This is a genomic window from Streptomyces sp. NPDC004838 (genome assembly GCF_053600955.1).
In genome coordinates, this window is sequence record NZ_JBSGAW010000016.1 from 115,344 (window position 1) to 171,992 (window position 56,649).

At 71.6% G+C, this 56,649-nt stretch carries 48 protein-coding genes (2 of these 48 running past the window's edge); 24 read left to right on the forward strand and 24 right to left on the reverse strand.

Features of this window, described 5'->3' with window-relative positions:
* Positions 1-116: the beginning of a glycerate kinase gene (locus tag ACWEFL_RS19710; protein ID WP_451714060.1), read on the reverse strand. The gene continues 1,018 nt to the left of window position 1, outside the view; only the first 116 of its 1,134 coding nucleotides appear in the window; the start codon lies at positions 114-116; its stop codon lies off the left edge, out of view.
* A 127-nt stretch (positions 117-243) separates the two neighbouring features.
* On the opposite strand from ACWEFL_RS19710, the gene ACWEFL_RS19715 reads away from it, so the two are divergent.
* Both ACWEFL_RS19715 and ACWEFL_RS19720 read left to right on the forward strand, forming a co-directional pair.
* The gene (locus ACWEFL_RS19715) at positions 244-1,350 is read left to right on the forward strand and encodes an ADP-ribosylglycohydrolase family protein (RefSeq protein ID WP_451714063.1); all 1,107 of its coding nucleotides are present in this window, start codon (positions 244-246) and stop codon (positions 1,348-1,350) included.
* A 79-nt stretch (positions 1,351-1,429) separates the two neighbouring features.
* Positions 1,430-1,918 carry an NUDIX domain-containing protein gene (locus tag ACWEFL_RS19720; RefSeq protein WP_451714066.1) on the forward strand — a complete coding sequence of 163 codons (489 nt, stop codon included), beginning with the start codon at positions 1,430-1,432 and terminating at the stop codon, positions 1,916-1,918.
* 162 nt (positions 1,919-2,080) lie between these two features.
* Here ACWEFL_RS19720 and ACWEFL_RS19725 read toward each other — a convergent pair whose 3' ends face one another.
* The 7 genes from ACWEFL_RS19725 to ACWEFL_RS19755 form a co-directional block, all read right to left on the reverse strand.
* On the reverse strand, positions 2,081-3,055 hold the full coding sequence (locus tag ACWEFL_RS19725) for an AraC-like ligand-binding domain-containing protein (protein ID WP_451714068.1): 975 nt from the start codon (positions 3,053-3,055) through the stop codon (positions 2,081-2,083).
* 577 nt (positions 3,056-3,632) lie between these two features.
* On the reverse strand, positions 3,633-4,169 hold the full coding sequence (locus ACWEFL_RS19730; protein ID WP_451714071.1) for an RICIN domain-containing protein: 537 nt from the start codon (positions 4,167-4,169) through the stop codon (positions 3,633-3,635).
* A gap of 231 nt (positions 4,170-4,400) precedes the next feature.
* Positions 4,401-4,904 (reverse strand): methylated-DNA--[protein]-cysteine S-methyltransferase, encoded by a 504-nt coding sequence (locus tag ACWEFL_RS19735; RefSeq protein ID WP_451714073.1) that lies wholly within the window; start codon positions 4,902-4,904, stop codon positions 4,401-4,403.
* Positions 4,905-4,917: 13 nt separating this feature from the next.
* Positions 4,918-6,429 (reverse strand): AlkA N-terminal domain-containing protein, encoded by a 1,512-nt coding sequence (locus ACWEFL_RS19740; protein WP_451714076.1) that lies wholly within the window; start codon positions 6,427-6,429, stop codon positions 4,918-4,920.
* A gap of 167 nt (positions 6,430-6,596) precedes the next feature.
* The gene (locus ACWEFL_RS19745; protein WP_451714079.1) at positions 6,597-7,127 is read right to left on the reverse strand and encodes an O-acetyl-ADP-ribose deacetylase; all 531 of its coding nucleotides are present in this window, start codon (positions 7,125-7,127) and stop codon (positions 6,597-6,599) included.
* A 40-nt stretch (positions 7,128-7,167) separates the two neighbouring features.
* On the reverse strand, positions 7,168-8,586 hold the full coding sequence (locus ACWEFL_RS19750; RefSeq protein ID WP_451714082.1) for a phytoene desaturase family protein: 1,419 nt from the start codon (positions 8,584-8,586) through the stop codon (positions 7,168-7,170).
* 565 nt (positions 8,587-9,151) lie between these two features.
* Positions 9,152-9,976 (reverse strand): inositol monophosphatase family protein, encoded by an 825-nt coding sequence (locus tag ACWEFL_RS19755; RefSeq protein ID WP_451714084.1) that lies wholly within the window; start codon positions 9,974-9,976, stop codon positions 9,152-9,154.
* 304 nt (positions 9,977-10,280) lie between these two features.
* Here ACWEFL_RS19755 and ACWEFL_RS19760 point away from each other — a divergent pair, with 304 nt between their 5' ends.
* A complete protein-coding gene (locus tag ACWEFL_RS19760) occupies positions 10,281-11,342 on the forward strand; it encodes a lipoate--protein ligase family protein (protein ID WP_451714087.1) in 1,062 nt (353 codons plus the stop codon).
* Positions 11,343-12,117: 775 nt separating this feature from the next.
* Positions 12,118-13,170: a glutathione S-transferase family protein gene (locus tag ACWEFL_RS19765; RefSeq protein ID WP_451714090.1), complete on the forward strand. Its 1,053-nt coding sequence runs from the start codon at positions 12,118-12,120 to the stop codon at positions 13,168-13,170.
* Positions 13,171-13,244: 74 nt separating this feature from the next.
* Here the strand turns inward: ACWEFL_RS19765 and ACWEFL_RS19770 are convergent, their stop codons facing one another.
* The 5 genes from ACWEFL_RS19770 to tcuA all read right to left on the reverse strand — a co-directional run bounded on the left by ACWEFL_RS19770 (position 13,245) and on the right by tcuA (position 20,047).
* A complete protein-coding gene (locus ACWEFL_RS19770) occupies positions 13,245-14,834 on the reverse strand; it encodes an aldehyde dehydrogenase (RefSeq protein ID WP_451714092.1) in 1,590 nt (529 codons plus the stop codon).
* A gap of 91 nt (positions 14,835-14,925) precedes the next feature.
* Positions 14,926-16,557: a GMC family oxidoreductase gene (locus ACWEFL_RS19775; protein ID WP_451714093.1), complete on the reverse strand. Its 1,632-nt coding sequence runs from the start codon at positions 16,555-16,557 to the stop codon at positions 14,926-14,928.
* Entirely contained in the window at positions 16,554-17,123 is a 570-nt protein-coding gene (locus ACWEFL_RS19780; protein ID WP_451714095.1) for a hypothetical protein, read from the reverse strand. Before ACWEFL_RS19780 ends, ACWEFL_RS19775 begins: the two co-directional genes overlap by 4 nt.
* A gap of 6 nt (positions 17,124-17,129) precedes the next feature.
* Positions 17,130-18,542, reverse strand: a complete 1,413-nt coding sequence (locus ACWEFL_RS19785) for an MFS transporter (RefSeq protein WP_451714097.1) — start codon at positions 18,540-18,542, stop codon at positions 17,130-17,132.
* Between the two features lie 38 nt (positions 18,543-18,580).
* Positions 18,581-20,047, reverse strand: coding sequence for an FAD-dependent tricarballylate dehydrogenase TcuA (gene tcuA / locus ACWEFL_RS19790; protein WP_451714099.1), 1,467 nt, complete (start codon positions 20,045-20,047; stop codon positions 18,581-18,583).
* Between the two features lie 325 nt (positions 20,048-20,372).
* On the opposite strand from tcuA, the gene ACWEFL_RS19795 reads away from it, so the two are divergent.
* From ACWEFL_RS19795 to ACWEFL_RS19810, 4 genes are all read left to right on the forward strand, one after another.
* The gene (locus ACWEFL_RS19795) at positions 20,373-21,059 is read left to right on the forward strand and encodes a FadR/GntR family transcriptional regulator (RefSeq protein ID WP_451714102.1); all 687 of its coding nucleotides are present in this window, start codon (positions 20,373-20,375) and stop codon (positions 21,057-21,059) included.
* 64 nt (positions 21,060-21,123) lie between these two features.
* Positions 21,124-22,479 (forward strand): MFS transporter, encoded by a 1,356-nt coding sequence (locus ACWEFL_RS19800; RefSeq protein WP_451714104.1) that lies wholly within the window; start codon positions 21,124-21,126, stop codon positions 22,477-22,479.
* Positions 22,476-23,336: an ABC transporter ATP-binding protein gene (locus ACWEFL_RS19805; RefSeq protein WP_451714107.1), complete on the forward strand. Its 861-nt coding sequence runs from the start codon at positions 22,476-22,478 to the stop codon at positions 23,334-23,336. The genes ACWEFL_RS19800 and ACWEFL_RS19805 overlap by 4 nt, the downstream gene beginning before the upstream one ends.
* A gap of 390 nt (positions 23,337-23,726) precedes the next feature.
* On the forward strand, positions 23,727-24,605 hold the full coding sequence (locus ACWEFL_RS19810; RefSeq protein WP_451714109.1) for an NAD-dependent epimerase/dehydratase family protein: 879 nt from the start codon (positions 23,727-23,729) through the stop codon (positions 24,603-24,605).
* Positions 24,606-24,963: 358 nt separating this feature from the next.
* Here the strand turns inward: ACWEFL_RS19810 and ACWEFL_RS19815 are convergent, their stop codons facing one another.
* Positions 24,964-25,485, reverse strand: a complete 522-nt coding sequence (locus ACWEFL_RS19815; protein ID WP_451714112.1) for a helix-turn-helix domain-containing protein — start codon at positions 25,483-25,485, stop codon at positions 24,964-24,966.
* 98 nt (positions 25,486-25,583) lie between these two features.
* Between ACWEFL_RS19815 and ACWEFL_RS19820 the strand changes: the two genes are divergently transcribed.
* A complete protein-coding gene (locus ACWEFL_RS19820; RefSeq protein ID WP_451714115.1) occupies positions 25,584-26,744 on the forward strand; it encodes a pyridoxal phosphate-dependent aminotransferase in 1,161 nt (386 codons plus the stop codon).
* Positions 26,745-27,677: 933 nt separating this feature from the next.
* On the opposite strand, the gene ACWEFL_RS19825 is transcribed toward ACWEFL_RS19820, so the two are convergent.
* The 5 genes from ACWEFL_RS19825 to ACWEFL_RS19845 form a co-directional block, all read right to left on the reverse strand.
* Complete coding sequence (locus ACWEFL_RS19825; protein WP_451714118.1) at positions 27,678-29,579, reverse strand: dipeptide ABC transporter ATP-binding protein; 1,902 nt, start codon at positions 29,577-29,579, stop codon at positions 27,678-27,680.
* Entirely contained in the window at positions 29,576-30,493 is a 918-nt protein-coding gene (locus tag ACWEFL_RS19830; protein WP_451714120.1) for an ABC transporter permease, read from the reverse strand. Before ACWEFL_RS19830 ends, ACWEFL_RS19825 begins: the two co-directional genes overlap by 4 nt.
* A complete protein-coding gene (locus ACWEFL_RS19835) occupies positions 30,490-31,440 on the reverse strand; it encodes an ABC transporter permease (protein ID WP_451714123.1) in 951 nt (316 codons plus the stop codon). Before ACWEFL_RS19835 ends, ACWEFL_RS19830 begins: the two co-directional genes overlap by 4 nt.
* Positions 31,437-31,913 (reverse strand): MaoC family dehydratase, encoded by a 477-nt coding sequence (locus tag ACWEFL_RS19840; protein ID WP_451714126.1) that lies wholly within the window; start codon positions 31,911-31,913, stop codon positions 31,437-31,439. The genes ACWEFL_RS19835 and ACWEFL_RS19840 overlap by 4 nt, the downstream gene beginning before the upstream one ends.
* A 334-nt stretch (positions 31,914-32,247) precedes the next feature.
* The gene (locus tag ACWEFL_RS19845) at positions 32,248-32,844 is read right to left on the reverse strand and encodes a peptide deformylase (RefSeq protein ID WP_451714129.1); all 597 of its coding nucleotides are present in this window, start codon (positions 32,842-32,844) and stop codon (positions 32,248-32,250) included.
* A 306-nt stretch (positions 32,845-33,150) separates the two neighbouring features.
* Here ACWEFL_RS19845 and ACWEFL_RS19850 point away from each other — a divergent pair, with 306 nt between their 5' ends.
* The 5 genes from ACWEFL_RS19850 to ACWEFL_RS19870 all read left to right on the forward strand — a co-directional run bounded on the left by ACWEFL_RS19850 (position 33,151) and on the right by ACWEFL_RS19870 (position 38,869).
* Positions 33,151-34,704: an ABC transporter substrate-binding protein gene (locus ACWEFL_RS19850; protein WP_451714131.1), complete on the forward strand. Its 1,554-nt coding sequence runs from the start codon at positions 33,151-33,153 to the stop codon at positions 34,702-34,704.
* 116 nt (positions 34,705-34,820) lie between these two features.
* Positions 34,821-35,324 (forward strand): MaoC family dehydratase, encoded by a 504-nt coding sequence (locus ACWEFL_RS19855; protein WP_451714134.1) that lies wholly within the window; start codon positions 34,821-34,823, stop codon positions 35,322-35,324.
* Positions 35,321-36,259, forward strand: coding sequence for an HpcH/HpaI aldolase/citrate lyase family protein (locus tag ACWEFL_RS19860; RefSeq protein ID WP_451714137.1), 939 nt, complete (start codon positions 35,321-35,323; stop codon positions 36,257-36,259). Before ACWEFL_RS19855 ends, ACWEFL_RS19860 begins: the two co-directional genes overlap by 4 nt.
* Positions 36,256-37,650, forward strand: a complete 1,395-nt coding sequence (locus ACWEFL_RS19865) for an MmgE/PrpD family protein (protein WP_451714140.1) — start codon at positions 36,256-36,258, stop codon at positions 37,648-37,650. Before ACWEFL_RS19860 ends, ACWEFL_RS19865 begins: the two co-directional genes overlap by 4 nt.
* 49 nt (positions 37,651-37,699) lie before the next feature.
* Positions 37,700-38,869 carry an acyl-CoA dehydrogenase family protein gene (locus tag ACWEFL_RS19870; protein ID WP_451714143.1) on the forward strand — a complete coding sequence of 390 codons (1,170 nt, stop codon included), beginning with the start codon at positions 37,700-37,702 and terminating at the stop codon, positions 38,867-38,869.
* Positions 38,870-39,130: 261 nt separating this feature from the next.
* Here the strand turns inward: ACWEFL_RS19870 and ACWEFL_RS19875 are convergent, their stop codons facing one another.
* From ACWEFL_RS19875 to ACWEFL_RS19885, 3 genes are all read right to left on the reverse strand, one after another.
* On the reverse strand, positions 39,131-40,366 hold the full coding sequence (locus ACWEFL_RS19875; protein ID WP_451714146.1) for an amidohydrolase family protein: 1,236 nt from the start codon (positions 40,364-40,366) through the stop codon (positions 39,131-39,133).
* Positions 40,363-41,592: a CaiB/BaiF CoA transferase family protein gene (locus ACWEFL_RS19880; protein WP_451714149.1), complete on the reverse strand. Its 1,230-nt coding sequence runs from the start codon at positions 41,590-41,592 to the stop codon at positions 40,363-40,365. The genes ACWEFL_RS19875 and ACWEFL_RS19880 overlap by 4 nt, the downstream gene beginning before the upstream one ends.
* Before the next feature lie 145 nt (positions 41,593-41,737).
* Positions 41,738-42,166 carry a DUF3870 domain-containing protein gene (locus tag ACWEFL_RS19885; protein WP_451714151.1) on the reverse strand — a complete coding sequence of 143 codons (429 nt, stop codon included), beginning with the start codon at positions 42,164-42,166 and terminating at the stop codon, positions 41,738-41,740.
* A gap of 215 nt (positions 42,167-42,381) precedes the next feature.
* Here ACWEFL_RS19885 and ACWEFL_RS19890 point away from each other — a divergent pair, with 215 nt between their 5' ends.
* From ACWEFL_RS19890 to ACWEFL_RS19900, 3 genes are all read left to right on the forward strand, one after another.
* On the forward strand, positions 42,382-44,652 hold the full coding sequence (locus tag ACWEFL_RS19890) for a prolyl oligopeptidase family serine peptidase (protein WP_451714213.1): 2,271 nt from the start codon (positions 42,382-42,384) through the stop codon (positions 44,650-44,652).
* A gap of 123 nt (positions 44,653-44,775) precedes the next feature.
* Entirely contained in the window at positions 44,776-46,176 is a 1,401-nt protein-coding gene (locus ACWEFL_RS19895) for an amidase (protein ID WP_451714154.1), read from the forward strand.
* Entirely contained in the window at positions 46,173-46,865 is a 693-nt protein-coding gene (locus tag ACWEFL_RS19900; protein WP_451714157.1) for a pyridoxamine 5'-phosphate oxidase family protein, read from the forward strand. The genes ACWEFL_RS19895 and ACWEFL_RS19900 overlap by 4 nt, the downstream gene beginning before the upstream one ends.
* Positions 46,866-47,050: 185 nt before the next feature.
* On the opposite strand, the gene ACWEFL_RS19905 is transcribed toward ACWEFL_RS19900, so the two are convergent.
* Positions 47,051-48,097, reverse strand: coding sequence for a histidinol-phosphate transaminase (locus tag ACWEFL_RS19905; RefSeq protein ID WP_451714160.1), 1,047 nt, complete (start codon positions 48,095-48,097; stop codon positions 47,051-47,053).
* Positions 48,098-48,432: 335 nt separating this feature from the next.
* Positions 48,433-48,942 (reverse strand): Lrp/AsnC family transcriptional regulator, encoded by a 510-nt coding sequence (locus tag ACWEFL_RS19910; protein WP_451714163.1) that lies wholly within the window; start codon positions 48,940-48,942, stop codon positions 48,433-48,435.
* A gap of 120 nt (positions 48,943-49,062) precedes the next feature.
* Here ACWEFL_RS19910 and pdhA point away from each other — a divergent pair, with 120 nt between their 5' ends.
* The 7 genes from pdhA to ACWEFL_RS19945 form a co-directional block, all read left to right on the forward strand.
* Positions 49,063-50,169, forward strand: coding sequence for a pyruvate dehydrogenase (acetyl-transferring) E1 component subunit alpha (pdhA, locus tag ACWEFL_RS19915; RefSeq protein ID WP_451714166.1), 1,107 nt, complete (start codon positions 49,063-49,065; stop codon positions 50,167-50,169).
* 1 nt (position 50,170) lies between these two features.
* A complete protein-coding gene (locus ACWEFL_RS19920; protein WP_451714169.1) occupies positions 50,171-51,187 on the forward strand; it encodes an alpha-ketoacid dehydrogenase subunit beta in 1,017 nt (338 codons plus the stop codon).
* Positions 51,184-52,560, forward strand: coding sequence for a dihydrolipoamide acetyltransferase family protein (locus tag ACWEFL_RS19925; protein ID WP_451714171.1), 1,377 nt, complete (start codon positions 51,184-51,186; stop codon positions 52,558-52,560). Before ACWEFL_RS19920 ends, ACWEFL_RS19925 begins: the two co-directional genes overlap by 4 nt.
* A gap of 100 nt (positions 52,561-52,660) precedes the next feature.
* A complete protein-coding gene (gene paaN, locus ACWEFL_RS19930; RefSeq protein WP_451714174.1) occupies positions 52,661-54,370 on the forward strand; it encodes a phenylacetic acid degradation protein PaaN in 1,710 nt (569 codons plus the stop codon).
* A complete protein-coding gene (locus ACWEFL_RS19935) occupies positions 54,363-55,589 on the forward strand; it encodes a thiolase family protein (protein WP_451714177.1) in 1,227 nt (408 codons plus the stop codon). The genes paaN and ACWEFL_RS19935 overlap by 8 nt, the downstream gene beginning before the upstream one ends.
* Complete coding sequence (locus tag ACWEFL_RS19940; protein ID WP_451714180.1) at positions 55,586-56,353, forward strand: enoyl-CoA hydratase/isomerase family protein; 768 nt, start codon at positions 55,586-55,588, stop codon at positions 56,351-56,353. The genes ACWEFL_RS19935 and ACWEFL_RS19940 overlap by 4 nt, the downstream gene beginning before the upstream one ends.
* On the forward strand, positions 56,350-56,649 hold the 5' portion of the coding sequence (locus tag ACWEFL_RS19945) for a 3-hydroxyacyl-CoA dehydrogenase family protein (protein WP_451714183.1). 558 nt of this gene lie beyond the right edge of the window; only the first 300 of its 858 coding nucleotides appear in the window; the start codon lies at positions 56,350-56,352; the stop codon falls past the right edge of the window. Before ACWEFL_RS19940 ends, ACWEFL_RS19945 begins: the two co-directional genes overlap by 4 nt.

Sequence of the window (56,649 nt, forward strand, 5' to 3'; positions counted from 1 at the left end):
ACGCGTTCGAGACCGGCCGTCACCCGCTGGGCGACCTGTACGGCCGTCAGCGATCCCTTGAACTTGTCGGCCGCGATCAGTACCCGCGCCGGCCGGACAACCGCTCCGTTCGTCACCTTGCTCGCGTCACCTTGCTCGCATCCCTCTGCCGTCGAACAGGCAGTCGCACCGCCTCGACCCTATCCCCTTCCCTGTCGGCCCTGGTTGCGGACGTGCCACCCTTCGACGGGGTAAACCAGATGCATGGGACTGCACCACTCGGAGCTGACCGACCGGGTGCTCGGCGGCTGGCTGGGCAGAGTCGCGGGCAACATGCTCGGCAAACCCGTGGAGCGCGGCGAGTACTGGACACGTGAGCGCATCGACCGCTATCTGCGGCGTACGGACGCGCTTCCGCTCACGGACTACCTCCCTGCGCCCCCCGCCGACACGGCTCCGGGCGAGTTCGAACTGCGCCCGGAGTGGCAGTGGTGTGTGCGGGGCCGTATCCACGGCAGTTGCCGGGACGACGATGTGGACTACGCGATCCTCGGTCTGCATCTGCTCGAGACCCACGGCTTCGGGTTCACCACCGAGCAGGTGGGCGAGTTGTGGCTGAACCGGCTGCCGTACCTCCAGACGTTCACCGCCGAACGGGTCGCCTACCGCAATCTCGCGAACGGGCTGAAGCCGCCGTCGACCGCGTCGTACGAGAACCCGTACCAGGACTGGATCGGCGCGCTCATCCGCGCGGACGTCTTCGGCTGGACCTCCCCCGGAGATCCGCGCCGCGCCGCCGCGCTCGCCCGCCGGGACGCGGTCCTGTCCCATCGGGGCGACGGAGTGTACGGGGCTATGTGGGCCGCGGGGATGATCGCCGCCGCGTTCACGGCGAGCGGGCCGCGCGAGGCGATCGAGGCGGGGCTGGCGCAGATCCCGGCGGGCAGCCGCCTCGCGCGTACGGTCGGATACACGGCCGCGCTGCACGAGACGGGCGTCGACTGGCCGGACGCGCTCACCGAACTGGAAGCCCGCACGGACGGTCTGGGCTGGATCCACACCGTGCCCAACGCCGCCGTCATCACCGCCGGACTGCTGTACGGCGGAGGTGACTTCACCCGCACGATCGCGCTGACGGTACGCGGCGGGCTGGACACCGACTCCAATGGGGCGACGGCGGGCTCGGTGGCCGGTGTGCTGTGCGGCGCGTCGGGCATTCCGGCGCGGTGGACCGTACCGCTGGAGGACCGGGTGCGCAGTGCGGTGTTCGGGTTCGACGGGGCGCGGATCAGCGAACTGGCTGCGCGTACGGTCCGGTTGGCCACCGCGGATCCGGGCGTCCGGGACCCCCGTCCGGGCGTCCCCGGCTAGACGGTGCGGCGACCGGAGGGGATTCCGGTCGGCGGCAGGATCGGCGGACGGGTTCGCCGTGACCGCTTACGCTTCCGGGATGACCACGGACTACGCCGAGTACATCGCCTCCCTGCCCCGCGTCCTCTCCGGAGCCGCCGCTCTCTTCCGGGATGAGAGGGGGCGGGTGCTCATCGTCGAGCCCGGCTACCGCGAGGGCTGGGCACTGCCCGGCGGGACGGTCGAGTCCGACCAGGGGGAGACGCCCCGGCAGGCCGCCCGGCGGGAGACCCTGGAGGAGATCGGGCTCGATCTGGAGCCGGGCAGGCTGCTGGCGGTCGACTGGGTACGCGGTCCGCAGCGACCGCCGATCGTGGCGTATGTGTACGACGGCGGACCGCTGACGGAGGAACAGCTCAAGGCGATCCGGCTCCAGGAGGAGGAACTGCTGTCCTGGCGGCTGGTGGACCGCGCCGAGATCCCCGGCTTTCTGCTGGGGCCGCTCGGGGACCGGGTCGTCGCGGCGCTCGACGCGCTCGTCACGGGGTCGGGGCCGGTCGAGCTGGTGGACGGGTTGCCCGCGGTCTGAGATCTCCCCCCGGCACCGGGAACGCGGCCGCCGGGTTCCCGTGGTCGACCGCCCCCGAAGGGCCGCCCGGACGCACCCGGTCCGGGCACCCGCACCCGGGGCCGGGCACCCGCGCCCGCGCGCCCGGGCCGGGGCCCATCGGCCCCTCGGCCGAGCAGACACTCAGCTCTCCCCGGGGGCGGCCCCGTGCAGGACCTGGTGGCGGAAGGCTCCGGGAGTGATGCCGTACGCGTCGCGAAACGCGCGGCCGAAGACGGTCACATTGGTGAAGCCCCAGCCGACGGCGATCGCGTGGACGGGCTGGGCGGCCAGTTCGGGACGGGCCAAGTCGGCACGGCAGCGCTCCAGACGGCGGCGCTTGATGGAGGCGGCCACACTCTCCTCCCGCTGTTCGAAGACCGCGTACAGCGTGCGCAGGGAGATGTGGTGGCGGGCGGCGACGACACGGGGGCTGAGGCCGGGATCGTGGAGGTTGTGGTCGATGAAGGCGTCGATCCGCTCCCTCAGCAGTTGTGCGCGCGTTCTGGCGGGAAGCCGGTCTCGGGCCCCCAGGTGATGGGCGAGAAAGTCGGACGCCAAATCCACCGCCAGAGTCCCGAGCCGGCGTCTTTCCCACGGTGAGCAGTCGGCGGCGTGGGTTGCCAGGGTCCGCATGAACCGGCTCAGGAAGACGCCCACGCCCTGATGGGCTTTCAGGGGTCGTGCGACCAACTGGTCGATTCTGTTCTCCGGGAGCGGTAACTCCTCCCGCAGCAGGTGCAGCATGATCAGCCGTGTGTCGTGCACATCGGCTCCCGTTCCCGCGGTGAGGGGATGCGAGGTGTCGAAGACCACCACGTCCCCGGCGGCGATCTCGGCGTCGTTACGGCGCTGGGAGATCCACATGGAGCCCTCGGTTATCAGCGCCAGGTTGTACCGACCCGGATCGCCGCGCCTGATCATCGTGGGTGTACGCCACGATCGGAGGGCGCCGTGGCTGAAGCACGACACATCACAGGCTCCGAGTGCCAGTGTCCCGGCACTGGCGTGGAAGGTGGTCGGATCCTCGATGGCGAGCCTGGTGGGAGCGACCGAACGGCCGATGAGTTCGTGGTACCAGTCGGGCCTTTCCTCTTCGGGCAGGTCCCGGGTGGACATCCACGTCCACATCGACTTCTCCTCCCCGCCACCACAGGTCGGGGAGTCTCGCCCGGAGCCGGCCCCCCTCGGTCCCTCACGCCGCCATGACTCTAGGGATCGTTCCGCCCGCCCGGAACCGGGCTTTCGGTCAGGGACAGGGCGCACCGGACAGCGGTGGACATGGAGCAGGCAGCGGGACGACCTCCCGTTCGCGCTCGCGGGAATCAGGGGAATCAGCAGTGTCGCCAAGGTCCTGTTCCCAGTCCCGGCCGGTGTACGGGGAGGGCCGTACACCGGCCGGCCGGGACATCGGGCCGTCGGCGGGCTCAGCCGACGGCCCGATGCCTGTGGGGGAAGAGGGCCGCGGATGGACGCGGCGCGCGCGTCGATGGTCCGGCGGATTCACTTCCGGGGTCCGGCGGATTCACTTCCGGCAGAAGGGGTGGGCGAAGGCGTCTCGGCCCCGGAGCCTGCCCACCGGATCCGCGACCGTAAGCGGCGTGGTCATGCCCGGCCATCGGCCCTGGACCGGCGTCCATCGGTCCTGGACCGGCAGGACCACCACCCGCGCCCGTCAGGGACTACGGGAAGGCCCTCAGTTCCACTTCTGGTGATTGCCGCCGTTGCAGGTCCACTGAATCACCCTGGCTCCGGGGGTCGTGGTCGACGGCACTTCGAGACACTTTCCGGAGTAGACGTTCCGGAACGTGCGGGCGGTGGAGTTCCACCACCACTTCTCGTCGACGGCGTCGTTGCACGTGTACTGGATGGCCCCGGCCCCGTTGGCGAGACTGGATCCCACTCCCATGCACTTCCTGGAGAACTCGTTCTTCAGGAAGAAGGCGAGTTGCCCGTTGTTGTCCGTGGTCGGGATCAGGTCCCAGATCTCGTCCAGTGAATCGTTGCAGCCCCATTGGATCACCGGGGCGCCGTTGCGGGTCTGACTGCCCACTCCGGCGCACAGACCGCTGTAGCGGTTCTTCAGCCGCATGAAGGCCAGCATCCCGGAATCGGACGCGGAGTCGGCCTGTTCCCCGGCCGAGCCGATCGCCCGCGACCGGGCGGCGGCACTGGCGTCCTGGCTGCCGACGGCGCCGCTCGCCGGAGTGGTGGCCAGCGCGGTTGTGGCCATGACTGCTCCCGCCAGAGCTACGGCACTGGTGATCCTGCGGATCCGCATACGCTCTCCCGATCTCGTTGCCCATGAACGATGTGCGTGTGAACCTACGGTCCGGCGTGGCCCGTGAATCGACCGAGACTGCGGGATCACTCGACGATCCGTGCACAGTGCGTCCGCCGCCGCGAAGGTTCTCCGGTCAGCGGCCGGGCAGTGGATCAGCGGCCGGGCAGTGGATCGGAACGGTCAGAAAAGGGCCGCCTCGCCGGCCCGCTCCCCCGACTCGAACGCCAGCAACCGCTGCTTGCGGCCCAGCCCGCCTCCGTAACCCACCAGCTTCCCCGTCGAGCCGATGACCCGGTGGCAGGGCACGATGATGCTGATCGGGTTCCTGCCGTTGGCGAGGCCGACGGCACGGGAGGCGTTCGGCTTGCCGAGTTCGTGCGCGAGTTCGCCGTACGTACAGGTCTCGCCGTACGGAATGCTCCGCAGCCGCGCCCATACGCTCCGCTGGAACTCCGTGCCCTCCAGTCGGAGCGGCAGGTCGAACTCGGTCAGTTCCCGGGCGAAGTACGCGTCGAGCTGCCGGATCGCCGGTTCGAAGGGGCCGGTGGCGGCTTCGCCGAAGGTCTCCTCGCCGGGGCGGTGGCGCTGTTCGGTCATATAGAGGCCGCTCAGGGCTCCGTCGGTCGCGACGAGTGTCAGCGGGCCGTACGGGCTGTCCACGACCGTGTGCTGCCTGGTGGTCATCGGCTGAACTTCCTTAGCTGGGAAGGTGGTTGATGGGGTGATCGTCGGTGGCCCAGAGGTACTGGACCGCATACGCCCGCCAGGGCCGCCAGGCCGCGGCGTGCGCGGTGAGCGCGGCCGGGGTGGCGGGCAGCCCGAGACCGGCGGCGGCCCGGCGCATTCCGAGGTCGGTCGGCAGGAAGGCGTCGGGGTCCCCGAGCGCGCGCATGGCGATGACCTCGACGGTCCAGGGCCCGAAGCCGGGGAGTTCGGCCAGCCGGGCGCGCGCCTCGTCCCAGTCGCTGTCGACGCCGAGTGTCAGCTCCCCTCCCCCGTGGCCTGGGGGTCGGAAGGCGTCCCCGGCCAGCGCGGTGACGAGTGTGGTGAGCGTGGTGCGTCGGCTGCGCGGCAGCGCGAGGGCTTCGGGGTCGAGTGCCGCGAGCGCCTCGGGCGGCGGGAAGAGATGCGTCAGTCCGCCTTCGGGGTCCTCGACCGGCTCGCCGTGGGCGGTGACCAGCCGGGCCGCGTGGGTGCGGGCGGCGGCGGTCGACACCTGCTGGCCGAGCACCGCCCGTACGGCGAACTCCGCCGCGTCCACGGTACGCGGCACCCGGCGGCCGGGAGCCTTGTCCACCAGCGGTCTCAGCAGGGGATCCGTCCGCAGCTGGTCGTCGACGGCGACGGGATCGGCGTCCAGATCGAGCAGCCAGCGGCACCGGCTGATCGCGATGGTCAGATCGCGGGGGTCGGTGAGGGAGAGCCGACAGGCGACATGGCCCGGGCGCGGTGCGAGGGCGACGATGCCGTGCCCGTACGGGAGCGCCATCGTCCGCCGGTACGCACCGTCCCGCCACTCCTCCACACCGGGCACGGCGGTCGCGGCGAGGTGCCCGAACAGGTTGTCGGGGTTCAGGGGCTCGCGGTAGGGCAGCCGCAGGGAGATCACGCCCGGCGTCAGGACCGGCGCGGAGCCACCGCCGCGCCGGGCGGCGCGGGCCCGCAGCTCGACCGGAGCGAGGGCGAAGACCTCACGGACGGTGTCGTTGAAGGTACGGATCGAGGCGAATCCGGCCGCGAACGCGACCTCCGCCATGGGCAGACCCGTCGTCTCGATCAGCACGCGAGCGGTCTGCGCCCGCTGCGCCCGCGCCAGGGCGAGCGGCCCGGCCCCCAGCTCCGCGAGCAGTTGCCGCTCGATCTGCCGCGTCGAGTAGCCGAGGCGCGCGGCCAGCCCCGGCACTCCTTCGCGGTCGACGACCCCGTCCCTGATCAGCCGCATCGCCCTGGCGACGGTGTCGGCCCGCGCGTTCCACTCGGGGGAGCCGGGGCTGGTGTCGGGGCGGCAACGCTTGCAGGCGCGGAATCCGGCCTGCTGACAGGCGGCCGCGCTCGGGTAGAAGGTCATGTTCTGGGGCTTGGGGGGCACGACCGGGCAGCTCGGGCGGCAGTAGATCCGCGTGGTCAGCACGGCAGTGAAGAACCAGCCGTCGAATCGGGCGTCCTTCGACTGGACGGCGCGTACGCAGCGCTCGGTGTCGGTGTGCATGCTTCAAGGATGGGGCACGCCTACGGCTAGGACTGGCGAGAAAACGACATCGAGGTCTTCGGGCCTGCATCTGGGCCATGCCCGAGTCGGGGCGAGCACCCGGCACTCGCCGGCTCGGCCGCCGACCGAGATCCGCCGGAGCCCGGCCGCCGTCGGCGGCGACCGCGTCAGCCCCTCGACGCCAGCGCCGCCGCGAATTCCTCGTACGCGTACGCGTCGAAGAGCACGAACCGCACCTCGGTGACCGGCGCGGTCGCCGTGTCGCGGACCGTGCGGACCGCGATCCGCGCGCCGTCGTCCATCGGCCAGCCGTAGATACCGGTCGAGATCGCGGGGAAGGCGATCGTCTTCACCTCCAGCTCGACCGCCACCCGCAGCGATTCGCGGTAGCACGAGGCGAGGAGGGCGCTGCGGTCGTGCTCGCCCGACCAGACGGGTCCTGCCGTGTGGATGACATGGTCCGCGTGGAGGCGGCCCGCCGTGGTGGCGACGGCCTGGCCGGTCGGCAGACCCTTGCCGTAACGCGAGGCGCGCAGGGCGCGGCAGGCGGCGAGGATGTCGGGGCCGCCCCGGCGGTGGATCGCCCCGTCGACGCCGCCACCGCCCAGGAGGGTGGAGTTGGCGGCGTTGACGATGGCGTCGACCCGCTGTTCGGTGATGTCTCCGCGCACGAGAACGATGGCCGGCTGCTGCGTCATGGCGTCATCATCCCACCCGGCAGGGGGCGTTCAGCGATGTTCAGCCGGTTGCCCGAAGGCGGCGCCACACCTCTTTCGCGGCGTGGTGGCCCGGCATGCCGTGGACGCCGGGACCGGGCGGGGTGGCGGACGAACAGAGGAAGACGGCGGGGTGGGCGGTGGCGTAGGGGACGCGGGCGAGTTTGGGGCGCAGCACGGTCTGGAGCCCGGCGTAGGCCCCGCAGGCGATGTCGCCGCCGACGTAGTTGGCGTTGCGGGCGGCGAGCTGGGGCGGACCCGAGGTAGCGCGGGCGAGGACGACATCGCGGAACCCCGGTGCGAACCGCTCCAGCTGACGCTCTATCACCTCGGTGGCGTCACCCTCCCAGCGGGCGGGCACATGGCCGTACGCCCAGAAGACGTGCTGTCCGGCAGGGGCCCTGGTGGGGTCGACGACACTGGGCTGCGCGGTGATCAGGAACGGTTTGTGGGGGTCGCGGCCGGTGACGGCGGCGGCGAGGGATGCCTCGATCTCGCCGGCGGTGGGGCCGATATGGACGGTTCCCGCGGTGCGCGCCTCCTCGGCGGTCCAGGGGACGGGCCCCGAGAGCGCGTAGTCGATCTTGAAGACGGAGGGGCCGTAGCGGTAGTGGTCGTACGCCCTGCCGAGACCGGCGATCCGGGCGAGCGCGGTCGGCGAGGTGTCGAAGACGTACGCGCGCGCCGGGGGCAGTTCGTCGAGCCGTTTGACCTCGACGCCGGTGTGGATCGTGCCGCCCTGCTCGCGGAGATACGAGGCGAGGGCGTCCGAGATCGCCTGCGAGCCGCCGCGTGGCAGGGGCCAGCCGTTGGCGTGGGCGGCGAGCGCGAACATCAGGGCGATGCCGGAGGTGGCGATGCCGGAGGTGGGGGCGATGGCGTGCGCGGCGAGCCCGGCGAACAGCCCCCGCGCCTTCTCGCCCCGGAACCGGCGGGCGAGCCAGGACGCGGGCTGGAGCGCGGTCAGCCCGAACCGTGCGAAGCGGTACGGGTCACGGGGCAGTCCCGCCCAGGGCGTGCGGAGGAAGTCGGCGGCGATGCTGTCCCAGTGGCCCGAGTAGGGGGCGACCAGCCTGCGGTATGTGCCGGCGTCCTCGGAGCCCAGGGACATGGCGCTCTCGCCGACGGACCGGCGAAGGACGGCGGCCGTGCCGTCGGGGAAGGGGTGCGCGAGCGCCGGTTCGGGGTTGAGCCACTCCAGGCCGTGGCGCTCCAGCGGCATCGTGGCGAAGGCGGGCGAGCCGATGCCGAGGGGGTGAACGGCGGAGCAGGGGTCATGGCGGAAGCCGGGAAGGGTCAGCTCCTCGGTCCGCGCGCCGCCGCCCACGGTGTCCAGGGCCTCGAACACCGAGACGGAGAACCCGCGGCGGGCCAGTTCGACGGCGGCGGTCAGTCCATTGGGCCCCGCCCCCACGACGACGGCATCGAGCATCGACGGCACCTTCGGGCTCCTTCATCAGCCGACGGCCAAGGGACCCAGGATATTCCCGGTCGCGGCGAGCACGGGGGCGGGTGGGCCGGGACGCCGCGCTTCTTCGTCCGCGTGGTGGCGGCGCGCTTCACGGGATGGGCCGGAGGATCGGCCGGACATGCGTCGACGCGGGTCAGCGGGCGCGGGGCCGCGCGTCGGCGGCACTGTTTCCGAACGGCGACGCGCGGCCGACGGTCGCGCCGAGGGTCACCGTCCGGCGTGGAGGCCGCCGGTTTCCCCGTTCGCCGTAGCCGCGTCCGGAGCCGTAGCCGGTGCCCGTTCTGGGGCCGGGTCCGGGTTCGGGTTCGGGTCCGGGTTCGGGGCGGGACGGGGGCCCGGTCCGCGTCCGGGTTCGGGGGCGGTTCCAGGTGCGGGGCCGCGTCCCGGTCCGGGGCCGCACGCGCAGTCCGAACCGCGCCCGTACACGCGTCGGCCCGCGACCGGCCGCCGCTCGGGCCCGGTCCGGCGGGCCGTAAGGGTCAGCCCGGGTCCGGCGGGCCGTACGGGTCAGCCCGGGTCCGGCGGGCCGTACGGGTCAGCTCGCCGTCAGCGCCGCCCGTACCCTCTCGGCGGTCGCCCGGTCCCTCGCGGCGGTGAAGGGGAGTTCGTTGTCGCCGACGATACGGAACGGGTCGCCCGCGACCGTCATGTGGTCGCCGCCCGCCTCCGTCACCAGCAGGAGGCCCGCCGCGTGGTCCCAGGCGTTCTCCCAGGAGAAGGCGACGGCGTCCAGCCTGCCTCGGGCGATGGCGAGATACTCCATGCCCGCCGACCCGCAGGGGCGGGGGCGCACGCCCTCGGTGTTCAGGCCGAGGAGAGCGCGCTTCTGGGCGGGAGTGGTGTAGTCGGGGTGGGACGTCGCCACCTCCAGCTCCGCACCGGGCTCGGGCGCGCCCGGCCGAAGCGGCTCACCGTCGAGGTGCGCTCCCCCGCCGCGTATCGCGACGGCCATCTCCTCCAGGGCGGGTGCGTAGGTCCAGGACGCCAGCACCTCACCGCCCAGCGCGAGCGCCACCAGGGTGCAGAACCTCGCCTCGCCCCGGACGAACTGACGAGTGCCGTCGACCGGGTCCACGATCCAGACGGGTGCGTCGCCGCGCAGCGCGCCGTACACCGACGGATCGGCGTGCACGGCCTCCTCGCCGACCACGACGGAGCCGGGCAGCAGCGCGGTGAGGGACGCGGTGAGGTGCTCCTCGGCGAGGCGGTCGGCCGTGGTCACCAGGTCGTGCGGGCCGTTCTTCTCAATGATCTCGTGCGCGGCGAGCTGACGGTACCGCGGCATGATCTCGGTCGCGGCGGCCTTGCGGATCGCCTCCTCGACATCGGACAGGTCACCGGAGAGAAAGTCATCCAACATATGACCAGCTAAGCACGGCCGTGAAGCTGTCCGTCGCCGGGTGGCCGCCCGCACCACGAGGTCACCGTCCCGTGGGGGAACAGCCGACGGGTGTTCGCCCGCCCGACGGGCACGGGCCCGCGCTCCCGCGCGCCGGCCCTCCCCACCACCGTCCCGTGCCCGCCCGCGCGCACGCGGGCCCACCCCCGCTGCCGTGGGTGGCCGACGGAGGGTGAACCGGGAATGGCGAGCCCCCGGATTACGCTCTGGCCTGTACGCGGCCTGTGTTCGAGCAGGTCACGGCGGCGAGGTGGAGGCAGCAGGCATGCACGGCGAGTACAAGGTCCCGGGCGGAAAGCTCGTGGTCGTCGATCTCGACAGCCGGGACGGCGTTCTGCGTGACGTCCGGGTCGCCGGTGACTTCTTCCTGGAGCCCGACGAAGCGATCCTCGCGATCGACCGGGCCCTGGAGGGGGCTCCGGCGGAGACCGGCGCGGCCGGCCTCGCCGCGCGGATCGACGCCGCCCTGCCGCCCGGTACCCAGATGTACGGGCTGACCTCCGAGGGCATCGGGGTCGCCGTACGCCGTGCTCTGGCGCACGCCACCGACTGGACCGACTACGACTGGCAGCTCGTCCACGAGGGCCCGCAGTCACCCGAGCTGCACATGGCGCTGGACGAGGTCATCACGGCGGAGGTCGCGGCCGGGCTCCGCCCGCCGACCCTGCGGGTCTGGGAGTGGGGCGCCCCCGCAGTCGTCATCGGCAGCTTCCAGTCGCTGCGCAACGAGGTGGATCCCGACGCCGCCGAGCGGCACGGGATCACGGTCGTACGGCGGATCAGCGGCGGCGGGGCCATGTTCATCGAGCCCGGCAACACGATCACCTACTCGCTCTCCGTGCCCGAAGCCCTGGTCTCGGGGCTCTCCTTCGCCGACAGCTACGCCTATCTGGACGACTGGGTGCTCGGCGCGCTCGGCGAGATGGGCATCAAGGCGTGGTACCAGCCGCTCAACGACATCGCCACGGAGGCGGGGAAGATCGCGGGCGCGGCGCAGAAGAGGGTGATCGGGCGGTCCGGTGGGGGCGCCGTGCTGCACCACGTGACGATGGCCTACGACATCGACGCGGACAAGATGCTCGATGTGCTCCGCATCGGCCGGGAGAAGCTGTCCGACAAGGGGACGAAGAGCGCGAAGAAGCGGGTGGATCCGCTGCGGCGGCAGACGGGACTTCCGCGTGAGGCCGTCATCGAGCGGATGATCGACTCGTTCCGGGCCCGCTACGGACTGGCGGACGGAAAGGTCTCGGCGCCGGAGATGGCGCAGGCGCAGGAGTTGGCGGCGACGAAGTTCGCGGCGCAGGAGTGGACGGCGCGCGTGCCGTAGACCGCGGGTCCCGTCGGCGGTGAGTCCGTTGCCGGACGGCAGCGGCGGCCGCAGGCACGTCGGCCGCCGCTGCGGAGACCCCCAGGACGTCCGGCACGGGCAACCAGTGCGTGGCCGACGTCACCACCAAGAAGGTGACCTGCTTCGAAACCTTCCGGCAGGCGGCGAAGGCCGGTTCGAAGGGAGCGATCACCACCGCCGACAATCCTTCGGAGCTGCAATCCGCCTTGGGCCGCGAGGACTGGGGCCCTATCAACATCTGGCTCGGCACCGCCCCTGGGACTCCCACCACCAGGGTGATGCCCTGTATTTCTGGGGCCCCCGAAACTGCGCGAGCGGCAACGGCGAGGACTTCGCCCGGGAGCTGGGCGGCTCCCGCTGGGACGACCAGATCAGCTCGATCACTCCCGGTCCAGGCTGCTGGATCACTCTGTACCAGCACTCCCCATGGTCAGGTGCCAAGAGCGAGCCGTTCCAGTCCCACACCGCGAACCTCGGCTGGTGGATGGGTGTCGGCCGACAGGATCTGCCGGGCGTGCGGGTCGTAGATCACGACATCGGCGTCCGCGCCCGGCGCGATGGTGCGGGCGGCGGGGGAAGGGCGGGGAACGTCCCGGCGCTCCGGTCCGTTGACGGGGTGAAGCCGCTGACAGGAGGCCGCCGGGATCGCCGGGACTCTTGTCTGTTGAAGATGTAACCCATCCGGACCGCGTGTGACCGGGCACAGGATCCCCGGCGCACGCCGCGTCCCCGGGGAGAGGAAGGCGAGGGCGCCATGGCCACCACCAGTCGTGACGGCGCGGCGGAGAGCGGGCCCGGGCAGAAGGAGGAGACCGGCTTCAAGCGGTCCGTCAGCCACTTCGCGGACCGGATCACCGCGGACGGCCGGGACGGCTGGCCCGTCGAGGCGGGCCGCTACCGCCTGGTGGTCAGCCGCGCCTGCCCCTGGGCCAACCGCGCCCTGATCTCCCGCCGCCTCCTCGGCCTGGAGGACGCGCTCTCGATCGCCGTCGCCGACCCCGTCCAGGACGAGCGGAGCTGGCGGTTCACCCTGGACCCCGGCGGAGTGGACCCGGTCCTGGGCATCGCCTACCTCAGCGAGGCGTACGACGCCCGGGAGCTGGACTACCCCGGCGGGGTCAGCGTGCCCGCGATCGTCGACATCCCCAGCGGCAGGCTGGTGACCAACGACTTCCAGCGCATCACGCTGGACTTCGCCACCGAGTGGCGCTCCCTCCACCGGGACAAGGCGCCGGACCTCTACCCGGAGCCGCTGCGCGACGAGATCGACGAGGTGGCCGAAGGGGTCTACCGCGATGTCAACAACGGCGTGTACCGGGCCGGTTTCGCCGACGGCCAGCAGAGCTACGACACGGCCGTGCGGCGGCTCTTCGCCCGGCTCGACCTGCTGTCGGAGCGCCTGGCCCACCGCCGCTACCTCGTCGGCGACACCATCACCGAGGCCGACATCCGGCTGTTCGCCACCCTGGTCCGCTTCGACACCGTCTACCACGGCCACTTCAAATGCAACCGCCGCAAGCTCAGCGAGGACCCGGTGCTGTGGGCGTACGCCCGGGATCTGTTCCAGACCCCGGGATTCGGCGACACCGTCGACTTCGACCACATCACCCGGCACTACCACCAGGTCCACACCGCGATCAACCCCCTCGGCATCGTCCCGATCGGCCCCGATCTCCGCGCCTGGCTGACCCCGCACCACCGCGGGCAGCTCGGCGGCCGGCCCTTCGGTGACGGGACCGCCCCAAGCCCGGTGCGCGCCGCCGAGGCGGTCCCGGACACCGGTACGGCGGCGGGTACGGCGGGCTGAGGCCCCCGCCGGGAGGGGTGCGCCGCCACCCGGAACAGGACGGGAACACCCCCCGGGCGGCGGCAGCCTGATGCTCAGCCCATCCGGAAGGGGTCCCTCGCCGCCCCCGACAGCTCGACCCACACCGACTTCAGCCGGGTGTACTCACGGAGCGAGTCCAGCCCGTTCTCGCTGCCGACACCGCTCATCCCCCAGCCGCTGAAGGGCGCGTTGAAGGACAGCGTCCGGTAGGAGTTCAGCCAGACGGTGCCCGCCTTGATCCGGTGCGCCATCCGGTGGCCGCGGCGGATGTCGTCGGTCCACACCCCGGCCCCGAGGCCGAACGGGGTGTCGTTGGCCAGCTCGACCGCCTCCTCCTCGTCGCGGAACGGGATGACCGCGAGCACCGGGCCGAAGATCTCCTCCTGGGCGAGCCGGGAGCCGGGGTCGACGTCCGTGAAGACCGTGGGCTGGACGAACAGCCCCTTCGCAAGGGCGTCCGCCGTGGGCCGCCGCCCGCCGCACACCAGTTTCGCGCCCTCCTCGCGGCCGATCCGCACATACGCGAGGATCTTGTCCAGCTGGTCGGCGAAGGCCACCGGACCCATCTCGGTCCCCGGGTCCATGGGGTCCCCGAGCCTGATGGTCCGGGCCCGCTCCACCAGCCGTTCGACCAGCCGGTCGTGCAGCCCGGACTGGACGAGGAGCCGGGACCCCGCGATGCAGGTCTGGCCGGTCGCCGCGAAGATCCCGGCGATGACCCCGTCCACGACGGTGTCGGGATCGGCGTCGTCGAAGACGATGTTGGGCGACTTCCCGCCTAGTTCCAGGGTCACCTTCGCCAGATGGTCGGCCGCGCTCTTCATCACCCGCACACCGGTCTCGGTGGAGCCCGTGAAGGCGACCTTGTCGACGCCCGGGTGGGAGACGAGGGCGGCGCCCGTACCGGAGCCGTCCCCGGTGACCACGTTGAAGACCCCCGGCGGGAAGCCCGCGGCCTCGAAGAGCCGGGCGAACTCCAGCACGGAGGCGGGTGTCTGCTCGGCGGGTTTGACGACGACGGTGCAGCCCGCGGCCAGCAGCGTGGCGAGCTTCCACGACAGCAGCAGCAGCGGGGAGTTCCACGGCAGGACCGCCGCCACCACACCGACCGGCTCACGGCGGGTGTAGACGAGGAAGTTCGGCTTGTCGGAGGGGATGGCGTCGCCGTGGATCTTGTCCGCCGCTCCGGCGAAGTAGTAGTACCACTCGGGCAGCCGCTGGAGCTGGCTGCCCATCTCGCGGATCAGCTTGCCGTTGTCGGTGGTCTCGACGGCGGCGAGGGCGTCGGCCTCGGCCGCGATCAGCTCCGCGAGCCGGCGGATCAGCCGGGCGCGTTCGGTCCCGGTCATCCGGCCCCAGGGGCCGTGGTCGAACGCCTGGCGGGCGGCCGACACCGCGCGGTCGACGTCATCCGGCCCGGCGAGCGGGGCCGACGCCCAGACCTCGCCCGTATAGGGGTTGACGCTGTCGAAGCGGGCTCCGGTGGCGGAGTCGTGCCATTCGCCGCCGATCAGCATCCGGTAGTCGCGGACCTCGCCGGGGCGGGGCGCGGTGACCAGGGGGCCGCCGGGCGGCGGCCCACCGGCGGGGTCCGCCGCCGTGCGGGTGGTGGGTGCGGGATCGGCGCTGCTGCTGGTGTGCATGGTTGTCTCCATGAGGTGGCTGGTGGGTGGGGGCGCCCGGCGGAGCGGGCGCCCCCGCGGGGCGCTGGGCCGGGCCCGGGCGGGCCGGGGCTCACGCGACCAGGGCGTTCTCCCGTACGACCGTGTCGCCCTCGGCGAGCAGGAAGTCGGCGAGGCGGCAGGCGAGGGCCCCGATCGTCGGGGTGGGGTTGACCCCGGCGCTGGTGACGAAGGAACTGCCGTCGCAGACGAAGAGGTTGGGCACGTCCCAGGTCTGGTGCCACCGGTTGGTCACCGAGGCGGCCGGGTCGGTCCCCATCCGCGCGGTGCCCATCAGGTGGTAGCCCGGCGGCTGGTCGAAGACCCCCGAGTGCTGGACCTCATGGGCGCCCGCGGCCCGCAGCACCTCCTCGGAGCGGGCGACCGCGAACTCGGTGAGCCGGCGGTCCTGGTCGTCCATCCGGTACCGGACCCGGGGCGCGGGCAGCCCGCTGCTGTCGGTCAGGGTGTCGTCCAGTGTGATCCTGTTCCGCTCCAGCGGCAGGTCCTCGGCCATGGTGATGATGTACGCGTGGTGGTTGAAGCGCCGGGCGAAGTCCTCGTGGTGCCCCGCTCCCCAGGCCACCGGGGGCGAGGCCGCGTGGCCCATCGCGGCGAGTCCGGCCCCGGGCGAGTTGACGACGAGGAACGAGAAGCCGTTGACGAAGCCGCGCGAGGGGTCCGTCTCGTAGAACTCGTGGCTGTAGACGGGGCAGCCGCGGGCTCCCTTGTACCCCTCCATGGGCTCGTCGAAGTACCCCTCGACGAACGCCTGCGGATGGAACATCAGGTTCCTGCCCACCAGCCCGCTGCTGTTGGCGAGGCCGTCGGGGTGCTCGGCCGAGGCGGAGAGCAGCAGCAGCCGGGGGGTGCCGATGCCGTTGCCCGCGATGATCACGATCCGGGCGTCCTGCCGGTGGCGGTGACCGGTCGCCAGATCGACGTACTCCGCGCCCCGCGCCCGGCCGCCGGAGGTGAGGATGCGCTCCACGCGGGCACCGGTCACCAGGCGTGCCCCGTTGCGCAGGGCCTTGGGCCAGTAGCCGGTCGCGGTGGTGGAGAGCGATCCCCGGGGGCAGCCGAGCCGGCACTGGCCGCAGTTGTTGCAGGGCAGCCGGCCGTCGTACTCCTCGGTGATGATCGCGTTGTCCATGTACCACCAGTGCCAGCCCAGGGTCTCGAAGCCGCGGGCGAGGGTGCGGCTCCAGTTGGCGAGCGGCAGGGGGCGGGTGCCGCGCGGCGACTTCGGCGGATAGGCCGGGTCCCCGGTCATGCCGGAGACGCCCATCTCGCGGTCGTTGAGGTCGTAGTAGGGCTCCAGGTCCTCGTAGGTGAGGGGCCAGTCGGGGGCGAGTCCGTGCTCGGTGCCCTTGCGGAAGTCGCAGGGCTTGAAGCGCGGCCAGTGGCCGGAGTAGTGGTTGAGGCTGCCGCCGACGGTGCTCATCATCCAGATCCGGTCGGCGTCCCGGCCCGCGACCGGGTAGTCCTCGTCCCAGCGGCGCACATTGGGGGCCGTGTTCCAGTACCGGGTCTTGTCCAGTTCCCAGGTCTCGGACGCGTGGCGGAACTCCTCGGGCTGGAGGGAGCGGCCCTGCTCCAGGCAGACGACGCGCGCGCCGCCGTCGGAGAGCAGTTTGGCCAGCGCGCCGCCCGCCATGCCCGCGCCGATGATCAGTACGTCCGTCTCGTCGTGGTGCTCGGTCATCTCTCGGCACCTGGTCCTTTCCGGTGGGTGCTCGGTCCGGCCCCGGGGCCGATGGCTGCCCGGTCGGCCCGGTCGTCGTGCGGGTCGTGCAGGGCGGTCCGGTCGTACGCCGACCTCATCGCGGAGGTGGGGGTGTAGTGGCCGCGGGCCGGCGGCGTCAGGAACGGCGCGTCGTCGATCCGGTAGCCGAGGGGCTGGGGCGGGGAGTGGTAGTCGCAGTCGAGGACCTTCCGGATGACCTCGGCGACCTCGGGCCGGCTGTAGTAGCCGTAGTAGACGAGTTCGCGCAGCGTCCGGAACGCCGCGGGGTCCGCCGCCTCCAGGGAGATGAGCGCGGCGTCCTGGGCGGCGCCGGGCGCGGACGGGAAGTCGCCGTCGCACAGGCCGTCGAGCCGGGCCCGGATGCCCCGGACGGTGCGGGCGTCGGACTCGCGGCTCCGCAGCGCGTCGCCGAGGAATCCCTCCAGGGCCGTGCCGGAGGGCAGGGGCCAGTCCCCTTCCGGCGGAATCATCCGGTCGGCCGCCGCCGTCAGGACGGCGACCAGGGCGGGCAGTGCGTGGGACATCTGCGGTCACCTCGCTTCTTCGGTGGGTGCCGGGGTGCCGGCTTCGGTTGCGGGCGGGGTCGCGGCGGTGGCCGCCGACGGCCCGGTCCCGGCGGACTCGGCGGGACTGCCGACTTCCGTCTTGCGGGTCTCGGACGTCCACAGGACCGCGGCCGTCGTGATGAGGGCGGTGACGGCGACATAGGTGGCCACGGGCCAGGCCGAGCCGCCCGACCAGGCCAGCAGGGAGGCCGCGATCAGGGGTGTCGGGCCACCCGCCACGATCCCCGCGAGCTGGGCGCCCAGCGAGATGCCGGAGTAGCGGACCTCCGGGTCGAACATCTCGGTGAAGAACCCGCCCTGCGGCCCGTACTGCGCGGCCCAGGCGACGGCCAGCAGCACCGCCGCGAGGGTGATCGCCGCCGTCGACCCCGTGTCGACCAGCCAGAAGAAGGGGAACGCGAGGACACCGACCGCGATCGCACCGCCCAGATACACGGGCCGGCGCCCGATCCGGTCCGAGAGCGCCCCGAAGGCGGGCAGGGCGAAGACGCAGACCGCGGCGGCGACCATGGTGGCGTTGAGGACGGTGCCGCGGCTGACGTCGTCGACGTACTCGGTGGCGTAACTGAGCACCAGGACGGCGAAGACGTAGAACGAGACGTTCTCGCCCCACCGCATGCCGAGGACCTGGAGCAGCGGCTTCGGATGCCGGCGTACGGCCTCGACCACGGGCAGCCGCACGGGCGCGGACTGGTCGCGGACCTTCTGGAAGACGGGGGTCTCCTCCAGCTTGAGGCGGATCACGAGCCCCACCACGAGCAGTCCGCCGCCGAGCCAGAACGGGATGCGCCAGCCCCAGCTCTCGAACTGCGCCTCGGGCAGCAGGGACACCACGGCGAACACGCCGGTGGCGAGGAGCAGCCCGATGGGGGCGCCGACCTGGGGCCAGCTCCCGTAGAAGCCGCGCCGGTTCGCCGGGACGGTCTCGGTGGTCATCAGGACCGCGCCGCCCCATTCGCCGCCCAGGCCGATGCCCTGGACGATGCGCAGGACGGTCAGCAGGACGGGTGCCCAGATGCCGATGGCGTCGTACGTCGGCATACAGCCGATCAGCAGGGTCGGCACGCCCATCAGGGCCATGGTGACGAGCAGGACGGTCTTGCGGCCCACCCGGTCGCCGTAGTGGCCGAAGATCACCCCGCCGACGGGGCGTGCCACAAAGCCGAGGGCGAAGGTGGCGAAGGCGGCCAGGGTGCCGACGAGGGGGTCGAAGTCGGGAAAGAACAGCTTGCCCAGGACCAGCGCGGACGCCGTCCCGTAGATGAACCAGTCGTACCACTCCATCGACGTGCCGACGAGGCTGGCGACGGCCACCTTGACGTGGCCCGGTCCCCGGGCGGACTGTGTCTGCGTCTGCTTCGCGTGATGCGCGGCCATGGTGTTCTCCGTAGGTTGTCGAGCGGCCCGGACATCCGCTACGGCCGCTGTGCGGCGCTGATTCCGGCCGCCCGGCCGGTGACCGCGCCGCAGACCAGTCCGGAACCGGCGGGGTAGCTGTGGTAGAAGAACCCGCCGGTCATCTCGCCGACGGCGTACAGGCCGGGGATCGGCAGTCCCGTACCGGCGTGCAGGACGCGCGATCCGCGGTCGACGCGCAGTCCGCCGAAGGTGAAGGTGATACCGCCGGTGTACGGGTAGAGCCGGTAGGGCGGTGCGTCGATGCGCTGGGCCCAGTTGCTCTTCGGGGGGTGGACTCCGCGGGTGCCCTTGCCGTCCTTGACGGCGGGGTCGAAGGGGGTGGCGTCGTCGACGGCGTCGTTGAAGGCGCGGACCGCTTCGGTGAACCGGCCGGGGTCCAGCCCCGCCCGCTCCGCCAGGGTGGTGAGGTCGTCGGCCTCGAAGACGGTGGCGTCGTCGTACTTGCGGTCGACCAGGTCGAAGACCTTGCTGTCGAAGAGCTGGTAGCCGACGCCGCCCGGCTGCTTGAGGACGGTCTTGCCGACGGCCACGTAGTTCTGCGGGGCCCAGTCCCGGCCTTCGTCGATGAAGCGTTCGCAGGCGGAGTTGAGGATGACTCCGTAGAGGAAGCTGGTGCGGTTGGTGCGCTCGCCGGTGGCGAGTGAGCCCTGGGCGGGCGAGTTGACGTCGATGGGGGCGGCGTGGCAGTCGGCCCAGTGGCCGTATGCCTGGGCTCCGGCGCGCAGGGCGGCGTCGAGCAGTTCGCCGGTGTTGTACGGGACGCCGCGGACCTTCACCAGATTCCACTCGGGGCCGAGGTAGCGGGTGCGCATCTCCGGGTTGGCCTCGAAGCCGCCGTTCGCGAGGACGACCTGGCCGCGCAGTTCGGTGACGGAGCCGTCGGCGTCCCGCACGCGCACTCCCACGACCGAGCCCTCGCCATCGGTGACGAGGTCGGTGGCGGCGCAGCCGTAGCGGACGCGGCAGCCCGCCCGTTCCGCCGCGGCGAACTCCATGGCGCTCAGGCCCTCTCCCCCGCCGGCGCCCTGGAGCACCAGGCCGTTGCGGTAGGCGCGGCTGCCGCCTTCGGCGGTGGTGAGGTAGGTGGCGAACTCCCAGGTGATCCCGCGGTCCTGCATCCAGCGGAGGATGTCGAGGCTCTCGGAGACGAGCCAGTCGGTCATGTCGGGGTCCGCGAACCCCTGGGAGGTGTGCATGATCGCTTCGGTGAAGGTGTCGCGGGTGTAGGGGTCGACGACGACCTCGGCCCACTCCTTCTCGGTGATCTGCGGGAGCAGTTCCCGCACCTCGGCGACGCTGTCGAAGCCGAAGCGGACCAGCGCGGCCGTATAGCGTGTGTTTCCGCCACGCTCCGGCTCGGGCGCCTTCTCCAGGATGGTGACCTCGGCGCCGCCCTCAGCCGCGGCAATGCCGGCGACCAGCCCTGCGTTTCCGGCGCCCACCACGATGACCTGCTGTTTCATAGCAATCCTCTCGGTCCTCAGATGTCTGAGGACTTCTGTTTTTCGAGACATTGCCAGCGCCCCCAGGGCTCGTCAAGACCTCCGACGCAATCCATTTCCGGCCAAGGCCGCACCACCCAGGCAGGCCGGGCCGACCACCTCACCCGCCCCGGGGCACTCCCCGAGGCGTCGAAGATCACAGCGGTACGCCCTCCGACCAGTACTCAGACATCTGTAGTCTTCTCCCTGCGGGCCGCCTGCTCCGGCGGCCCGGCCCGGTACGAACCACCCGGAAGCCGCGAGGACCGAAACGTCCGGAAGCAGCCCCGACAGCACGAAAGGCGGAATGGTGAAGTCGCTCAAGCGCGGAGCGCTCGTCGAGCTGGCCGTGGAACAGCTCCTGGAACAGCTCGCGAGCGGCCGGTGGCCGGTCGGGACCGCGCTGCCGGGCGAGGTGAGCCTGGCCGAGCAACTCGGCGTGGGGCGCTCGACCGTACGGGAGGCCACCCGCGCCCTCGCCCACGCGGGCCTGCTGGAGGCGCGGCAGGGCTCGGGGACCTACGTCCTCGCCCTCACCCCGCCGCCGACCCTCGACGCCGCGCTGCGCAAGGCGAAGACCGTCGAGGTGTACGAGGTGCGCGAGGCCCTGGAGGTACAGGCGGCCGTCCTGGCGTGCGCCCGGCGGACGGAGGCGGACCTGGAGCGGATGCGGGAGGCCCTGGCCCGCCGGGATCTGCTGATCGAGGACCAGCGGGACCACGCGCGCGACTTCGTTGCGGCCGATCTGGCCTTCCACCGGGCCATCATCGACGCCGCCCACAACGATCTGCTCACCCAGACGTTCACCACCTTCGAGACCGTGCTGACCGAGACCCTCCACAGCGTCGTGGACGACGCGATCCTGACGGGCCACGACGTCGACACCGCCCACCGGGAGCTGTTCGAGGCCATCGAGGCACAGGACGAGCCGGCCGCGGCCGCCGCCGTCCGGACCAACGTCCGCCGGACCATCGAGGCGGCCTCCGGCCACTGACCACCCGCACCTGGACCCCTTGCCTCCGGGCAGGTCCACATTTGTCTGACGTCTGAGGTGAGTAATGAGACTGCACGGGACCTCCGTCCCCGGCCGGCTGTGGGCCCTGACCGCCACCCACGCGGCCAACGACTTCTACACGGGCGCCGTCGCCGCCCTCCTTCCGTACTTCGTCCTGGAGGAGCGCTACGACTACGCGGCGGCCGCGGGCATCATGCTCGCGGCGACCTCCCTGTCATCCGTTGCCCAGCCGCTCTTCGGGTATCTCAGCGACCGGTTCCGGATGAGCTGGCTGAGCCTCGCCGGACTGCTCACCGCCGGGGCGGGCGTGGCGGTCAGTGGGCTGGTCTCCTCCTCGTACGCGCTGGTGTGCGCCGCGGTCGCCGTCTCCGGGATCGGGGTCGCCGCCTACCACCCGCCCGCCACGGTCGCGGCGAAGACCGCTGGCGGCGGCACCAACCGCTCCATGAGCGTCTTCTCCGTCGGCGGCAACGCCGGTGTGGCACTCGCGCCGGGTGCCGTGGTGCTGATCGTGGGGACGTACGGGCTGGACGCGACCTGGCTGCTGTTCCTGCCCGCGCTCGTCCTCGGGGCGGTCCAGCTCGCGGCGGACCGCCGCGCGGCCCGGACGGCGGCGGACCGCCGCCCCCGCGACCGGCCCCTTCCCGCCGCGGCCGGATCCGCCGGGGCCGCCGGTGACACCGCCGCGCCCGGCGCGGAGCAGCCCGCGGTGGCCCGGCGCGCCGACGACTGGGCCGGGTTCGCCCGGCTGACCGGTGTGCTGCTGTTCTGGTCCGTGGCGTACGTGGGCACCTCGTCCTTCGTCTCCCTGCACTCCATCGAGACCTTCGGCGCCGCGCCCGGTACGGCCTCCATCGCCCTGTCCGTCTTCCCCGCGGCGGGCGCGGCGGGCACCCTCGTGGGCGGCTGGCTCGCCGACCGCCACGGCCGCCCCCGCGTCGTGCGGACCGGGTACGGGCTCGCCGCCCTCGCGATGCTGCTGATCGCCCTGGCGCCCGCCCCGGCCGTGGTGATCGCGGCGACGGCCCTGCTCGGGACCGCGCTGTTCCTGCCCTTCGCCCCGCAGATCACCCTCGCCCACTCCTATCTCCCGAACCGGCTGGGCATGGCCAGCGGGGTCACCCTGGGGCTCGCGCTCTCCCTCGGCGGCCTCGTCGTCCCCCTGCTCGGCGGGCTCGCGGACCGCTCCGGCGTCCCGGCCGTGTTCGCCCTCCTCACCGGGCTGCTCGCGCTGGCCTTCGCCCTCACCTTCACCCTGCGCGAACCGCGCCTCGAACCAAGCCCCGCACCAAGCCCCGAGCCACTCCCCGGACCGGACCACGGGCCGGACCCCGAACCGGGCCGCGGTGGCGAGCCGGGCCGGCCCGCCACCCTCCCCACGAGCGGAGCACAGCCATGAGCACCACCACTCCCCTCCCCCATCCGTCCCCCGAGCCCCCGGAGCCCGCGGCGCCCCGGGAGGTGCTGCGGCTGGACGGGGTCTCGCTGCTCCGGGGCGGCAAGGCCCTCGTCCGCGATGTCGGCCTGCGGATCGCGGAGGGTGAGCACTGGGTGCTCCTCGGCCCGAACGGCGCGGGGAAGAGTTCCCTGCTCAGCCTGTGCGGCGCGGTCAACCACCCCACCAGCGGCACGGTCCGAGTCCTGGGCCGCCGACTGGGGCGGGTGGACGTCCGCGAACTGCGCCGGTCGATCGGCCATGTCGACCCGCGCCATCCGCTGCGCTCGCCGCTGACCGTCACGGACGTCGTCCTCACCGGGGCGACCGGCAGCATCGAGCGCGTACCGCGGTGGGTCCCCGAACCGGCCGAGCGGCGACGGGCGGCCGACCTCATCGACACCCTCGGGCTCTCCGCGATCGCCGACGCCCCCTGGACCACCCTGTCCCAGGGCGAGCGCGGCCGGAGCCTCATCGCGCGCGCCCTGCTGCCCGGTCCGCCGCTGCTGCTGCTCGACGAGCCGTCGACCGGGCTGGACGTGGCCGCCCGCGAGCAGCTGCTCCAGACGATCGACGCGCTCCACGCCGCCGATCCCCGGCTGGCGTCGGTGCTGGTGACGCACCATCTGGAGGAGCTGCCCGCCTCCACCACCCACGCGGTCCTGATCAACGGCGGTACGGTGCGGGCCGCCGGACCCGCCGCCGAGGTGCTCACCAGCCCGCGGGTCTCGGCGTGCTTCTCCTTCCCGATCGAGATCGAGTACGGCGACGGCCGCTGGCTGGCCCGCAGCGGCCACCGCGCGCGGACGAGCCGCCCCTGAGGCGGGCGGCGGGTCCGCCGACAGCCGGTGGGCTACGCGGGGCGGGCCGGTCCCCGGTCCCATAGGGAGAAATCCATAGCCGGCAGGCCAGCGGGCCAACCAGGCCGCTTCTGACGGATCTTGCTGGGCTCGCGCGCCCTGGCACCGCTCCCCCTGGGCCTGGCGGCCCGGGAGGTACCCCCACCCTGGGCCTAGCGCCCGGGAGGTACCCCCAACCTGGGCCTAGCGACCGCGAGGTACCCCCACCGCATGGACTCCCTCCTCCGCCTTGCGATCCACGGCACCAGACCCCGCTCCCTGACCCAGCCTGATCCACCAGAAACGACCTAGGCTCGTGGCGCTTCCGATCGAGACTGAGTTCGCACCGCCACCCCTGGAACTGGAGTTCTCATGCGTGTCTTCGTCGCTGGCGCCACCGGCGCTGTCGGCAGTCTGCTCGTCCCGATGCTGGTCGCGGCTGGGCACGAGGTCACCGGGACCTCACGGTCCCTGGCCGGGATCGAGCGGATCAGAAGCCTCGGAGCGACGGGGTTCCAGGCGGACGCGCTTGACGCGGACGGACTGCGGCACGCGGTCCGCGCGGCAGCACCGGAGGCACTGATCCACCAGCTCACCGACCTCTCCGGCGCGGACGGGGCCGCCAACGGCCGACTGCGCCGAGAGGGCACCCGGAACCTGGTGGAGGCCGCGAAGGCGGCCGGGGTCGGCCGGATCGTCGCACAGTCGATTTCCTGGGCGTACGCGCCGGGCGAAGGCCCTGCCGAGGAGGTGGCACCGCTCGATGACACGGCCGCTCAACCCCGGGCCGGGGTGGTGGCCGCTGTCAGGGCCTTGGAGGAGACGGCGGCCGAATTGGAGACCGCGGTCCTGCTGCGCTACGGCCTGCTGTACGGGACCGGCACCTGGTACGCACCGGGCGGCGCTTTCGCGGCGGCCCTGGCGGGCGACCGGTCGGCGCGCTTCCTGGGGAGCACTGTGGCGAACGACGCCGTGAACTCCTTCGTCCATGTCGCCGACGCGGCGGGCGCCGCGCTGGCCGCGCTCGACTGGCCAGGCGGACCGGTCAACATCGTGGACGACGAGCCCGCCCCCGCCCACGAGTGGCTTCCGGCCCTGGCCGAAGCCCTCGGCGTGCCCGCACCCGGCGTGGTGACGGGTCGGCAGGAGTGGGAGCGCGGCGCTCTCAACGCGCTTGCCCGAAGCCGGGGTTGGCAGCCCGAGTGGCCGACCTGGCGGACCGGTTTCGCCGCCCAGCGCGACATCCTGTGAGTCCTCCGGAACCCCGCTGAGGTCCTTCACCACCACCGGCGCCGTCAGCGTGAGCCTCCTCGACGTCGACCAAGCCGCAGAATGGTCGGACGAGACGAGAACGCTTCAGGAACTCCGAAGTCACGTCACAAGCCGGCCGAGCGCCTGGACGTCTCGCGTCGGACGGTGGAGCGCTACCGCGCCGAGAAGCTGACGGCCCCTCAGAAGCGTCTCCAGGCCGCCTTGATGGAGGAGAACGAATCCGAGCGGCTCGGCCACCACACCGAACCCGAGGCCGCCTGATCGGGGCGGGGCCTCGCCCGGCTTCCGAAGGCTCGGCCCGCCGCGCGATGGCGATGAGCGGCGCAGGAGGCTTGCCTCAGCCTGTCGGGTAGCGCACGGTGAGCATGGCTTCGACGTCACCGGACACTGCGGCGTACACGTGCGGGATGTCGGCAGGCCAGTGGGCGTGCTCACCCGGGCCCGCCTCGACCGGGGCCGAGGCCGCGCCGACGCGCGCGGTGCCGGACAGGACGATGAGGTGCTCCTCGGTGCCCGAGGGGTGGGCATCCGATTCCTGGACGGCGCCGGTCCGGATGCGGATGCGGTAGATCTCGGTGATGGCGGCTGGATCCTCGTACCGTTCGACGAGAACCGCGTCCACGGCGCGGCCTGACAGCGGCACTCGCGCCGGATCGGGCCCGAGTACGGCGGTGAGGGGAATACCCAACGCGGTCGTGAGCGCGTAGAGGGTCTCCAGTGTGGCGTTGCGGCGCCCGGCTTCCAGCTCGGAGAGCGTGCCCTTGCCGACACCGGACCGGCGCGCCAGCGCGGACAGTGAGAGGTTGCGTTCCGCTCGTAGCTCACGCAGCCGACTGCCCACCTGCTGAGCCAGCTCCATATCTCCCGCTCCCCACCAGGCCATTGACCGACTCGGGCCGCCATACCTAGTATTCCATAAACAGAACGTTCTGTTTATGGAACGAAATGGGAGGTCCCATGCCCGTGTCGCGCCTGCAGCACATCCCCGGAATCGGTGTCGACATCGTGGGAGACGCCGCCGATGCGGCCCACGACCCCGACATGCTGCGGCTCGAGAATCTCGACACCGACCTGCGGCCGCCTCGGATCGCCCTCGACGTGACGCGGCTCGCGATCGATGACGACGCCGCGAACAGCTATCTCCCCTTCCACGGCCGGCGCGGCCTGCGTGAGGCCGCCACCGCCCATGTCGGCCGGATCGCCGGCCGCGACTACGACCCGGCGACAGGCTGCGCGATCGTCGCCGGGGGCCTCAACGGCGTCCTCAACACACTGCTGGCCACCATCGAACCGGGGCAGGAGGTGGTGATCGGCGACCCGGTCTACGCCGGCCTCGTCAACAGAATCCGCCTCGCCGGCGGCGTCCCGAGACACGTGCCATGCCGCCCGACGCCCACCGGCTGGCGCACCGACCCGGCCGAACTGGCCGCCGCGGTAGGGCCAAAGACGGCGGCGGTCCTGGTGATGTCCCCCGCGATGCCCACCGGCGATCTGCTCGGTCACGCACACTGGGACGCCTTGGCCCCGGCGGTGGCCGAGCACGGCTGCTGGGTGATCTACGACGCGGCCATGGAACGCATCCGGTTCGACGGGCAGGCTCCGGAGCACCCCGCCGCCCATCCCCAACTGGCCGAGCACACCATCACGGTGGGCTCCGCATCCAAGGAGCTGCGGCTCATCGGCTGGCGGGTCGGCTGGGTCGTCGGTCCGCCGCGCATCATGGCCGACGTCGCCTTGGTCGGCATGGCCAACGTGGTGACTCCGGTCGGCATCGCTCAGCAGGCGGTGGCTGCTGCTCTCGACGCCCCGGACGCAGACGCCGACGTGGCCGCGGCCGCCCTCACCTGGCGGCAACGCTGCGACCTGATCCTGTCGGAGCTGGCCGACTATCCGTGCATACGGCCGCACGGCGGCTGGTCGTTGCTCATCGACACCACCATGCTGGGCCTCACTCCGGCCGAGGCGTCCGAACGGCTCTTCCGGCACGGGAAGGTGGCGGCGACCCCGATGACCGGCTGGGGCCCACACGGCGGCCACCACCTGCGGCTGGTCTTCGCCAACGAGCCCGCCGAACGCCTCGACGGGCTGCGGGACCGTTTCGTAGCCGCCTTCGGCTAACCCTCGCGCTTTCGCGAGGTGGGGTGTCCGAGGTTTGATCAGATAAGCGGAGAGTGCTCCTGACCTGCAACGATGGGACTTGTCTAGGGTCCTGTCGGCTGCACGGAAAGAAGCACTCTCCAGGTGAAGAAGCGTATCGGGTCGTACCCGCGTGTCCGCATCGAGCCCAGCGGTGGGGCCGGCCCGGCGGAGCGAACGGTCGGAGATCCAGCAGCGGGTGTCCGGGGTGGCGACTTGGCCGTCGAAGAGCAGCCGGTGCAGGCCCCTGGTGCGTACCACACGCCGGTCTGCACCGGCTCGGTTCCGGGCTCGGCGGGGACGTCCGGGTGCGGGTAACGGCCGTCGGCCGGTTCGCCGTAGACGGTCCCCACCACGTCGCCGCCGCGGGACTCGCCGGTTGTTACGCCGTCGGGCCCCGGCTTTCTCGCCCCGGACCGTGCGCGGTGTCGTGGCGAAGCGGGCCGCGGCCACGGCCAGCGCGGGCCGGATCCCGCTGGCCCCGAAGAAACCGTTGAGCAGTTCGTCGCCCAGCAGTTCGCGTCGTTGGGCCGGGCGGACTCCGACGCGGTCGCAGACGGCGGCGGAGTGCGCTCCGAGGACCTTCTCGGCGGCGACCCATTCCCGGGCCGCGAAGCCGCCGAGCCGTCCGCTCGCGGGGATCTTCGGACAGGGCAGGAGGGCGTGGTCCCGGGGCGTGGTGGTGGACGCCACGGGATTGTCCTTCGCGCGCGTGGTGGCACGCAACGGCATACGGAATGTGGCTGCCCGCCCGGGTTTGCGGGCCGCGCGGGACGGCGGCTTGCGCGCGCGGTGGTCGCGTAGCGTCCGTTCTGAACGCAAGGCCGAGCACGTCTTCGCCGTCGTCTGCGTCACCGCGGTCCTCATCTGCCGGTGCCGCCTCGTCAAATGAAGCGGCGACAGAGCATCAAACGCTCACTCATCCCCCACCGCCGCCTCCCTTGTCGCGTCCGCCGGGGCCGAGCCGACGAGGCGGCGGGTGTACCAGTGCTGCGGGTGGTCCAGGACGGCGGCCGTCTCGCCGCTCTCCACGACCCGGCCGCGTCGCAGGACGATGACACGTTCCGTCATCTGCCGGGCCACAGCGAGGTCATGGGTGATGAACAGCATGGCGATCTTCCGCTTCCTGCGCAGGTCGCGGAACAGCTCCAGCACCTGGGCCTGCACGGAGACGTCGAGGGCCGCCACCGGCTCGTCACAGACCAGGAGTTCGGGGGCGGTGGCGATGGCGCGGGCGATGGCGACACGCTGGCGCTCGCCTCCCGAGAGGGCCGACGGGCGGCGGGACGCGTAGGCGGCGGGCAGGCCCACCATGGCGAGCAGTTCGGTCTCGGTGGGGGCGGGCTCCCCCACCGACAGGCCGGGCGGGCGGTATCCGGCCGCTTCGCGCAGGGTCGAGCCGATCGTCAGGGAGGGGTTGAGGGAGGCGTACGGGTCCTGGAAGACGATCTGGATTCCGGGAGCGCGGCCCCCGGCTCCTCCAGGCCGCCGCCGCTGCCTGCGCCAACGGCTGCTGAGCGCGGCCCGGTCCGCCGGGTCCCGGTGCCCGCCGTACCGGATCTCGCCCGTGTCCGCGGTGTCCAGGCCGAGCAGGATCCGGGCTATGGTCGACTTCCCGGAGCCCGATTCGCCCACCAGCCCCACTGACTCGCCCTCGCCGATGTGGAAGGACACACCGTCCAGCGCCACGGTGGACCGGGGCGCGCCGGTCAGCGGCCTGCTGCGGAACGTCCGGCCCAGCCCGCGCACCACCACGAGGTCGTCCGGGCGCCCGCCGGTGGCGGGCCGGGCACCGCCCCCGGGGCCGCGGTCGGCGAGATCGGCGTCCATTTCATCGCGGATGCCGGTGATCCGCACACACGCCGACCGGTGGTCCCTGTCCACCAGGGACAGTTCCGGCCGCCCGGCGCCGCAGTCGTCCGTGCTCCAGGCGCAGCGGGCGGCGAACGCGCACCCGTCGGTCACCGCCTCCGCCGCGGGCACACCGCCGGGGATGGAGGTCAGTTCCTCCCTGTAGTGGTCGCGCGGGATCCGGGAGGTGAGCAGGCCCAGGGTGTACGGGTGCTGCGGGCGGGCCGCGACCGCGGCGACCGGTCCGGATTCGAGCACGTTTCCCGCGTACATCACCTGGACGGTGTCGCAGGTGCTGAAGGCCACGTCGAGGTCGTGGGTGACCAGGATCAGTGCCATGCCCCGGCTGCGCCGCAGCTCGCCGAGCAGGGCCAGCACCTCGGCCTGCGAGGACATGTCGAGTGCGGTGGTCGGCTCGTCGGCCAGCAGCAGTTCGGGGTCGCGGGCCAGCGCGGCGGCCATCGCGACCCGCTGGCGCATTCCGCCGGACAACTGGAACGGGTACCTGCCCGCCACATCGGCGTCGAGCCCCACCTCCGCCAGCCGGCGTGTCACTTCCCGTGCGCTCGCGCCCCGGTCGGCGCGCAGCCGGGGTGCCAGCGACTCCCGGAGCGTCGCACCGACCCGCTGGAGCGGGTTGAGCATCGTGAACGGGTCCTGGAGGAGCAGGCTGATCCGTTCCCCGCGCAGCGCGCGGAACGCCTTCTCCGGCCTGCCGATGAGCGGCAGTCCGTCGAAGGTGACCTCGCCCTCCGCGTGAACCCGGTGAGGGAGGAGTCCGACGAGTGATCTGACGGTCATCGACTTGCCGCAGCCCGATTCCCCGACGATGCCCATGGCCTCGCCGTGTGCCAGCGAGAAGCCGATCCCGCTGACGAGGGGGCGCCGTACGTGGCCGGTGGAGGAGACGACGGTGAGCCCGGTCGCCTTCAGCAGTGGTGAAGGATCCGCCACAGGGTTCGTCATCGTGCCTCCGTTTTGAGGGCTGTCCTGTCGTACAGCCAGTCGCCGGCGAGGGTGGCGCTGGTGGCCGTGGCGACGATCAGCAGCGCCGGTACGAGCGGCATCATCGGGTTCTCGAAGATCAGTTCCTGCCCTTCGGCGAGCATCGTGCCCCAGTTGGCGCTGCCCGGAGCGACCCCCAGACCGAGGAACGACAGCGCCGAGAACGACACCAGCGCGGTCACGAACTCCAGCAGGAACGTCGCGACGACGGTGGGCATCACATTGGGCAGGATGTGGCGGGTGACGATCACCAGGGGCCGGACCCCCAGGGCGCGGGCGGCGTCCACGTACGACAGTCGGGCCTGCGCGATGGCCGCGCTTCTGACCAGGCGGACCGTGCCGGGGACGTTCAGTACGACGATGACGCCGATCGTCAGCGGATAGCTTCCGCTGACGATGCCGACCACCACGATGGCCACCAGGAGCGCGGGCATCGAGTACAGCATGTCCGCGCCCCGCGAGATCACGGCGTCGACCCGTCCTCCGTGGTACCCGGCCAGGAGCCCGAGCAGTGTGCCGATCAGCAGGATGCCGATGGCGGCGATCAGAGGTCCCGCGACGGCGGAGAGGGTGCCCACGATCAGCCGGGAGAGCACGTCCCGGCCCAGGACGTCGGTTCCGAGGGGATGACCGCCGCCGGGTGAGGTGACGCTGAGGGAGGGATCCTGCTCGGAGGGGTCCTGGGGCGCCAGCCAGGTGCCGAAGACCGCGCAGATGACCACCCCGGTGAGGAACAGCAGCGAAAGGGACGCCAGGAGGGGCGGCCGGCCACGCCCGCGCCCGGCGGGTGCGGACGGCGCTGCGATCGCGGACCGCTCGTGGGCACTGCCCCGGGCGGGCGGACGGTCGGGGTTCGGGGTCAGGTGCTTGGTCATGCCGTTCCCCCCGCTCCCGTGCGGATCCGCGGATCGACCAGGGTGGAGAGCAGGTCCACCAGCAGGTTGGTCAGCACGACGACCACGGCGATCAGCAGACAGAGCGCCTGGATGACGGGCATGTCCTTGGCCTCCACCGACTCGACCATGAGGGTGCCGATGCCCGGCAGCGAGAACACGCTCTCCACCAGCACCGTCCCCGCCGTGAGTTGGATGATGAGGATGCCCACGGTGGTCACCACCGGCAGTGCGCTGTTGCGCAGCACATAGTGGACCAGCACCCGCGATACGCCGAGTCCGCGTGCCCGGACGAAGGTGAGATAGTCCTGCCGGGTCACGTCCAGCACGGCCGCCCTTGTCTGCCGGACCACCAGAGCGATCAGGACCACCGACAGCGTCACCGCGGGCAGCACGAGGTGCCGCAGCCGGTCGATGCCCCCGTCTCCCGCGCCGAAGACCGGCATACCGAGCCCCACTCCGAAGACGTAGATCAGCAGAACTCCGGTCGCGAACGGCGGTGAACTCATTCCGATCACCGTCAGGAACGAGGTCGCCCGGTCGAACGCCCGGCCGCGGCGCAGACCCGCGGCCATCCCGAGGGGGATCCCGATCAGTACGACGATCACCAGGGTGAGTGCCGCGAGTTGCGCGGTGACCGGCGCGAACTCGACGATCCGGCTCATCGCCGGGGTGTGCGACACGGTGGAGCGGCCGAAGTCGAACTGGACCACGCCCGCGAGCCACCGCCAGTACTGAGCGAGGAAGGGATCGTCAAGGTGGTGCTCGCGGACGACTGCGGCGATCTGCTCCTCGCTCGCGTCCTGTCCGCCCAGCAGGGTCGTCAGCGGTGAGCCCGGGGAGAGGTGCAGCAGGGTGAAGACGAGGAAGCTCACCACGGCCACCAGTCCGACCGAGGCGACGAGCCGTCTCCCGATGAACCTCATCATGCGCGCACCAGATTCGTGCGCCGCAGACGGACCACTTCGGCACCCGACTGGTTCGAGCACGTGGTCTGCCAGGTGATGATCCCGTTGCCGGGCCGGCTCGCGGAGTGCCGGACCGCGATCACGACGGATTTCGCGGTGAGGGTGTCCCCGTGATGGACGGGGCTGCCGAATTCCACGTTGTCCACGCCGAGGAACGGGCCGCCGGCTTCGCTCAGGTCCTCGACCGAGAGCCCCACGACGATGCAGAGCACCAGCACCGGATTGACGACAACCGACGGGTGGCCGTGTGCCCGCGCAAACTCGGCGTTGACGTACAGCGGATTCCAGTTGCAAGTCGAGGTGGAGAACAGAATGCTCTCCGCTTCGGTGACGGTCCGCCCCCAGTGATGTTCGAATTCCTGGTGGGGCGCGAAATCTCCGAAGGTGCGCCCCTTGGTCTGTCGCTCGAACTGCTCGAAGTCGGGATCTTTCACTCGATGCCTTCCCGGGACGGCACAGCGCGGCGCCTCCAGCTGCGGAGGCGCGCCGGATCGCGGGAATTCCGGTGGGGTCCGGCGGGGTCCATGAGCAGGGCACCGGGGCCACCGAATCGTCACGGCTCGCGGCGCGGCCTCGATTTGGTCAGCGAATGCAGTGCACCGGGGGCTCACTCACGCGGTGACTTTCCCGGCTGCGCGCTGGGGCGAGCGGGGAATGGGGGAACGACATGGGAGGGCGCCCCGGAGTGTCGGGTTCGGCGCCGCTGTGTGGCATGTCGGTTGCCGCATCCTGACACCCGTCCGTACGGCTGTCAACGGTCCTGCCGGGTCACCGGGTGGTCGGCGGGGTGGGGCCGGAGCGGAAGGGGTCGTGGTGGAATCCGGGCAGCCAGGAATGCCCCGGCCGGTCCCAGCCCCGGGCCGTGACCAGCCGTGCGGCCAGTCGTGCCCGCGGCCCGGCCAGGATGTCCACGTAGAGCTGTCCGCGCAGGTGACCGCACTCGTGCTGGAAGCAGCGGGCGAGTTCCCCGGTGCCCTCGAACACCAGGGGCTCGCCCCGCACGTCGCTTCCGGCGACCCTCGCCCGGGGTGCCCGGGGCACCGGGAAGGCGAGCCCCGGAACGGAGAGGCAGCCTTCGAGGTCGGCCCGGTCGTCGGGCGCGGCGGCGGGAGTCCCGTACGTCTCCAGCACCGGATTGACGATATGGCCGCGCCGGCGCCGGCCCCGGGCGTCGGGGCAGTCGAACACGAAGACGCTCCGCCGGTCGCCGATCTGATTGGCCGCCAGTCCCGCGCCGTTCGCGGCCCGGTTGGTGTCGAGGAGATCTCGGACAAGTGATGCCAGATCGTCGTCGAACCGCGTGACGGGCAACGCCGCCGTGCGCAGGACGGGTTCGCCGCTGATAAGGACGGGCCGTATCGGCATCGCATTCTCCTCCGGGTCGGTGCTTACGGATAGGAAGGGATATCACAATGCCTCTGTGGCCCTTCCCTTCAGCTGCGAAAAACCGGAGATCGGGATATTGACAGCCGTACGGCCGGGTGTCAGGATGCGGCAACCGACATGCCACACAGCGGCGCCGAACCCGACACTCCGGGGCGCCCTCCCATGTCGTTCACCCATTCCCCGCTCGCCCCAGCGCGCAGCCGGGAAAGTCACCGCGTGAGTGAACCCCCGGTGCACTGCATTCGCCGAACATTCCGTTCGTGTTCTCTTTGCTGAGGAGCAGCCATGCGCCGCCGAATTCAACTGCTCGCCGGGGCCGTGGGCACGGCCTCACTTCTCGTCGGCTGCGAAGCCTCACCCGGCTCCGGCCCATCAAAAATCTCCGAGTTCACCTTCGCCGCATCCGCGCCCGTGTCCCTGGACGTGGCGAAGAACTACAACATCGCCGACACCAACATCATGTCGATGGTCACCGAGCCGCTGGAGAATCTGGCGCAGGACGGCACCTACACCCCGCTGCTGGCGAGTTCGGTCACCCAGCCCGACGAGAAGACGATCGTCTACAACCTCCGCGCGGACGTCGAGTTCTCCGACGGCGGTGCGCTGACGGCCGAGGACGTGGCGTGGAGCCTGAAGCATGTCACCGGGGAGAGCGCACAGACCAGGAACACGCTGGAGTACGTCAAGTCGGTGACCGTGACCGGGAAGCAGCAGGTGACGGTCGCTCTCTCCCAGCCCGATCCGCTGACCCGGGCCGCCCTCAGTGTCGTGGGCCTCATCCAGCGGAAGTCGTTCGCCGAGGCCCATGCCGCCGATCTCGGCTCGGCCGCCGCGGTGCCCGTCGGCACCGGCCCCTACCTCGTGGACACCTACTCCCCCGACAAGATCGCGATGAAGCGGAACTCCGGCTACTGGGGCCGCGAGCCCGCGCCGGACCGGCTGGTGTTCACCGCCATCGCCGGGGAGACCAAGAGCCAGTTGGCGATGCGGTCCAAAGAGGTGCAGGGCGGGGTCGTCTCGGATCTGACCGCGATCAAGCAGTGGAAGAAGATCGCGGGGACCAGCGTGTACAACGTTCCCGCCCTCCAGTCGAACTTCCTGGTGCTCGATGTGACCGCGCCGCCCTTCGACGACGTCCATGTCCGCAGGGCCGTCGCCCATGCGCTGGACCGGCGGGGCCTGCTGGCCGCCGCCTTCTCCTCCCAGGTCGAACCGCTGAAGTCCTACCTCCCCGACGAGATCGTCCGTGGCGCCGCTCCCTCGCCGGCCGCCGCCGACACCTTCCTCGCGGGCCTTCCGCAGTATCCGTTCGACCTCGACAAGGCCAGGCAGGAACTGGCGAAGTCGAAGCATCGCGGCAAGCTGTCGTTCCCCGTGTACTTCCTGAACGAGCTGCCCTGGTCCAAGCTGGCCGCGCTCAATCTGGAGACGAACCTCGCCAAGATCGGCGTCAGGGCCGAGCCCCGGCAGATCGCGCGGAACGCCTGGATGGAGAGCGTCTACGCCAAGAAGGCGAAGACGCCCATGCCGTACAGCCTGGGAACCTTCGCCCCGGTCCCCAACGGCCTGGACAAGGTCGTGGGCGAGGGCGCGTTCAACGTCGCCAAGTTCTCCACGCCCGGGACCCGTTCGGCCCTGCCCGGACTCAATGGAACGGACGCACAGCGGTGGGACGCCACCAAGGCACTGCTCGGCGCGATCGCCGAGGACGTGCCGTACATCCCGGTCTTCCAGGGTGCCCATGTGTCGGTCCTGGCCAAGGGCTATGCCTACGACCGGCCGCCCACGCTGCTCGACTACGCGCAGGGCGTGAACATCAGGCTGCTCAGGGCCCGTTAGGGCCAGTCGCGAAAGGAGCGCCGTCCGCCCGCGGGCCAGGCGGGGCTTTCGCGACACGCCCTGGGACTCCGGCCGACGGAACCGGCCGGGACACTCTCACGACATAAGGACTCATCATGACGGACACCCCTGGCCGGGAGACCTCCCGGCTTCTGGGAGCCGGAGGGTGGTTCGAGGACTTCGCCGTCGGCCGGCGGATGCGCCATGCGCGTTCGTCGACGATCGGTGAGGCCGAGGGCTCCTTCCTCGCAAAGCAGGCCATGAACACCGCGCAGGCCCACTGGAACGAGCACCAGGACGACACCCCCGATCTGGGGGCCGGCCGCCTGGTCTTCGGACTCGCCACCGCGGCCACGGTGCTGGGGCTCGCGTCCCAGGACACCACCGAGCATGCCGTCGCCGAGCTGTCCTACGACGGCTTCCGGTTCCGTGCGCCGGTGCACCACGGCGACACCCTGACCGCCTACAGCGAGGTGGTGGCCGTGGCGGAGCAGGACGGTCGCCCCGATGCCGGGGTCGTCGTCTTCCGGCACTGGGGCGTCCGCCAGGACGGCGTGATCGCCTTCGAGGGAACCCGCACCGCGCTGATCAAGAAGAAGAGCCATTGGAGCGCCGTATGAACCGCCCCGCACACCGGCTGCGCCGCAGCGAGCTGGCCACCCCCGCCAGCGACGAGAAGATGATCGCCAAGGCCGCGGCGAGCACCGCCGACCTGGTGTTCCTCGATCTGGAGGATGCCGTGGCACCGGCGCTGAAGGAGGTGTCACGGGGCAACGTGGTCCGCGGTCTGACCGGGCTCGACTGGGGCGGGAAGACCAGGGCCTGCCGGATCAACGGACCCGGCACCCCGTGGTGCTTCCAGGACGTCATCGAGGTCGTCAGCGGCGCGGGGCCGGCGCTGGACGTCATCATCGTGCCCAAGGTGATGGGGCCCCGCGATGTGTGGTTCGTGGACGATCTGCTCTCCCAACTGGAGGCCGCGCTGGGGCTGGCACCGCGCGGGATCGGCCTGGAACTGCTCATCGAGGAGTCCGCGGCGCTCGCCCGGGTCGAGGAGATCGCCGCGAGCAGCCCCCGTGTCGAGGCTCTGATCCTGGGCGTCGGCGACCTCTCGGCCAGCCAGGGCATCCGCGGCGGGCAGATCGGCATGGCCGACGCCGACCCGGACGTTCCCGGGTATCCGGGCGACATCTGGCACTACGCCCGCAACCGGATGATCACGGCGGCGCGGGCCCATGGCCTGGACGCGATCGACGGCCCGTACGCCGGCATCCGCGACCCGGAGGGCTACCGTGCGTCGGCGGGTCTCGCGTCCTGCCTGGGCGCGGTCGGCAAGTGGTGCGTCCACCCCGGTCAGATCGGCATCGCCAATGAGGTCTTCGCGCCGACGCGCACCGAGTTGGACCGGGCGCTCGCGGTGGTCTCGGCGGTACACGAGGCGGAGGAGCGCGGCCTCGGCGCGGCCACCCTCGACGGGAGCATGATCGACGCCGCTTCGCTGCGGATGTCCGAAGCCCTGGTCGAACGGGCCCGGCGGTGCGGGATGCACCGATGACAGCGGAGGCCGTACGGGGCGACGGGGGCGTCCCGGACCTCACCTCCTGTCTGGCGGGTTCGGCGGCGGCGTACACCTATGACCGCATCCCGTCCGATGTGCTGCTGATCGCCAAGTCCTGTGTCCTGGACTGGCTGGGCGTCGCCCTGGCCGGCAGCCGGGATCCGGTCTCCCGCGTCCTGGCGGAGACGGTGGCGGCGCCCGTGGCGGGTTCGGCGGCGAGCACTCTGCTGGGCCGCGCCGGGCGGGCGGCGGCCGTCGAGGCCGCGCGGGTGAACGGGACCGCGGGGCATGTTCTCGACTACGACGATGTGCTCACCGCGTTCGACGGCCATCCGACCGCCCCCGTCCTCCCGGCGGTCCTCGCCGTGGCGGAGGCGGAGGACGCGAGCGGCAGGGATGTCCTGACCGCCCTGGTCGCGGGCATCGAGACCGAGACCCGTATCAACCGGGCCGTGGCGCCCTCGCACTACCGCAACGGGTTTCACACCACGGCCTCGGTCGGCACGTTCGGCGCCGCCGCCGCCACCGCGCGCCTGCTGGGGCTGGGGCCGGATGCGACCGCCCATGCGCTCGGCCTCGCGGCGACCTCGGCGGCGGGGCTGAAGTCGGCGTTCGGCTCATGGGGCAAGTCCCTCCAGGTCGGCCGGGCGGCGGCCGAGGGGGCGCTGGCGGCGCTTCTCGCCCGGCGCGACGCCACGGGACCGGCCGACGGCATCGGCTGCGCGCAGGGCTTCGCCTCCACCCACGCCGACGCCGTCGACGCCGCGGCGGCCATGACGCCCATGGGCGAGCCCTGGTACCTCCGGGAGTTGCTGTTCAAGTTCCATGCCTCCTGCTACGGCACGCACTCCAGCATCGAGGCCCTGCTGCGGCTGAGACCGCGGCTGCCGGTGTCCTCGATCGCGGACATCGAACTGGGCATCTCACCCAAGCACGTCGGAATGTGCACCAGGCCCCTGGTGAGGACACCGCTCGACGCCAAGTTCAGCCTGGAGTTCACCGCGGCGCTGGCGCTCCTGCTCGGGCGCGCCGACGAAGGCGTGTTCACGGACGAGGTGCTCGCCCGTGACGATCTGCGCCGCCTGGCGGCCCGGGTGCGGACCAGGGTCGATCCGCGGGGCCCGTTCACCCGGACCGAGGTCCGGGTCACCCTCACCGACGGGACGCGCCTGGAGGAAGCGGTCGATGTCGGCGTGCCCGCGGCACCGGACCGGCTCGGACAGCAGCGGGCCCGCCTGACCGGGAAGTTCCACGGTCTGGCGGCTCCCGTCGTGGGCGCCGGCCGGGCGGCCGAGATCGCCTCCCTCGTTCAGGGACTGGACGGCCTCGACCGGATCGGCCGGCTCACCGCGCTCACCCGTGAGCCGGCGGCCGGGCCCGGCGGATGAGCTGTGCGCCGCCATCGCCATCGACCTCATTGGGGAAAGGAACGACGACGTGACCACTGAGCAGAGCCCCGGTCTGGGGCTCACCGACGACCAGCGCGCCCTGCGCGACCTGGCACGGGACTTCGCGATGAAGGAGGTGCTGCCGCTCGCCAACGAACTCGACCCCGTGGACGGGGAGATCCCCCTCGCGCTGCGCGAGCGGATGGCCGGGATCGGGTTCTTCGGGATCATGGTGCCCGAGGAGTACGGCGGTCTCGGCCTCGGGGTGCTGGAGTACTGCGTCATCGCCGAGGAACTGTCGAGGGCCTGGATGAGCGTCGGCAGCCTGATCGCCCGGGGCAACGGGCTGTACGGCGGCTTCTCGGCCGAGCAGCGCGCCGAGTACCTGCCGAGGGTCAGCCGTGGGGAGTTCCTGGCCGCCGTCGCCATCTCCGAGGCGGAGGCCGGTTCCGACGTGGCCAACATCAACTGCCGGGCGACCCGCACGGAGAGCGGATGGGTGCTCCATGGAACGAAGATGTGGTGCACCTTCGCCGACGGGGCGGACTACCTGGTGGTCTTCGCCCGTACCTCACCGCCCTCCGTCCCCGGCCGCCGGCACGAGGGTGTCTCGGCCTTCTTCGTCCCCAAGCGGCGCGGCGAGTTCCCTCCCGGCCTCACCGGAACGACGATCCGGAAGATCGGTTACCGGGGCTGGAAGACCTGGGAGCTGGCCTTCGACGGGCTGGCCCTGCCCCATGACGCGCTGCTCGGCACGGAGGGCGGGGCCTTTCGGACGGCCATGGAGGTGCTGGACGTCGCACGGGTGCACACCGCCGCCCGCGCGATCGGTCTCGCCCGCGGGGCGCTGGAGGACTCCCTGGCGTACGCGGCCACCCGCAGGCAGTTCGATTCCGCTCTCGCCGACTTCCAGGTGATCCGCTTCAAGCTGGCGGGCATGGCCGCCGAGATCGAGGCCGCGCGGCAGTTGATGTACGCCGTGTGCCGCGAGATCGACGCCGGCCGGCGTGCCAGCGCCCAGGCGTCCATGGTCAAACTGCTGGCCAGCGAGATGGCCGAGCGGGTCACCAGCGAGGGCGTCCAGATCCACGGCGGCGCCGGCTACACCACCGACTTCGCGGTGGAGCGCTACTGGCGCGACGCCCGTCTGACGAAGATCTTCGAGGGGACCAGCGAGATCCAGCTCCGGGTGATCTCCGACGCGATGCTGGGCCGCTGACCGGCCCGCACCGTGAGCACCGTGTGTATCCGACACCGGCCGGCGCCCAAGCCGGCCGGTGTCGGGCATGCGCATGCTCCTGTGGGCATTCGGCCGGGCCGAGTCCGGGGATCCTCATGGCATCCGGCCGGGCGGAGTCCGGAGATCCTCATGGCATCCGGCCGGGCGGAGTCCGGAGATGCGCGGGGGCCGCGGGTCGCCCGGTGGGCCGGGGGCCCATGACCGTTCGAACACCGCGGCCCACCGCACACGGCGACCGGATCAGCGCGCTTGGGCACGGTCGTCGCGGACCACGTCACCGCCCTTGACGACCAGCGCCGTACGGCCGGAGTCGGCGAACAGCGCGGGCTCGGCCAGCGGGTCGAAGTCCACCGCGACGACATCGGCGAGCTTGCCGGGCTCCAGGGTGCCGACCCGGTCCGCCAGGCCGATGATCTCGGCGTTGACCGAGGTCGCCGCCATGATGGCCTTCATGGGCCCGACGATCTCGGCGCGCAGCGCGATCTCCAGACCGCGGTTGTCCTGCTTGGGTCCTACGTAGTCGGTGCCGGAACCGACCAGCACCCCCGCGTCGGTGGCCACCTTGATGGCCCGCGCCATCTTCTCCTCGACCCCCCTGAACCGCGCCCGGACCTCGTCGTGGAGGGACATGTCCTCGAAGTCCCTGGCGTGAATGTGCATCACCGCGAGGGTGGGCACCAGGTGGACCCCCAGGGCGGCCATCTCCTCGGCCAGTTCCTCGTCGATGTCGGTGCCGTGCTCGACACAGCGGGCGCCCGCGGCGATCCCGTTGCGGATGCCCTGGTTGTTGTGGGCGTGCACGGTGACGTACGAGCGGCGGGCCTGGGCCTCGATCACCGCGGCCTCGATCTCGGGAACGGTGAACTGGGTGTCGTCCAGAGAGTCCGAGAGCGAGATGACGCCGCCGGTGATGTTCATCTTCAGGAACGAGGCTCCGCGCCGGTAATTGTCCCGTGCCGCGGCCCGCACCTGGTCGGGCGAGTCGCACAGGACGCTCAGAGTCGTCAGCCCCGGCAGCTCGCGGCTGCGCCACTCGTGGACGCACTCGTTGGGCGAGGTGTAGTGGGCGTGTCCGCCGGTCTGCGCGAGGATCGCACCGCAGCACAGGATGCGCGGGCCGGGGATCTGTCCCGAGTCGACGGCCTTCAGCAGGCCCCAGTCGATGCCGCCGGTGTCCCGTACGGTCGTGAATCCCTGGTGAAGGGTGTCCCGGCAGACCCTGAACATATCGGCGGCCCGCTCGGCGATGGACAGTTCCTTGGCCATCGTCGCGTCGATCGGACTGGCCAGCCCGAAGTGGACATGAGCGTCGATCAGACCGGGCAGGATCGTGCACCCCTCCATGTCGATGACCTCGTCACCCGGCCGGACCGGGCCGATCTCGGCGATCCGGTCCCCGTCGATCCGGACCGCGGCGTCCCGTACGGGGTCACGGCCGGTTCCGTCGATGATCTGGGCTCCGCGTACAGCGATCATTGGACCTGTCCTTGGCTGGTGTTGTGCCGGGGATCCCCGGCGGCGGATGAGGCGGAGAGAATCTCGTCACGGTGCTCGTCCAGCAGGGGGGCACGGTGGCGTACGGCCGCGGGGGTGCGGCTCAGCTTGATGGGCTGCCCGGCGATCACCACGGGCGCGGACGAGCCCGGCTGCTCGACCTCGCTCAGCATCCGGCGCTGCCGGACATGCGGATCCGCGAAGATCGCCGCGGCGTCGTTGACCGGGCCGCACGGCACCCGGCCGCCGAGCACCGCGAGTGCGTCGGACGTCGTCCGCGACGACAGCCACCCGGTGACGACCGCCCGTACCGCGTCCGCGTGGGCGACCCGTCCCGTGTTGGTGGCGTAGCGCTCGTCGTCACCGAGTTCGGGCCGGCCGATCAGGGCACAGAACTCCCGCCAGTGCCGGTCGCTGGGCGCGGCCAGGGCCAGCAGACCGTCCGCGGTGGGAAAGAGCCCGAAGGGGCACAGCAGCGGATGGGTGTCGCCCTGCGGCTGCGGGACCGCACCGGTGTAACTGTGCTGGTAGACGATCCGCTCGCAGAGCGAGAGCACGGCGTCGTACATCGCCACCTCGACGAACTGCCCCCGGCCCGAGCGCCGTGCCTCGTGGACCGCGGCGAGGATGCCGACGGCGCAGAGCGCGGCCGGGAAGATGTCGCCGATGCCCGGCCCCGTCTTGAGCGGCCGGCCGGGGCCGGGGCCGGTGATGGCGACAAGACCGCCCATGGCCTGGGCGGTGATGTCGAAGGCCGGCCAGTCGGCGTACGGGCTGCCGCCCGTCCTCGGGTCGCCGAAGCCGCGTACGCAGCCGTAGACAAGCGCCGGGTTGACCGCGCTCAGCGTCTCGTAGGACAGCCCGAGCCGGTCCATCACCCCCACGGAGAAGTTCTCCACCAGCACATCGGCGGTGGCCACGAGCCGGAGGAGCGCCGTGCGGCCGGCCTCGGTCTTCAGATCGAGGACCACGCCGCGCTTGTTCCTGTTGACCGACTGGAAGTAGCCGCCGAGCGCTTCCGGGGGGTCGCCCTCGCGATGGGGTCCCATGTGCCGGGTGAGGTCCCCGGCGGGCGGCTCCACCTTGATGACGTCGGCACCCAGATCGGCGAGTGTCATGGTGCAGTAGGGCCCCGCGAGCATCTGCGTCAGATCGATGACGGTCAGATCGTGGAGCGGCCCCGTGATCGGTGACGATTCGGTGCTCAACTCAAGTCCTTAAACCCTGGAGGACATGCTTTTGACTGTGCGACCAGGGAGAGCGACCGTGAGGAGCGCCATTCGCGATTGCGGGCGCGGCGGCGGAAGTCAGGCTCTGTGCTGAGACTTTCCTACGTGAGTGCGCCGATCACTGTCAAGACCGGTGCGGTGTTTCCGGTGGCCGCGGAGCGGGCGGTGTTTCCACGACCATGCCTTCGAGTTTGAGGTGTTCGCGATAGCGGCGTACCAGATCGCGGTATGCCTGGGTGAGCGCGCCGCTGGACGCGCCCCAGTAGTTGCGCTTGACGTTGGCGAGGAATTCCGAGGGCTCGTTCAGGAGGCACTGGCCCACCAGTTCCCGTTCCAGCCATTCCCGGCCGACGTCCGTCACCAAAGTGGAGGACGCCTTGAGCACCGTATGCGTCGCCAGGTCCACCAGAACACCGAGGGTCAGTGTCTCGTACAGCGAACGCGCGGCCGTCCCCACCGGCATCTTCGAGTAGCCGCTGACCACCACGGTCCGGCCCGCGCCGTCCGGCCGGGACTCCTGCACCACCTGTTCCGCTCCGACGGGGAATGACACGGCTGCCTCCTTGGGGCGCGCGAGGATTCCATTGACGAACCCGAATGCGGTTGCCATACTTCGTCGAGATCATAGAGCGGTTGCTCCGCCGGTCAACACGATAGGTTCATATCGTCACTTCCGGCAATGACGACGTTCTCCCTGGCTGACAGACCCGACGTGATACGCACTGCCCGTCGGACCAGCCGGAGCAACGGGAGACTGCCGTGACCGATATGCGAGCGCGCTACGAAGAAGCCGAAGCTCTGCTTCCCCACAGCCTCGCGAAACTCGTCCACCGTGCCCGGGTGCGGCCCGAATGGCTCGGCGACGACACGTTCTGGTACACCGTGCGAACGCGCGAGGGAGTTCGCTTCAACCGGGTGGACATTCGCTCCCGGATGCGTTCGCCCGCATTCGACCATACGTCGCTGGCGGCGGCACTGAGCGCCGCGACCGGCACGCGTATCCGGCCCGGCGCGCTGCCGCTGAGACGTCTGTCCTTCACCCGCGACGAGGTGGAGTTCTCCGCGTCCGGCGCGAACTGGCGCTGGCATCCGGCGACTCGGGAGTGCCGCCGGCTGCCGGGCCGCCCCCCGGCGCCGGACGAGACCGTGGCGCCGGGCGGACGGTGGGCGCTGCGGGTGGATGACCACAACCTCGTCCTGCGCGATCTCCATACGATCGAGGAGGACCGCGTCCTCACCACGGACGGCACCCCGACCCTCGGCTACGGCATCCCGCCCGACCCGATGGCGCTCACGTCGCTGCTCACCCATATCGGCGTCACGCTGCCCCCCGCGGCCGTCTGGTCGCCGGACGGCACCGCGTTCGCCACCCACCGGGTGGACCAGCGCGGCGTCGCCAGGGCGGCCCTGGTGCAGTCCGCACCGCCGGACGGGTCACGGCCCCGGCTGCGGACGTTCGCGTACGCGATGACCGGCGAGGAGGCCCAGCCCACCTCGACCGTCCTGGTGTACCGCCTCGACGCGGGGGAATGGGTGGAGAGCCGCGGCGCCCCGCTGGTGACGCCGTTCGAGTCGGCCACCGCGTTCGGCCGCACCTGGTGGTCGCGGGACAGCCGCTTCCTGTACTGGCACGAGGGCGACCGCGGCGACCGGAACGTACGGCTGATGCGGATGGACGCGGCGACCGGTGAGGTCGAAACCCTGCTGACGGAGCATTCCGGCACCCAGGTGCAGACCCATCCGATCCGCTATCACGCGCCCAACGTCCTGGAGCTCACGTCCGGTGAACTGGTCTGGTGGTCCCAGGGCGACGACTGGGGCCATGCCTGGCTGCGGAACACCGACGGCACCCTGCGCCGGCTCACCGACGGCCCCTGGCTGGTCTGCGAGACCCTGGTCGTGGACGAAGAGGCCCGCGCCCTGGTGTTCACCGCGTCGGGCCGGGAACCCGGCCTCGACCCCTATGTGCGCCAGCTCTACCGGGTGGGTCTGGACGACGGCCGGATCACCCGGCTCACCGACGACGCCCTCGACCACGACCTCGTCGTCTCCCCCGCCGGGACCCATCTGGTGGATGTGGCGTCGGACCTGGCCACCCCCGCCGTCAGCCGGGTGCTCGACCTGTACGGCGATGTCGTGGTGGAGCTGGAGGCCGCGGAGGCGGACGGCCTCTACGCGGCCGGGTGGCGGCCACCGGAGCGGTTCCGCGTCAAGGCGGCCGACGGGACGACCGACATCCACGGAGTCCTCTACCGGCCGCACGGCTTCGACCCGGACCAGCGGTATCCCGTGCTCGACCATATGTACCCCGGCCCGCAGGTCAAGGCGGCGCCGGTGCGGTTCCCGCAGTCGGGCGAGATCGTCCCCACCGCGGAGGCCGCGGCGATGGCGGCGCTGGGGTTCGCCGTGGTCGTGGTGGACGGGCGCGGTACGCCCTACCGGTCCAAGGCGTTCCAGGAGCATCAGAGGCTGGACCCCGGCCGTACCGCGTTCATCGACGACCATGTCGCCGCCATCGAGCAACTGGCCGCCACCCGCCCGTGGCTGGACCTCGGCCGGGTGGGCGTCTTCGGGACCTCCGGCGGCGGCTACGCCTCCACTCGGGCGATGCTGCACCGCCCCGACTTCTTCCGGGTCGGTGTCTCGGCCGCGGGCGACCACGACGATCTGGTCTACCAGCCCGCGTGGGGCGAGAAGTTCTTCGGGCTGCCCGAGGAGACCGACTACGCCGCGAAGTCCAACTCGGCCCTTGCCCACCGCCTGGAGGGCAGGCTGCTGCTGATCCACGGCGAACTGGACGACAATGTGCTGCCGTATCAGACGCTCCGGCTCACGGAGGCGTTCATCCGGGCGAACCGGGACTTCGACCTTCTGCTGGTGCCCAACGCCGACCACACCCTGGTGGTCCACGGCGCCTATACGACACGGCGGCGATGGGACTACTTCGTACGGCATCTGCTGGGCGCCGAGCCGCCCCGCTACGAAATCGGCCCGTTCCCGCTCGATCTGGGCGCCCTCGCCGAACTCCTCGGCGCCTGAGCCGATGGCTGTCCCGGAGTCCCCATGAGGGCCGGGCGGCCCTACTCCGAGAGCCGTCAGCCGCACAACACCCCATCAGCCGCACCCGGTCCGCCCGGACCGCTCACATCCGTAAGGAACCGCATGACCACCCCGCCCCTGACCTCGCTCACCATCGCCGAGGCGGCACGACGCATCGCGTGCGGCCAGGTGACCCCCCAGGAACTCACCGAGGCGTACCTCGACCGGATCGACGCCGTGGACGGTGCCGTGCGCGCCTTCGTCCGGGTCGACCGGGACGGCGCGCTCGCCCAGGCCCGCAGCGCCACCGACGAGATCGCGCGTGGCCGAAGCAGGGGACTCCTGCACGGTGTTCCCCTCGCGGTGAAGGATCTGATCGACACCGACGGCCTGCCCACCGAGTACGGCTCAAGGGCCTTCGCCGGACGCCGCCCGAGCAGGGACGCGGCAGTCGTCCGGCTGTTGAGGGAAGCCGGTGCCGTCATCCTCGGCAAGAACACCACCCAGGAGTGCGCGGTGGGCATCGCCTGCCCGCCGACCGTCAACCCGTGGAACACCGCCCGTATCGCGGGCGGGTCGAGCGGCGGCTCGGCCGCCGCGGTGGCCGCCCGCACGTGCACGGCATCCCTCGGCTCCGACACCGGAGGGTCGATCCGCATTCCGTCGGCGTTCTGCGGCGTGGTGGGCGTCCGGCCCACCGGCGGTCTGGTCTCCCGCGCCGGTCTCCTGCCCGCTGCCCCGACCCTGGACCGGGTGGGTCCCCTCGCCCGCACCGTGACCGATGCCCGCATCCTGCTCGACGCGATCACCGGCTTCGACTCCGCCGACCCGGCGAGCGAAGTCCGCCCTCCGGCCGGCCCTGACACCGCACCGGCCGCCCCGGAGACCGCGCTGCGCGGTGTGCGCGTCGGCGTCGTACGGGACTGGGCGGACGACTCCGACCCGGGAATCCGGGCGGCGTTCAACGCGGCCGAAGAGGTCGTCAAAGGCGCCGGCGCCGAACTGATCGATGTCTACAGCCCCGCACAGGAGCTGGTCATGCCCGCCTACCGGGACCTCGCCCTGTACGAACTGGCCGCCCAGCACCGTCCCGCGCTGGCCACCGGATCGCACCTCTACAGCCCCGGCGTCCTCGCCGTCATCCAGGCGGGCATGGACATCGACGACGCCGCCTACGCTCGGGCGAAGGCCGACCGCGAGCGGATACGCAACGCCTGGAGCGAGTTGCTCACCGCTCACGGCCTGACGGCCTTCATCGCGCCCACCGTGCCCACCGTCGCCCCCACCCCGGACGACGTCACCGAGATCGAACTCCGGGCCGGCGCCTTCACGATCCCGGTGAGCATGGCGGACCTTCCCGTGATCAGCCAGCCCATGGGCTTCTCCGAAGGACTGCCCGTCGGCCTGCAATGGATCGGCGCGCCTTACGGGGAACCCCGGCTGTTCGATCTGGCGGGCGCCTATGAGCACCTCACCGGGTGGCATACGAGCCCGAGCCCCATCCGATCGGGGGAACGTTCATGAGCGACACCGGACAGTCCGGCGGCGGACAGCACGGGCCTGCCAGCGAGCGGGTCCGGATCCGGCGCCGCCCGGCCCGCGCCGACTACGATCCGGCTGCCGCGTACCGGGTGCTGGACGAGGCCCTGCTCTGCCATGTCGGCCTGGTCATCGACGACTTCCCCCATGTGATGCCGATGCTCCATGTGCGGCTGGACGACACCCTGTACTTCCACGGCGCCCCCGCCAACCGGGCTCTCGGCATCTTGGCCTCCGGTGCTCCGGCGAGTGTGACGGCAACGGTGCTCGACAGCCTGGTGATGGGCCGATCGGCGTACGAGAACTCGGTGAACTACCGCTCCGTGATGGCCTTCGGCCGGGCCCGCCCGGTCGTGGACGAGGCCGCCAAACGGCAGGTCATGACCCGGCTGCTCACTCGCCTGCTGCCTCCGGGACGGCTGAACGAGGTCCGTCCCCTGGCCTCCAGGGAGCTGTCCCGGACCACGGTCGTGGGACTGGTGCTCACGGAGTCGTCGGTCAAGGCCCGCACGGGTCCCGCCGCCGACGCCCGAGGGGATCTGGACGCCAGGGTATGGGCCGGGGAGGTTCCGTTCACCCCCGGGCTGGGCGCACCGGTCCCCGACGGCCTGGGGCCGTGGACCGTCTCCGTTCCCGAATCGTTGAAGGGCTGGGCAGGGCCACCGAACCTGTGAACACCGCTCGGTCGTCTACCGACCGGCGACCACGCGGGACTCGATACTCCGGTCGCGCCCGCCGCCACGCCGACGGCGGGCCCCGGCCCACCGGAGCCCCTGACGGCTCGTGGATTCTCCCGCACCGCAGAGAGCTTGGGGCGCGGACCGAGCACGCCGCCGCGAGCGTTCCTGATCGCCGGACCCTACGCCGCCCAGGTCTTCGCCAAGGCAAGGAAGGCGGCGTTCTCCTCGGCCAGGCCGATCGTGACCCGTACGCCCTCGTCCGGAAACGCCCGCGGCACCACGCCGCCCCCGAGGCAGTGCTCGGCGAACGCCGCGCTGTCGTGGCCGAGCGGCAGCCATACGAAGTTCGCCTGGGAAACCGGCACGTCGTAACCGAGCGAACGCAGTTCCCCGCTGACACGGTCCCGTTCGCCGATCGTGAGCCGAGCACGCCGCGCGACCTCGTCGCCCTCCCCGAGCGCGGCGATGGCCGCCTCCTGGGCGAGGCCGCTCACGCTGAACGGCACCTGCGTCTTCCGCACCTGCGCGACGATCTCGGGTGCTCCGACGCAGTAGCCGACGCGGAGCCCCGCCAGAGCGTATGCCTTGGAGAAGGTCCGGAGCACGACGACGTTGGGACGGTCACCGAAGAGCGCCAAGGCGTCCGGCACCGTGGTCGCGTCGGCGTACTCGCGGTATGCCTCGTCCATCACGATCAGCACCTCGTCGGGCACCCGATCCACGAAGTCGCGCAGCTCCGCCTCGCCCACGGCCGTGGAGGTCGGGTTGTTCGGGTTGCAGACGAAGATCACCCGCGTCCGTTCGGTGACTGCCTCGGCCATGGCCTCCAGGTCCAGGGCGTGGTCGCGGAGCGCGATCCGCACCGGAGTGCCGCCGGCCACCGTCGTGAGGATGGGGTACGCCTCGAAGGACCGCCAGCCGAAGATCACCTCGCTCCCGGGGTCGACCACGGTGTGCAGGAGCTGACCGCACACCTCCGAGGAGCCCGCCCCGACCGCGACACGTTCGGGAGTCACGCCGTGGTGGGCGGCGATCGTGCCGACCAGGCGTGTCGCGCTCATGTCGGGATAGCGCGAGACCCCTTCGACCAGCTCCGCGAGCCGGGCGGCGACACCGGGCAGCAGTCCGTACGGTGACTCGTTGCTGGCCAGGGCAGCGGCCCCGGTGACTTTTCGTCCCGGCACATAGGAGGGCAGATTCGTCAGAGACGGTCGGACATGGACCATGCTGGACTCGCTTCTCGAACAGGTTCCCCGAAGACGGGCTGCGAGAGAATGGTGGCCACGGGTGACAATCCGGTTCAAGACATCGGTGAAATCCACGACGGACTGCCACGAATGTGCCGTGGAGCACGCAGAACGCCGTCGCTGAGGGCCGGATCCCGCTGCGAAAGCAGACACACGGCCACACCATGCTGCCGCTCGGCAGACCGCCGGCGAGAGGTGCTGCCCCCTGCGCGACGACGAGGTCCGGCAGCGGTCGACGGGTCGGCGGAGCGGCTCGGCCGGTCCGTGGCCGTTGACGACCTGGCCGGAGTCTCCCGCTTGACGTGGTGCGGGTCTCAGGCGGTCCGGCCGCTCCAGTCGGCTCCTCGCCCGGGGGACTCGTCGAATATCAGCCAGGTCCGGGTCGAGCGAAGTCCCGGCACTTCCTGGATGCGCTCCAGAACCACTTGGCGCAGCGCGTCGTTGTCCGGCGTACGAGCCAGCACAAGGACGTCGAAATCACCACCGACCAGTGAGAAGTGCTCGACATAGGGGATCTCGGACAGGTGCCGCGCGACCGCGCGCCACGCGTTCTGTTCGATCGTCAGCAGGACGTAGGCGCTTGTACCCAGTCCGGCGCGTTGTGGATTCAGCTGTGCGGTGAAGCCGGAGATCACTCCATCGGAGACCATCCGGCCGATGCGGGTGTACGCGTTGGCCCGGGAGATGTGGAGCTGGTCGGCCAGCGCTCGAATGGAGATCCGGCCGTCTTCCAAGAGAGCGGCGACGATCGCTCGATCCGTCTCGTCGAGCCGGGCGGCAGAACGTCCGGACTCGGGGGCTCCTGGAGGGAACTCGGACGACATGTTGCTCTCCTCATCAAGACGATCCGACAGAGTGTCGCCAATAATCGCAGCCTCTTGAACATATATGAGCCACTGGCGACGATTCTCTTGTCAAGTGTCCATCGAAAGCGGGTGTCCTTCATGTCAGCGAAGACCCTCCGGAACACGGTGCAGGGCCTGCTGCCTTCGCTCGCGCCCATCCGGTTCGTGTCGGAGAACGGCACGGCTGTGAGGCCGCCCGCCGGGTACGCCGAGCCGCCGGACGAGTTGTTGCGCGAGGCGTACCGGCGGATGGTCCTGGGCAGGCGTTTCGACACCCAGGCGACGGCGCTGACCAAGCAGGGCCGTCTCGCCGTCTATCCGTCGAGCCGTGGCCAGGAGGCATGCCAGGTCGCGGGCGTCCTGGCGCTGCGGGAGCGGGACTGGCTGTTTCCGACCTACCGCGACAGCGTGGCCCTGGTGTCACGTGGTGTGGACCCGGCCGAGGTGCTGACGCTGCTGCGCGGCGACTGGCACTGCGGCTACGACCCGGCGGCCACCCGGGTGGCACCTCAGTGCACCCCGCTGGCCACCCAGGTCCTGCACGCCACCGGAATGGCGGACGCCATACGCCGCAAGGGCGAGGACGGCGCGGTGATGGCCTTCATCGGGGACGGCGGAACGAGTGAGGGCGACTTCCACGAGGCGCTGAACTTCGCCGCGGTCTTCAAGGCGCCGGTGGTCTTCTTCGTCCAGAACAACAAGTACGCGATCTCCGTGCCGCTCGCGAAGCAGACCGCCGCGCCGGCCCTGGCCTACAAGGGCGTCGGGTACGGCGTCCGTTCCGAGCAGGTGGACGGCAACGACCTGGTGGCCGTGCTGTCCGTACTGACGGCGGCCGTCGAGCACGCCCGCGGCGGGCAGGGGCCCTTCCTCGTCGAAGCCCACACCTACCGCATGGACGCCCACACCAACGCCGACAACGCGACCCGCTACCGGGAGGACGAGGAGGTGCGGCGGTGGAGCGCCGCCGACCCCCTGCACAGGCTGGAGACCTACCTGCGCGGCCGCGGAACCCTCACGGACGAGGACGTCACGTCCGCGGCGGCGGACGCCGAGGCGTTCGCCGCCGACCTCCGGACGCGGATGAACGCCGACTCCGAACCGGATCTCCTCGAACTGTTCGATCACGTCTACGCCGAGCCCACTCCCCAACTACTCGAACAGCGCGCGCAGTTGGCTGCCGAGCTGAACGCCCAGGAGCACTGACATGGCTACGGTCACGATGGCGCAGGCCCTCAACACGGCCCTGCGTGACGCGCTGCGCGCCGATGAGCGCGTGCTGGTCTTCGGCGAGGACGTCGGCCCGCTGGGCGGCGTCTTCCGCATCACCGACGGACTGACCCGCGATTTCGGCGAGCAGCGGTGCTTCGACACCCCTCTCGCCGAGGCCGGCATCGTCGGTCTCGCGGTCGGCCTGGCCATGGGCGGCTTCCGTCCCGTGGTCGAGATGCAGTTCGACGCCTTCGCCTACCCTGCGTTCGAGCAGATCGCCTCGCACGTCGCCAAGCTGCGCAACCGCACCCGGGGCCGGGTGGCGCTGCCGATGGTGATCCGGATCCCCTACGCGGGCGGGATCGGCGGCGTCGAGCACCACTGCGACTCCAGCGAGGCGTACTACGCGCACACGCCCGGCCTGAAGGTCGTCACCCCGGCGACCGTGGAGGACGCCCACTGGCTCCTGCGCGACGCGATCGACGACCCCGACCCCGTGGTCTTCCTGGAACCGAAGAAGCTCTACTGGTCCAAGGAGGACACCGACCTCACGACCCGCGGGGCCGCGCCCTTCGGGAAGGCGGCCGTCCGCAGGGAAGGGCGCGACGCCACGCTGGTCGCCTACGGCCCGTCGGTTCCGGTCGCTCTGCAGGCCGCGGCAGCCGCCGCGGAGGACGGCATCGATCTGGAGGTCGTGGACCTGCGCACGCTCGTCCCCTTCGACGACGAGACGGTGGCGGCCTCGGTGCGGCGGACCGGCCGGTGCGTGGTCGTGCAGGAGGCACAGGGGTTCGCCGGCGTCGGCGCCGAGATCGCCGCCCGGGTGCAGGAGCGCTGCTTCCACTCACTGGCCGCGCCCGTGCTGCGCGTCGCGGGCTTCGACATCCCCTACCCGCCGCCCAAGCTGGAGCACGCCCACCTGCCCGGCGTGGACCGTGTCCTGGACGCCGTGGACCGCCTCCAGTTCGGCGACGCGCCCGACATCCACCACCTGGCACGGAGGGCGGCATGACCACCGGCACCTTCGAAGAACAGCTCTTCCGCCTGCCCGACCTCGGAGAGGGACTGGCCGAGGCGGAGATCATCGACTGGAAGGTCGAGGTCGGCGACACCGTCGAGGTCGATCAGATCGTGGTGGAGGTCGAGACCGCCAAGGCCGCCGTCGAAGTGCCCGTACCGTACGCGGGTGTCGTGCTGAGGCTGCACGCCGACGCCGGCGCTGCCCTGGCCGTGGGTGAACCGCTCGTCTCCGTCGGACCGGCGCATGCCGGTGTTCTCCGGGCGGAAGGCCCGGAGCGGGGCGACACGGCGGCGGAACGCTATCGCGAAGAGGAGCAGGCGGGCTCCGGGAACGTGTTGATCGGCTACGGAACCGGTCACGGCTCGACGACCCGGCGGCGGCGCCGGAGCCGCGGCGCCGCCGCCGGCCGGCCGGCCGTGGACGGCGCGGACGTGACCGCGGCGCGAACCCCCGCGGGCGACGTCGCCACCCCTCTGGTGATCTCCCCGCTCGTGCGGAAGCTGGCGCGGGAGCACGGCATCGACCTCGCCCGGCTCACACCCAGCGGCCCCAACAGCGTCATCCTGCGCCAGGACGTCGAGCAGGCCGTCGCGCAGGCCGTCGAGCAGGCCGTCGAGCCGGCCGCCCAGCCGCCCGTGGCCGCTGCCCGGCCCGGGACGCCGCAGCCCGGCGGCGAGGAGCGCGTCCCCCTTCGCGGCTTGCGCCGAGCAGTGGCCGAGAAGCTGTCCCGCAGCAGGACCGAGATCCCGGACGCCACGACCTGGGTCGACGTGGACGCGACCGGGCTGCTGCGGGCCAAGGACGTGCTCCAGACCGCCGAGCCGGACCGGAGGATCGGTCTCCTGGCGCTCCTGGCCCGGATCTGCGTCGCCGGTCTGCGGCGCTTCCCCGAGCTGAACTCGACGGTCGACACCCAACGGGGCGAGATCGTCCGCTTCCCGGCGATCCACCTGGGCTTCGCCGCACAGACGGAACGAGGACTCGTCGTCCCCGTCGTACGCGACGCGCACCTCATGACGACGGCGCAACTCGCCGCCGAACTCGCCCGCCTGACCGGGCTGGCACGGTCGGGCGACCTGCCTCCCGCGGCCCTGACCGGCGGCACCTTCACCCTGAACAACTACGGAGTGTTCGGAGTCGACGGCTCCGCACCCATCATCAACCACCCCGAGGCCGCGATCCTCGGCGTCGGCCGCATCATCGACAAACCCTGGGTGGTCGACGGCGCGCTCGCCGTCCGCAAGATCACCCAGCTCTCCTTCACCTTCGACCACCGGGTCTGCGACGGCGGCGTCGCCGGCGGCTTCCTGCGCTTCGTCGCCGACGGCGTGGAGCGCCCCGCCACCCTGCTGGCCGACCTGTGACCTGACCCCTCCCCGCGCCCGACCGCCGACCGGACACCACCACGCCCTACGAGAACCGAACGTTCGGTTGGACCCTGACTTGACGAGAAGGTGAAGCGCAATGCCCAGATCAACCGCCCGGCCCGACTTCTTCGCGGAGCACCGCGGACTTCTGGAACAGGCCGAATCCGCGATCGCCCGGCGCGGGTACTGGACCCCGTACGTGGAGACACCCAGCGCCTCGGCCTACGGCGCCGACGCGCCCGCGCGGGGCGAGGCCGCCTTCCAGGCGCTGCTAGGGCAGTCGTTCGAGCTGAAGGAGCTGCCCGGCAGCGGTACCGTGCCGAGCGTCGAAGTCTCCCCGTACGGCTTCGAACTGGGCGTCAGCTACCCGCGTGTCACCCCCGACGAGGCGGTGGCGGCCGCCAAGGCCGCCGCCGGGGAGTGGCGAGCGGCGAGCCCCGACACCCGCGCCGGCGTCGCGGCGGAGATCCTGTCCCGGCTGAACGCCGCCAGCTTCGAGATCGCCCACGCTGTGCAGCACACCACCGGACAGGCTTTCCTGATGGCCTTCCAGGCGGGTGGTCCGCACGCTCAGGACCGCGGCCTGGAGGCGGTCGCGTACGCGTGGGCGGAGCAGAAGCGCCAGCCGGCCACGGCCCGCTGGACCAAACCGCAGCGCAAGGGCGACCCGCTGGTGCTGGAGAAGACCTTCACACCGGTGGGACATGGCATCGCGGTACTGATCGCCTGCAACACCTTCCCCACCTGGAACGGCTACCCGGGCCTGTTCGCCAGCCTCGTCACCGGCAACCCGGTGATCGTCAAGCCGCACCGGCGTGCCGTGCTGCCGCTCGCGATCACCGTGCGCGTCGCCCGGGACGTCCTGGCGGAGGCGGGCTTCGATCCGAACGTGGTCGTCCTCGCGGCCGAGAACCCCGAGGAACGGACGGCGCCCGAGCTGGCCACCCACCCCGATGTACGCGTCGTCGACTTCACCGGCTCCACCGAGTTCGGCGACTGGCTTGAGGTCAACGCCCGCCAGGCCACCGTCTACACGGAGAAGGCGGGCCTGAACACCGTCGTGCTGGACTCCACGGAGGACTACACGGGTCTGCTGCGCAATCTCGCCTTCTCGCTGTCCCTGTACAGCGGCCAGATGTGCACCACGCCGCAGAACATCCTGGTCCCGCGCGAGGGTTTCACCACCGACCAGGGTCCGCGTACGGCGGACGAGTTCGCCGCGGACCTCGGCGCCGCACTCGACAAGCTGCTCGGTGACACGAACCGGGCCGCCGGCACCCTCGGCGCCATCGTCAACGACTCCGTACTCAAGCGACTGGACGAGGCCGCGGGATTGGGGCGCACAGCCCATCCCTCCCGCGAAGTGGAGCACCCCGAGTACCCGAAGGCGACGGTCCGGACCCCACTGGTGGCGCGGCTGGACGCCGAGGCCGACCGCGACACGTACACCCGTGAGTGGTTCGGACCGGTCTCGTTCGTCATCGCCACCGACTCCACCACGCACAGTCTGCGTGTCTTCCTCGACTCCGTGCGCCGGCACGGTGCCCTCACGGCCCTCGTGCACGCGACCGGCGAAGGGGTCCTGGACGCGGCGCGGGCCGCGGCTCTGGACGCCGGTACGCACCTGTCGGAGAACCTCACCGGCGGTGTCTTCGTCAACCAGTCCGCCGCGTTCAGCGACTTCCACGGGACCGCGGCCAATCCCGCGGCGAATGCCGCGCTCACCGATCCGGCCTTCGTCACCGGCCGGTTCTCGGTGCTCCAGTCGCGCCGGCACGTCCCCGCCGAGGAGAGCCTCCATGTCTGACGACGTCTTCCTGATCGACGGCGCGCGTACCCCGCAGGGCCGCTACGGCGGCGCGCTGGCCTCCGTGCGCCCCGACGATCTGGCCGCGCTGGTGGTCGCCGAGGCGGTGCGGCGCAGCGGCATCCCGGGCGAGGCGGTCGACGAGGTGATCCTCGGAGCCGCCAACCAGGCCGGTGAGGACAACCGGGACGTGGCCCGGATGGCCGTTCTGCTGGCCGGGCTGCCGCACACCGTGCCCGGCTACACCGTCAACCGGCTGTGCGCCTCGGGTCTGACCGCGGTCGCCTCCGCCGCCCAGGCGGTCCGGGCCGGCGAGGTGGACCTGGTCGTGGCGGGCGGAGTGGAGTCGATGACCCGAGCCCCCTGGGTGATGGCCAAGCCCGGCACACCGTGGGCCAAGCCGGGAGAGGTCCACGACACGGCGATCGGCTGGCGCTTCACCAACCCCCGCTTCGCCGCGGCCGACCGGGCCGTGCCGGCCGGTGCCGGACCGGAGACGGCGAAGGTGACGTTGTCGATGGGCGAGACCGCCGAAGAGGTCGCGGCGCTGGACGGCATCACCCGCGCCGAGGCCGACGCCTTTGCCCTGCGCAGCCACCAGCGGGCGGTCGCCGCGCGGGAGTCCGGCCGTTTCACACGCGAGATCGTGCCGGTGCCGGTGAAGGACGGCCGGGTGGACCACGACGAAGGTCCTCGCCCGTCCACCTCCCTGGAGAAGCTGGCGGGACTGCGTCCTGTCTTCCGCGAAGGCGGTATCGTCACCGCCGGCAATTCCTCCTCGCTGTCCGACGGAGCCGCCGCGCTGGTGGTCGCGAGCGGTGCGGCTGTAGACCGCTACGGACTGACTCCCCGGGCGCGGATCGTCACCTCCGCCTCGGCCGGGGTGCGGCCCCACATCATGGGTCTGGGCCCCGTGCCCGCGACCGAGAAGGCGCTGGCTCGCGCCGGATGGCTGAGCGGTGAACTCGACGCGGTCGAGCTGAACGAGGCGTTCGCCGCCCAGGCCCTGGCAGTGATCCGCCGTCTGAAGCTCGACGAGGAACGGGTCAACGCCGACGGCGGCGCGATCGCGCTCGGCCACCCGCTGGGCTGCTCCGGCGCACGCATTCTGCTCACGCTGCTCGGGCGCATGGAGCGCGAGGACGCGCGCCGGGGTCTGGCCACCCTGTGCGTCGGGGTGGGCCAGGGCACCGCGATGCTCGTGGAGCGGGTGTCATGAGCGGCAGCCACGAGACCCTGGTGATCGAGGAGCGCGACGACCGGGTCATCGTCACGCTCCACCGCCCCGACGCCCGCAACGCGATCAGCGGCCGGATGATCGAAGAGCTCCACACGGTCTGTGAAGGGCTGGAGCGGGTACCGAAACTCCTGCTGCTCACCGGGCACGGCGGCGTCTTCGCGGGCGGTGCCGACATCACCGAACTGTTGCGGCGGGGCCGTGACGAGGCGCTGCGGGGCATCAACAGCCGACTGTTCGAGCGGATACACAGGCTGCCGATGCCGACCGTGGCCGCGGTCGACGGATGGGCGCTCGGTGGCGGAGCCGAGCTCGCGTACGCCTGCGACATCCGTATCGCGGGACCGGACGCCGTCTTCGGCAACCCGGAGCCGGGGCTCGGCATCCTCGCGGCGGCAGGTGCCTGCTGGCGGCTGCCCGAACTGGTCGGCGAGTCGGTCGCCAAGCAGGTACTGCTGGCCGGGCGGAACCTCGACGCGCGGGCAGCGCTGGCCGCGGGGCTGGTCATCGACGTCGTACCGGCGGACACATTGCTGCACGAGGCGCACGCGCTGCTCGACCGCATGGCCCGCTCGTCGGCCGGGGCCCTGCGGCTGACCAAGCTCGTCGTCAACTCACCGGGAGCCCATCCGGTGGCCGACGACCTCGCCCAGGCGGTGCTGTTCGAAGGCGCGGACAAACGGGACCGCATGACGCGCTTCCTGGAGAAGAGCGGACCGACTCCGCGGAAGGGGAGCAGGACATGAGCAACCCCACCGCACCCGCGGTCGTCGGCGTGATCGGCGGCGGCCGGATGGGAGCCGGGATCGCGCATGCCTTCGCGGCCGTCGGCTCGGCCGTCACGGTCGTGGAGAGAGCCGAGGAGGCCGCCGCCGCACTGGACCGTATGGCCACCGGTCTGCAGCGGGCCGCCGAGCGGGACGGACTCACCGAGTCTCCCGAGCAGGTGCTCCGCCGGATCACGACCGTCGACTCCGTGGACGGCCTGCCCATGGCGGCCGACCTCGTCGTCGAGGCCGTCCCCGAGGATCCCGCGCTGAAG

Bases quoted from the DNA above. Each gene is read 5' to 3' on its own strand.
- ACWEFL_RS19715 (WP_451714063.1), top strand. From the start codon at position 244: ATGGGACTGCACCACTCGGAGCTGACCGACCGGGTGCTCGGCGGCTGG.
- ACWEFL_RS19720 (WP_451714066.1), top strand. From the start codon at position 1,430: ATGACCACGGACTACGCCGAGTACATCGCCTCCCTGCCCCGCGTCCTC.
- ACWEFL_RS19725 (WP_451714068.1), bottom strand. From the start codon at position 3,055: ATGTCCACCCGGGACCTGCCCGAAGAGGAAAGGCCCGACTGGTACCAC.
- ACWEFL_RS19730 (WP_451714071.1), bottom strand. From the start codon at position 4,169: ATGGCCACAACCGCGCTGGCCACCACTCCGGCGAGCGGCGCCGTCGGC.
- ACWEFL_RS19735 (WP_451714073.1), bottom strand. From the start codon at position 4,904: ATGACCACCAGGCAGCACACGGTCGTGGACAGCCCGTACGGCCCGCTG.
- ACWEFL_RS19740 (WP_451714076.1), bottom strand. From the start codon at position 6,429: ATGCACACCGACACCGAGCGCTGCGTACGCGCCGTCCAGTCGAAGGAC.
- ACWEFL_RS19745 (WP_451714079.1), bottom strand. From the start codon at position 7,127: ATGACGCAGCAGCCGGCCATCGTTCTCGTGCGCGGAGACATCACCGAA.
- ACWEFL_RS19755 (WP_451714084.1), bottom strand. From the start codon at position 9,976: ATGTTGGATGACTTTCTCTCCGGTGACCTGTCCGATGTCGAGGAGGCG.
- ACWEFL_RS19760 (WP_451714087.1), top strand. From the start codon at position 10,281: ATGCACGGCGAGTACAAGGTCCCGGGCGGAAAGCTCGTGGTCGTCGAT.
- ACWEFL_RS19765 (WP_451714090.1), top strand. From the start codon at position 12,118: ATGGCCACCACCAGTCGTGACGGCGCGGCGGAGAGCGGGCCCGGGCAG.
- ACWEFL_RS19770 (WP_451714092.1), bottom strand. From the start codon at position 14,834: ATGCACACCAGCAGCAGCGCCGATCCCGCACCCACCACCCGCACGGCG.
- ACWEFL_RS19775 (WP_451714093.1), bottom strand. From the start codon at position 16,557: ATGACCGAGCACCACGACGAGACGGACGTACTGATCATCGGCGCGGGC.
- ACWEFL_RS19780 (WP_451714095.1), bottom strand. From the start codon at position 17,123: ATGTCCCACGCACTGCCCGCCCTGGTCGCCGTCCTGACGGCGGCGGCC.
- ACWEFL_RS19785 (WP_451714097.1), bottom strand. From the start codon at position 18,542: ATGGCCGCGCATCACGCGAAGCAGACGCAGACACAGTCCGCCCGGGGA.
- tcuA (WP_451714099.1), bottom strand. From the start codon at position 20,047: ATGAAACAGCAGGTCATCGTGGTGGGCGCCGGAAACGCAGGGCTGGTC.
- ACWEFL_RS19795 (WP_451714102.1), top strand. From the start codon at position 20,373: ATGGTGAAGTCGCTCAAGCGCGGAGCGCTCGTCGAGCTGGCCGTGGAA.
- ACWEFL_RS19800 (WP_451714104.1), top strand. From the start codon at position 21,124: ATGAGACTGCACGGGACCTCCGTCCCCGGCCGGCTGTGGGCCCTGACC.
- ACWEFL_RS19805 (WP_451714107.1), top strand. From the start codon at position 22,476: ATGAGCACCACCACTCCCCTCCCCCATCCGTCCCCCGAGCCCCCGGAG.
- ACWEFL_RS19810 (WP_451714109.1), top strand. From the start codon at position 23,727: ATGCGTGTCTTCGTCGCTGGCGCCACCGGCGCTGTCGGCAGTCTGCTC.
- ACWEFL_RS19815 (WP_451714112.1), bottom strand. From the start codon at position 25,485: ATGGAGCTGGCTCAGCAGGTGGGCAGTCGGCTGCGTGAGCTACGAGCG.
- ACWEFL_RS19820 (WP_451714115.1), top strand. From the start codon at position 25,584: ATGCCCGTGTCGCGCCTGCAGCACATCCCCGGAATCGGTGTCGACATC.
- ACWEFL_RS19825 (WP_451714118.1), bottom strand. From the start codon at position 29,579: ATGACGAACCCTGTGGCGGATCCTTCACCACTGCTGAAGGCGACCGGG.
- ACWEFL_RS19830 (WP_451714120.1), bottom strand. From the start codon at position 30,493: ATGACCAAGCACCTGACCCCGAACCCCGACCGTCCGCCCGCCCGGGGC.
- ACWEFL_RS19835 (WP_451714123.1), bottom strand. From the start codon at position 31,440: ATGATGAGGTTCATCGGGAGACGGCTCGTCGCCTCGGTCGGACTGGTG.
- ACWEFL_RS19845 (WP_451714129.1), bottom strand. From the start codon at position 32,844: ATGCCGATACGGCCCGTCCTTATCAGCGGCGAACCCGTCCTGCGCACG.
- ACWEFL_RS19850 (WP_451714131.1), top strand. From the start codon at position 33,151: ATGCGCCGCCGAATTCAACTGCTCGCCGGGGCCGTGGGCACGGCCTCA.
- ACWEFL_RS19855 (WP_451714134.1), top strand. From the start codon at position 34,821: ATGACGGACACCCCTGGCCGGGAGACCTCCCGGCTTCTGGGAGCCGGA.
- ACWEFL_RS19860 (WP_451714137.1), top strand. From the start codon at position 35,321: ATGAACCGCCCCGCACACCGGCTGCGCCGCAGCGAGCTGGCCACCCCC.
- ACWEFL_RS19865 (WP_451714140.1), top strand. From the start codon at position 36,256: ATGACAGCGGAGGCCGTACGGGGCGACGGGGGCGTCCCGGACCTCACC.
- ACWEFL_RS19875 (WP_451714146.1), bottom strand. From the start codon at position 40,366: ATGATCGCTGTACGCGGAGCCCAGATCATCGACGGAACCGGCCGTGAC.
- ACWEFL_RS19890 (WP_451714213.1), top strand. From the start codon at position 42,382: ATGCGAGCGCGCTACGAAGAAGCCGAAGCTCTGCTTCCCCACAGCCTC.
- ACWEFL_RS19895 (WP_451714154.1), top strand. From the start codon at position 44,776: ATGACCACCCCGCCCCTGACCTCGCTCACCATCGCCGAGGCGGCACGA.
- ACWEFL_RS19900 (WP_451714157.1), top strand. From the start codon at position 46,173: ATGAGCGACACCGGACAGTCCGGCGGCGGACAGCACGGGCCTGCCAGC.
- ACWEFL_RS19905 (WP_451714160.1), bottom strand. From the start codon at position 48,097: ATGGTCCATGTCCGACCGTCTCTGACGAATCTGCCCTCCTATGTGCCG.
- ACWEFL_RS19910 (WP_451714163.1), bottom strand. From the start codon at position 48,942: ATGTCGTCCGAGTTCCCTCCAGGAGCCCCCGAGTCCGGACGTTCTGCC.
- pdhA (WP_451714166.1), top strand. From the start codon at position 49,063: ATGTCAGCGAAGACCCTCCGGAACACGGTGCAGGGCCTGCTGCCTTCG.
- ACWEFL_RS19920 (WP_451714169.1), top strand. From the start codon at position 50,171: ATGGCTACGGTCACGATGGCGCAGGCCCTCAACACGGCCCTGCGTGAC.
- ACWEFL_RS19925 (WP_451714171.1), top strand. From the start codon at position 51,184: ATGACCACCGGCACCTTCGAAGAACAGCTCTTCCGCCTGCCCGACCTC.
- paaN (WP_451714174.1), top strand. From the start codon at position 52,661: ATGCCCAGATCAACCGCCCGGCCCGACTTCTTCGCGGAGCACCGCGGA.
- ACWEFL_RS19935 (WP_451714177.1), top strand. From the start codon at position 54,363: ATGTCTGACGACGTCTTCCTGATCGACGGCGCGCGTACCCCGCAGGGC.
- ACWEFL_RS19940 (WP_451714180.1), top strand. From the start codon at position 55,586: ATGAGCGGCAGCCACGAGACCCTGGTGATCGAGGAGCGCGACGACCGG.